Annotated in this window: 48 protein-coding genes and 1 tRNA gene (1 of these 49 running past the window's edge); 17 read left to right on the forward strand and 32 right to left on the reverse strand. The window is 71.1% G+C overall.

From position 1 onward, the window contains the following. Positions 1 to 413: 413 nt before the first annotated feature. The 9 genes from AC1DV7_RS09300 to AC1DV7_RS09340 form a co-directional block, all read right to left on the reverse strand. Complete coding sequence (locus AC1DV7_RS09300) at positions 414 to 1,184, reverse strand: hypothetical protein (RefSeq protein WP_477596794.1); 771 nt, start codon at positions 1,182 to 1,184, stop codon at positions 414 to 416. Further along, positions 1,177 to 1,746, reverse strand: a complete 570-nt coding sequence (locus AC1DV7_RS09305) for an RNA polymerase sigma factor (protein ID WP_477596795.1) — start codon at positions 1,744 to 1,746, stop codon at positions 1,177 to 1,179. The genes AC1DV7_RS09300 and AC1DV7_RS09305 overlap by 8 nt, the downstream gene beginning before the upstream one ends. A 159-nt stretch (positions 1,747 to 1,905) precedes the next feature. After that, positions 1,906 to 2,694, reverse strand: coding sequence for a DUF1295 domain-containing protein (locus AC1DV7_RS09310; RefSeq protein ID WP_477596797.1), 789 nt, complete (start codon positions 2,692 to 2,694; stop codon positions 1,906 to 1,908). Further along, positions 2,691 to 4,013, reverse strand: a complete 1,323-nt coding sequence (locus tag AC1DV7_RS09315) for a class I SAM-dependent methyltransferase (RefSeq protein ID WP_477596799.1) — start codon at positions 4,011 to 4,013, stop codon at positions 2,691 to 2,693. Before AC1DV7_RS09315 ends, AC1DV7_RS09310 begins: the two co-directional genes overlap by 4 nt. Beyond that, on the reverse strand, positions 4,010 to 5,347 hold the full coding sequence (locus AC1DV7_RS09320) for a class I SAM-dependent methyltransferase (RefSeq protein ID WP_477596801.1): 1,338 nt from the start codon (positions 5,345 to 5,347) through the stop codon (positions 4,010 to 4,012). Before AC1DV7_RS09320 ends, AC1DV7_RS09315 begins: the two co-directional genes overlap by 4 nt. After that, complete coding sequence (locus AC1DV7_RS09325; protein ID WP_477596803.1) at positions 5,344 to 6,075, reverse strand: DUF1365 domain-containing protein; 732 nt, start codon at positions 6,073 to 6,075, stop codon at positions 5,344 to 5,346. The genes AC1DV7_RS09320 and AC1DV7_RS09325 overlap by 4 nt, the downstream gene beginning before the upstream one ends. Beyond that, on the reverse strand, positions 6,072 to 7,364 hold the full coding sequence (locus AC1DV7_RS09330; RefSeq protein ID WP_477596805.1) for an NAD(P)/FAD-dependent oxidoreductase: 1,293 nt from the start codon (positions 7,362 to 7,364) through the stop codon (positions 6,072 to 6,074). Before AC1DV7_RS09330 ends, AC1DV7_RS09325 begins: the two co-directional genes overlap by 4 nt. Before the next feature lie 67 nt (positions 7,365 to 7,431). Further along, entirely contained in the window at positions 7,432 to 8,670 is a 1,239-nt protein-coding gene (locus AC1DV7_RS09335) for a heparan-alpha-glucosaminide N-acetyltransferase domain-containing protein (protein WP_477596807.1), read from the reverse strand. Positions 8,671 to 8,811: 141 nt separating this feature from the next. Continuing rightward, positions 8,812 to 9,123 carry a hypothetical protein gene (locus AC1DV7_RS09340; RefSeq protein WP_477596809.1) on the reverse strand — a complete coding sequence of 104 codons (312 nt, stop codon included), beginning with the start codon at positions 9,121 to 9,123 and terminating at the stop codon, positions 8,812 to 8,814. Between the two features lie 139 nt (positions 9,124 to 9,262). Between AC1DV7_RS09340 and AC1DV7_RS09345 the strand changes: the two genes are divergently transcribed. Continuing rightward, positions 9,263 to 10,219 (forward strand): MerR family transcriptional regulator, encoded by a 957-nt coding sequence (locus AC1DV7_RS09345; RefSeq protein ID WP_477596811.1) that lies wholly within the window; start codon positions 9,263 to 9,265, stop codon positions 10,217 to 10,219. Positions 10,220 to 10,225: 6 nt separating this feature from the next. Here the strand turns inward: AC1DV7_RS09345 and AC1DV7_RS09350 are convergent, their stop codons facing one another. Next, positions 10,226 to 12,373, reverse strand: coding sequence for a DEAD/DEAH box helicase (locus AC1DV7_RS09350; protein WP_477596813.1), 2,148 nt, complete (start codon positions 12,371 to 12,373; stop codon positions 10,226 to 10,228). Between the two features lie 391 nt (positions 12,374 to 12,764). On the opposite strand from AC1DV7_RS09350, the gene AC1DV7_RS09355 reads away from it, so the two are divergent. Continuing rightward, on the forward strand, positions 12,765 to 13,862 hold the full coding sequence (locus tag AC1DV7_RS09355) for a nuclease-related domain-containing protein (RefSeq protein WP_477596815.1): 1,098 nt from the start codon (positions 12,765 to 12,767) through the stop codon (positions 13,860 to 13,862). A gap of 103 nt (positions 13,863 to 13,965) precedes the next feature. Here the strand turns inward: AC1DV7_RS09355 and AC1DV7_RS09360 are convergent, their stop codons facing one another. The 5 genes from AC1DV7_RS09360 to AC1DV7_RS09380 form a co-directional block, all read right to left on the reverse strand. Further along, complete coding sequence (locus AC1DV7_RS09360) at positions 13,966 to 16,923, reverse strand: glycosyl hydrolase (RefSeq protein WP_477596817.1); 2,958 nt, start codon at positions 16,921 to 16,923, stop codon at positions 13,966 to 13,968. Between the two features lie 53 nt (positions 16,924 to 16,976). Next, the gene (locus AC1DV7_RS09365) at positions 16,977 to 19,235 is read right to left on the reverse strand and encodes an alpha-L-rhamnosidase (protein ID WP_477596819.1); all 2,259 of its coding nucleotides are present in this window, start codon (positions 19,233 to 19,235) and stop codon (positions 16,977 to 16,979) included. A 120-nt stretch (positions 19,236 to 19,355) separates the two neighbouring features. Continuing rightward, positions 19,356 to 20,183 carry a carbohydrate ABC transporter permease gene (locus tag AC1DV7_RS09370; protein ID WP_477596820.1) on the reverse strand — a complete coding sequence of 276 codons (828 nt, stop codon included), beginning with the start codon at positions 20,181 to 20,183 and terminating at the stop codon, positions 19,356 to 19,358. Next, the gene (locus AC1DV7_RS09375; protein WP_477596822.1) at positions 20,180 to 21,145 is read right to left on the reverse strand and encodes a carbohydrate ABC transporter permease; all 966 of its coding nucleotides are present in this window, start codon (positions 21,143 to 21,145) and stop codon (positions 20,180 to 20,182) included. Before AC1DV7_RS09375 ends, AC1DV7_RS09370 begins: the two co-directional genes overlap by 4 nt. Continuing rightward, positions 21,139 to 22,434 carry an ABC transporter substrate-binding protein gene (locus AC1DV7_RS09380; protein WP_477596824.1) on the reverse strand — a complete coding sequence of 432 codons (1,296 nt, stop codon included), beginning with the start codon at positions 22,432 to 22,434 and terminating at the stop codon, positions 21,139 to 21,141. The genes AC1DV7_RS09375 and AC1DV7_RS09380 overlap by 7 nt, the downstream gene beginning before the upstream one ends. 290 nt (positions 22,435 to 22,724) lie before the next feature. Here AC1DV7_RS09380 and rhaI point away from each other — a divergent pair, with 290 nt between their 5' ends. The 7 genes from rhaI to AC1DV7_RS09415 all read left to right on the forward strand — a co-directional run bounded on the left by rhaI (position 22,725) and on the right by AC1DV7_RS09415 (position 31,406). Continuing rightward, positions 22,725 to 23,891 (forward strand): L-rhamnose isomerase, encoded by a 1,167-nt coding sequence (gene rhaI / locus AC1DV7_RS09385; protein ID WP_477596826.1) that lies wholly within the window; start codon positions 22,725 to 22,727, stop codon positions 23,889 to 23,891. Between the two features lie 79 nt (positions 23,892 to 23,970). Continuing rightward, positions 23,971 to 26,007 carry a bifunctional aldolase/short-chain dehydrogenase gene (locus AC1DV7_RS09390; protein ID WP_477596828.1) on the forward strand — a complete coding sequence of 679 codons (2,037 nt, stop codon included), beginning with the start codon at positions 23,971 to 23,973 and terminating at the stop codon, positions 26,005 to 26,007. Positions 26,008 to 26,010: 3 nt separating this feature from the next. Then, positions 26,011 to 27,429: a rhamnulokinase gene (locus AC1DV7_RS09395; protein ID WP_477596830.1), complete on the forward strand. Its 1,419-nt coding sequence runs from the start codon at positions 26,011 to 26,013 to the stop codon at positions 27,427 to 27,429. Between the two features lie 71 nt (positions 27,430 to 27,500). Then, positions 27,501 to 28,532: a LacI family DNA-binding transcriptional regulator gene (locus tag AC1DV7_RS09400; protein ID WP_477596832.1), complete on the forward strand. Its 1,032-nt coding sequence runs from the start codon at positions 27,501 to 27,503 to the stop codon at positions 28,530 to 28,532. Further along, positions 28,532 to 29,275, forward strand: coding sequence for a (Fe-S)-binding protein (locus AC1DV7_RS09405; protein ID WP_477596834.1), 744 nt, complete (start codon positions 28,532 to 28,534; stop codon positions 29,273 to 29,275). Before AC1DV7_RS09400 ends, AC1DV7_RS09405 begins: the two co-directional genes overlap by 1 nt. Next, the gene (locus tag AC1DV7_RS09410) at positions 29,272 to 30,777 is read left to right on the forward strand and encodes a lactate utilization protein B (RefSeq protein WP_477596836.1); all 1,506 of its coding nucleotides are present in this window, start codon (positions 29,272 to 29,274) and stop codon (positions 30,775 to 30,777) included. Before AC1DV7_RS09405 ends, AC1DV7_RS09410 begins: the two co-directional genes overlap by 4 nt. Then, the gene (locus AC1DV7_RS09415) at positions 30,774 to 31,406 is read left to right on the forward strand and encodes a LutC/YkgG family protein (protein ID WP_477596838.1); all 633 of its coding nucleotides are present in this window, start codon (positions 30,774 to 30,776) and stop codon (positions 31,404 to 31,406) included. Before AC1DV7_RS09410 ends, AC1DV7_RS09415 begins: the two co-directional genes overlap by 4 nt. Before the next feature lie 23 nt (positions 31,407 to 31,429). On the opposite strand, the gene AC1DV7_RS09420 is transcribed toward AC1DV7_RS09415, so the two are convergent. After that, positions 31,430 to 32,671, reverse strand: coding sequence for an FAD-binding protein (locus AC1DV7_RS09420; protein WP_477596840.1), 1,242 nt, complete (start codon positions 32,669 to 32,671; stop codon positions 31,430 to 31,432). 236 nt (positions 32,672 to 32,907) lie between these two features. On the opposite strand from AC1DV7_RS09420, the gene AC1DV7_RS09425 reads away from it, so the two are divergent. Continuing rightward, a complete protein-coding gene (locus tag AC1DV7_RS09425) occupies positions 32,908 to 33,204 on the forward strand; it encodes a DUF3303 domain-containing protein (protein ID WP_477596842.1) in 297 nt (98 codons plus the stop codon). A gap of 74 nt (positions 33,205 to 33,278) precedes the next feature. On the opposite strand, the gene ptsP is transcribed toward AC1DV7_RS09425, so the two are convergent. The 4 genes from ptsP to AC1DV7_RS09445 form a co-directional block, all read right to left on the reverse strand. Further along, positions 33,279 to 35,723 carry a phosphoenolpyruvate--protein phosphotransferase gene (gene ptsP, locus AC1DV7_RS09430; RefSeq protein WP_477596843.1) on the reverse strand — a complete coding sequence of 815 codons (2,445 nt, stop codon included), beginning with the start codon at positions 35,721 to 35,723 and terminating at the stop codon, positions 33,279 to 33,281. 118 nt (positions 35,724 to 35,841) lie between these two features. Continuing rightward, entirely contained in the window at positions 35,842 to 36,477 is a 636-nt protein-coding gene (dhaL, locus tag AC1DV7_RS09435; RefSeq protein WP_477596845.1) for a dihydroxyacetone kinase subunit DhaL, read from the reverse strand. 2 nt (positions 36,478 to 36,479) lie between these two features. Further along, positions 36,480 to 37,481, reverse strand: coding sequence for a dihydroxyacetone kinase subunit DhaK (gene dhaK, locus AC1DV7_RS09440; RefSeq protein WP_477596847.1), 1,002 nt, complete (start codon positions 37,479 to 37,481; stop codon positions 36,480 to 36,482). Positions 37,482 to 37,518: 37 nt separating this feature from the next. Continuing rightward, positions 37,519 to 38,310 (reverse strand): MIP/aquaporin family protein, encoded by a 792-nt coding sequence (locus AC1DV7_RS09445; RefSeq protein WP_477596849.1) that lies wholly within the window; start codon positions 38,308 to 38,310, stop codon positions 37,519 to 37,521. Positions 38,311 to 38,437: 127 nt separating this feature from the next. Between AC1DV7_RS09445 and AC1DV7_RS09450 the strand changes: the two genes are divergently transcribed. Then, positions 38,438 to 39,217 (forward strand): IclR family transcriptional regulator, encoded by a 780-nt coding sequence (locus AC1DV7_RS09450; RefSeq protein WP_477596850.1) that lies wholly within the window; start codon positions 38,438 to 38,440, stop codon positions 39,215 to 39,217. Positions 39,218 to 39,373: 156 nt separating this feature from the next. Here the strand turns inward: AC1DV7_RS09450 and AC1DV7_RS09455 are convergent. Further along, positions 39,374 to 39,447, reverse strand: a tRNA-Met gene (locus AC1DV7_RS09455). Between the two features lie 52 nt (positions 39,448 to 39,499). After that, positions 39,500 to 42,448, reverse strand: a complete 2,949-nt coding sequence (locus tag AC1DV7_RS09460) for a UPF0182 family membrane protein (RefSeq protein WP_477596852.1) — start codon at positions 42,446 to 42,448, stop codon at positions 39,500 to 39,502. Positions 42,449 to 42,688: 240 nt separating this feature from the next. Here AC1DV7_RS09460 and AC1DV7_RS09465 point away from each other — a divergent pair, with 240 nt between their 5' ends. Continuing rightward, positions 42,689 to 43,225: a PPA1309 family protein gene (locus AC1DV7_RS09465; RefSeq protein ID WP_477596854.1), complete on the forward strand. Its 537-nt coding sequence runs from the start codon at positions 42,689 to 42,691 to the stop codon at positions 43,223 to 43,225. 21 nt (positions 43,226 to 43,246) lie between these two features. On the opposite strand, the gene AC1DV7_RS09470 is transcribed toward AC1DV7_RS09465, so the two are convergent. From AC1DV7_RS09470 to AC1DV7_RS09480, 3 genes are all read right to left on the reverse strand, one after another. Then, the gene (locus AC1DV7_RS09470; RefSeq protein ID WP_477596856.1) at positions 43,247 to 44,398 is read right to left on the reverse strand and encodes a YlbL family protein; all 1,152 of its coding nucleotides are present in this window, start codon (positions 44,396 to 44,398) and stop codon (positions 43,247 to 43,249) included. Next, positions 44,395 to 44,754: a molybdenum cofactor biosynthesis protein MoaE gene (locus AC1DV7_RS09475; protein WP_477596895.1), complete on the reverse strand. Its 360-nt coding sequence runs from the start codon at positions 44,752 to 44,754 to the stop codon at positions 44,395 to 44,397. The genes AC1DV7_RS09470 and AC1DV7_RS09475 overlap by 4 nt, the downstream gene beginning before the upstream one ends. 92 nt (positions 44,755 to 44,846) lie before the next feature. Then, the gene (locus AC1DV7_RS09480) at positions 44,847 to 45,995 is read right to left on the reverse strand and encodes an NAD-dependent epimerase/dehydratase family protein (protein ID WP_477596858.1); all 1,149 of its coding nucleotides are present in this window, start codon (positions 45,993 to 45,995) and stop codon (positions 44,847 to 44,849) included. Positions 45,996 to 46,055: 60 nt separating this feature from the next. Here AC1DV7_RS09480 and AC1DV7_RS09485 point away from each other — a divergent pair, with 60 nt between their 5' ends. Then, positions 46,056 to 47,507, forward strand: coding sequence for a zinc-dependent metalloprotease (locus AC1DV7_RS09485; RefSeq protein WP_477596860.1), 1,452 nt, complete (start codon positions 46,056 to 46,058; stop codon positions 47,505 to 47,507). Next, a complete protein-coding gene (locus AC1DV7_RS09490) occupies positions 47,504 to 48,085 on the forward strand; it encodes an NUDIX hydrolase (protein ID WP_477596862.1) in 582 nt (193 codons plus the stop codon). The genes AC1DV7_RS09485 and AC1DV7_RS09490 overlap by 4 nt, the downstream gene beginning before the upstream one ends. A 39-nt stretch (positions 48,086 to 48,124) precedes the next feature. Here AC1DV7_RS09490 and AC1DV7_RS09495 read toward each other — a convergent pair whose 3' ends face one another. The 4 genes from AC1DV7_RS09495 to AC1DV7_RS09510 all read right to left on the reverse strand — a co-directional run bounded on the left by AC1DV7_RS09495 (position 48,125) and on the right by AC1DV7_RS09510 (position 51,931). Beyond that, the gene (locus AC1DV7_RS09495) at positions 48,125 to 48,688 is read right to left on the reverse strand and encodes a M48 metallopeptidase family protein (RefSeq protein ID WP_477596864.1); all 564 of its coding nucleotides are present in this window, start codon (positions 48,686 to 48,688) and stop codon (positions 48,125 to 48,127) included. Positions 48,689 to 48,766: 78 nt separating this feature from the next. Further along, positions 48,767 to 49,834 carry a phosphotransferase family protein gene (locus tag AC1DV7_RS09500; RefSeq protein ID WP_477596866.1) on the reverse strand — a complete coding sequence of 356 codons (1,068 nt, stop codon included), beginning with the start codon at positions 49,832 to 49,834 and terminating at the stop codon, positions 48,767 to 48,769. Further along, entirely contained in the window at positions 49,831 to 51,081 is a 1,251-nt protein-coding gene (locus AC1DV7_RS09505) for an acyl-CoA dehydrogenase family protein (protein ID WP_477596868.1), read from the reverse strand. The genes AC1DV7_RS09500 and AC1DV7_RS09505 overlap by 4 nt, the downstream gene beginning before the upstream one ends. A gap of 25 nt (positions 51,082 to 51,106) precedes the next feature. Next, entirely contained in the window at positions 51,107 to 51,931 is an 825-nt protein-coding gene (locus tag AC1DV7_RS09510; RefSeq protein ID WP_477596870.1) for an enoyl-CoA hydratase/isomerase family protein, read from the reverse strand. Between the two features lie 131 nt (positions 51,932 to 52,062). Here AC1DV7_RS09510 and AC1DV7_RS09515 point away from each other — a divergent pair, with 131 nt between their 5' ends. The 3 genes from AC1DV7_RS09515 (at position 52,063) to AC1DV7_RS09525 (ending at position 54,685) form a co-directional block, all read left to right on the forward strand. Then, positions 52,063 to 52,221, forward strand: coding sequence for a DUF5679 domain-containing protein (locus tag AC1DV7_RS09515; RefSeq protein WP_091788997.1), 159 nt, complete (start codon positions 52,063 to 52,065; stop codon positions 52,219 to 52,221). A gap of 119 nt (positions 52,222 to 52,340) precedes the next feature. After that, a complete protein-coding gene (locus AC1DV7_RS09520) occupies positions 52,341 to 53,351 on the forward strand; it encodes a hypothetical protein (protein WP_477596872.1) in 1,011 nt (336 codons plus the stop codon). Beyond that, positions 53,348 to 54,685, forward strand: a complete 1,338-nt coding sequence (locus AC1DV7_RS09525; protein WP_477596874.1) for an ABC1 kinase family protein — start codon at positions 53,348 to 53,350, stop codon at positions 54,683 to 54,685. Before AC1DV7_RS09520 ends, AC1DV7_RS09525 begins: the two co-directional genes overlap by 4 nt. A gap of 34 nt (positions 54,686 to 54,719) precedes the next feature. Here AC1DV7_RS09525 and AC1DV7_RS09530 read toward each other — a convergent pair whose 3' ends face one another. The 3 genes in view from AC1DV7_RS09530 to AC1DV7_RS09540 are tightly spaced (at most 24 nt apart) and all read right to left on the reverse strand, a layout consistent with a single transcriptional unit that may run on beyond the window. Then, a complete protein-coding gene (locus tag AC1DV7_RS09530; RefSeq protein WP_477596876.1) occupies positions 54,720 to 54,911 on the reverse strand; it encodes a hypothetical protein in 192 nt (63 codons plus the stop codon). A gap of 8 nt (positions 54,912 to 54,919) precedes the next feature. Further along, on the reverse strand, positions 54,920 to 55,576 hold the full coding sequence (locus tag AC1DV7_RS09535) for an HhH-GPD-type base excision DNA repair protein (protein WP_477596877.1): 657 nt from the start codon (positions 55,574 to 55,576) through the stop codon (positions 54,920 to 54,922). Between the two features lie 24 nt (positions 55,577 to 55,600). After that, a protein-coding gene (locus AC1DV7_RS09540; protein ID WP_477596878.1) for an alkaline phosphatase family protein crosses the window boundary here: on the reverse strand, positions 55,601 to 56,948 show its 3' portion. The gene runs 176 nt beyond the window's last position; 1,348 of the gene's 1,524 nt are visible here — the last part of the coding sequence; its start codon lies off the right edge, out of view; the stop codon is at positions 55,601 to 55,603.

Genomic DNA, 56,948 nt, shown 5'->3' on the forward strand with positions numbered 1-56,948 from the left:
CGACGTCACCSCACGCGTCCAGGACCCGGTGCACCCCGGCCACCAGCTCCCGCGCCGACRCCGCGGACTCCCGWCCCGGYGCCGACGCCRCGGAMTCCCTCGCCGGCACCGCGGGCTCCCTCGCCGGCGCCCCCGGGCACGCCGGCAACGGCGGTGCGGGGGCAAGAGGTGCGATGGCCATGCTTGATTCTATTCGAACACCTGTTCGAACACGAAAGGTTGTCCACAGGCTTGCGCACCCAGGTGGTCAGCGCTCGTCAGCGCTCGTCAGCGCTCGTCAGGGCTCGACCAGCTCAGCGCTCGTCAGGGCTCGACCAGCTCAGCGCTCGTCAGGGCAACGAACGCAGGGCGACGCGGGACGGTGGCTGCCCCGAGCGTGCGGGGCAGCCACCGAAGGATCTGGTGCGTGGGGGTCAGTGGCCGTGCGAACCGCCGCCACGCTGGGAGGCGGGGGCCTGCTCGCCGCTGTCGCCATCGCCGCCGTCGCCATCACCCTCGTCAGCCTGGTCGTCGTCACCCTGGTCGTCGCCGCCCTGGTCGGCGTCGTCGCCGCCCTTGGACGGGTGGGCACTCGGCGAATGCTCGGCCCGGTGGTCGACCTCGCCGCCACCGTTGACGTCGGCGTGCTCGTCGTCCGAGCCGACACCGTCGTGGTGGTTGGCGAACGCCGTCGCGTTCGGCGTGTGGGTCTGCGTGCCCGCCTCGTCGGAGGCGTCCTCGGCGTCCTCACCCTGCGCGTCGCCGTCCTGGTCGTCGCCCTCGGTGTCCTCCGGCGCCACGGTGGCGGTCTCCGTCTCGGTCTCGGCCTCGCTGGCCTCGGTCGTGGTCGTGGTGTCGCTCGGGTCGTCCTGCTGCACGAGGGCGGGCTCACGGTCGTCGCCGCCACCGGTCGCGGCCACGGCGACACCGCCGAGGGCTGCGAGAGCAAGGGCTGCGCCAACGGCGACGGCAACACGGCCGGCACGGCGGAGGGGAAGTCGGACAACGGTCACGCGATCGCTCCTTGGGTGGGGGGTGGTGCCCAGGCCCTGTCCGGCGGGGTCGTCGAAGAACGCGGCCAGCTCGGCGCTGGGCTCCACGAACGCGCGGGCGACCATGGCGCGCAGCGCCTCGACGGCGGGGGCTGCCGGGTCGCTGGCGGGCAGGTGCAGTCCGCTGCGGGTGGGGTCTTCGGGCTCAGGCATGTCGGGGGTTCAATCGAGCGAGGGCTTCGCGGGGATACGGGTCGCCCGCAACTTCTCTGCGCAGGCGCGCGAGGGCGCGGTGCTGCAGCGACTTCACGGCTCCGACGTCCTTGCCCAGCACTACCGCCGTGTCCTCGAGGCTGAGGTCGGCCACCACGCGCAACGTGAGCACCGCCCGCTGGTCCGCGGTCAGGGCACCCAGGACCTGCGCCACCTGCTCGTCCTCGATCCTCGCGAGCGCCACCGCCTCCGCCGACGGCCCTGCAGGGTCCACGCCTGCCTCGTCCCACGGCACCCATGGTCCGCGGCGGACGCGCTGCCGGTGCCAGTCGACCTGCCGGCGGTGGGCGACCGTGAACAGCAGCGCCACGAAGCCTGCGCCCCCGCCGGAGATGCGGCCCACCTGGCGGAAGACGGCGAGGAACACCTCGCTCGTGACGTCCTCCGCCTCGACGACTCCGTGCGAGCGCAGATAGGCGGCCACCCGCGGGGAGAGCTCGCGCCACAGCAGGCCGAACGCGGCCGGGTCGCCCGCCGTCGCCGCGGCGACAGTGGCGTCCATGGGGGCGCAGTCCACCGGTGTCCACCTCCGCTTGCCGGTCCAGTGGCGCCCTGCCCGCCAGGTCAGGACAGTAGCGGCTCCGCTCGGCGTTTGCGCGCGTTTGCCCCTGTCTGGCCCCGTCAGCGTCGTCTGGCCCCGTCCAGTGCCTGCCCCGTCCCGTCAGCGTCGGGGTGGCCGGGGCAGGAAATAGCTCGCGCGCTCCTGGTATGCCGCGTAGCCGGGTCGCTGCGCCATGTGCCGCTCGAGGAGGCGGGCACCCGTGGCGAACACGAGGAAGTAGGTCATCGCCACGGGCGACAGCACCGTGAGCACCCCCGGCCAGGCGCTGGCGGCGACCAGCCAGATCCCCCACCAGACGCTGGAGTCACCGAAGTAGTTGGGGTGACGGGTCCACGCCCACAGACCGCGGTCCATGACCTTGCCGCGGTTGGCCGGGTCGGCCTTGAACGCCTTGAGCTGCCGGTCCCCGATCGCCTCGAAAGCCAGCCCCACGCCCCACAGGAGGACGCCGACCAGCGCCACGGCCACGAGCCCGCCGCCGGCCGAGGCGCTCACCTGGATCGGGAGCGAGACGAACCAGACCGCGAGCCCCTGCACGCCGTAGACCTTCCGGATCGCGACCCAGGTCGGGTTGCCGGGCTCCTGCGCCAGCATCTCGGCATAGCGCGGGTCCTCCCCCTTGCCCGAGTTGCGCGTGTGCATGTGCCAGGCCAGTCGCAGCCCCCACAGCGACACGAGCCCGACCAGCAGGACCCGACGCCAGGCTGCTCCGTCACCGACCACCGCGGCCGTGGCCGCCACCACGGCGAAGCCGATGCCCCACGTCGTGTCGACGACGCTGACCCGGCCCTGACGACGCCCCTCCAAGGCCGTCAGGGCCATCAGCACCGCGACAGCGACGAGCGACGCGACCGTGACGACGACGAAGTTTCCCCCGTCGAAGGTCACGACCAACCCCCCGGACGGACCGGCTCCAGGTCCGCAGCCCCTCGGTCCGGCCGCACGGACAGGATCTGGTCGACGCCCATCCGGCCGTCACGGAACGCCATCGCGCCCCCGACGAGGTACAACCGCCACACCCGGGCGACCTCCTCCCCCACCAGCGCCACGGCCCGGTCCCAGTTGGCCTCGAAGGTCTGGTGCCACGCGGCGACCGTGCGGACGTAGTGCTCGCGAAGCGTGTGGACGTCACGCACCTCGAGTCCCGAGCCCTCAATGAGGGCAACGGTTTCCCCGACCGGACGCATGTGCATGTCCGGCGCGATGAACGACTCGATGAACGGCCCGCCGCCCGGGAACTTCCCACGGCGCGACATCTGCTGCACCAGCACGCGCCCCCCGGGTCGCACCGCGTCGTGGAGCACGCGCGCGTAGGTCGGGTAGTTCTCCTGTCCCACGTGCTCACCCATCTCGAGCGACACGACGGCGTCGAACCCCCGGTCGGACACGGAACGGTAGTCCTGGAGCCGGATCTCGACCCGGTCCTCCAGCCCACGCTCGCGGATGCGGGCGTCGATGAAGTGCTTCTGCTCCGCCGCAATGGTCACGCCCGTGACGTGCGCGCCGAAGTGCTCGGCGGCATACAGGCTCATCGAACCCCACCCGCACCCCACGTCGAGCAGCCGCGCGCCCGGACCGAGGCCGAGCTTGCGGCCGACGAGCTCGAACTTGTCGCGCTGGGCGTCCTCGACCGTGTAGTCGGGGTCGTCGGAGCGCCAGTACCCGCACGAGTAGGCCATGTGGGGGTCGAGGATCAGCTGGTAGAAGTCGTTGGACAGGTCGTAGTGGTGGTGGATCGCCTGCCGGTCGCGCAGCGCGCTGTGCAGGCGTCCCGTGAGGACGGCCTGGCTCGCCGGGGGCGGCAGGGGTAAGCCGATCGCTCGGGCCTGGGCCGCCACCCTGAGCAGCGCCGCCACCGTTGCGGGGCTGGGTCGGACGCCCGTCAGCCCTCGGTCGCGCGCGATCTCCCACACGTGGGTCAGTGCCGCGTCGAGGTCGCCCTCGACGTCGAGGTCCCCGGTGACGTACGCCTGCGCGGCACCCAGCTCTCCGGGGTGACGCACCAACCGGCGCAGCGCCCGTGGGGAGCGGATGACGACGCGGGGCGCGTCGACCGGGCCGGCGACACTGCCGTCCCAGGCCGTCAGGTGCACCGGTAGGGCACCGCCGACGATCGGGGCCAGGGCGTCGGCGAGCCTGGTCGCGAAGCCGGACCCCCTTGCGCCAACTGCGGTTTCGCGAGACCCGCGTTCTCGGAGAAGGGTCATCGGGTCGCCTCCCGCTCGAGGACGAGCTGCTGCACGTCGAGGTAGCCGGACCTGAACCCGGCGCGCGAGTACTCGAGGTAGAAGTGCCACATCCGGACGAAGACCTGGTCGAAGCCGAGTTGGTGCACCCGCTGGAGCGAGGCCAGGAACCGCTCGTCCCAGAGGCGCAGCGTCTCGGCGTAGTGCTGCCCGAACGACAACCGCTCGGTGACTCGCAGCGAGGTGTGGTCGCGGTTGACGTCGACGATGGCCTGGGTCGAGGGCAGGAACCCGCCGGGGAAGATGTACTTGTTGATCCAGGTGTAGGTGTAGCGGGTGGCCAGCATCCGGTCGTGCGGCATGGTGATGGCCTGGATCGCGACCCGTCCACCAGGGGCCAGGACCGTGTCGATGGTCTCGAAGTACTCCTGCCAGTACTCGTGGCCGACGGCCTCGATCATCTCGACGGAGACCACGGCGTCGTACTCGCCCTTGACGAGGCGGTAGTCGAGGAGCTCGACGTCGACCTGGTCCGACAAGCCCGCCTCGGCGATGCGGGCGCGGGCCAGCGCCTGCTGCTCGCTGGACAGGGTCACGCTCGTGACGGTCGCGCCACGGCGGGCCGCGCGGATCGCGAGCTCACCCCAGCCGGTGCCGATCTCGAGGACGCGGGTGCCCCGGCCGACGTGGGCGGAGTCGAGCATGCGGTCGATCTTGCGCTGCTGCGCGAGGGCGAAGCCGTCCCAGTCGGCCGGTGCCTGTGGGACGGCGACCTCGACGGCCTCACCGGCCACCGACGAGCCGGTCCGCGACGTCCCGTCGAACAGCGCCGACGAGTAGCTCAGCGTCGGGTCGAGGAAGGTGGCGAACAGGTCGTTCGACAGGTCGTAGTGCCGCGCGATGTTGTCACGGGTGTTGTCGGTCGTGTTGCGCTCGGCCTGCGGGTGACGCGCCACGTAGACCGCCCTCAGCTTCTGCAGCGGGCCGGGGATCAGGGTGGCCATCTGGGCGGCGAAGACCTCGAGCAGGCCGGCGAGGTCCGGTGCCTCCCAGTCGCCGGCCATGTAGGACTCGCCGAACCCGATCAGGCCCTTCGCGCCCAGGGCGGCGAAGAACGCCTCGGGGCGGTGCACGACCATGAGCGGCGCCGACTCGTCGTGCGCGGCTCCGCCGACGAGCGTCCCCCCGCCGAGGTCGATGCGCACGGGGAGCCGCGAAGCGGCGGCACGGAAGAGCTGGCGCGCGACGCGGACCTCGACGGCACCGCGCACCTTGGCGCGCGAGACGGTCAGGTCGGGCCAGCGGGTGTGGTCGATGAGTGGGCTGGCGGGGACGCCTGCGGTGGCAGTGGTCACTGGACGGCCTCCTGTGAGTGGGCGGGGCGCGGCTGCACGGGAAGGCGGCGCAGCCAGAGTCGTATGCCGTGCCACCGGATCCGGGCCGACACGGCAAGGGGTTCGAGGGGTTGGGTCAGGGCGATGCGCAGGATCCCCGCCCTCGTGACGCGTGCGGCCCGGCCGGTCATCCCGGCGACGAACGGGTGACGTCCCGGTCGGTCGAGGACCACCTGGACGCGCAGCCGGTCACCGGGCTCCGGGACGGTGAGGCGGTAGCGCCCCGACACGTCGTTGAACGGACTGACGTACAGCGCCTTGTCGACCTCGGCCCGGCCATCGTCGTCCGCCCGCACGAGGTAGGCGTGCCGGTCACCGTAGGTGTTGTGGACCTCGACCACCGTGCAGACGAGGGCGCCCGAGGAGTCGTGGCACCAGAACACGGAGATGGGGTTGAAGACCGTGCCGAGCACCCGCGGCATGGTGAGCATGCGCACCGAACCGCCCGGCAGGTCGATCCCGTGCGTGGCGAGGAAGGTGTCGACGTTCTGGCGCAGGGTGCGGGCCGGGTCGCCGAGGTGGTCCCGCGCCTCGAACCGGGCGAGCGGGGACAGGACCCCGAGCGAGGGGAGGTCGTCGAGGTCGACCAGCCACTGGTGACTGCGGTGGCGGAACCTGTGCTCGACCGGCTCGGTGCGCGCGTGCCACACCGACGTGGTGTAGATGCGGGTGGTGGGTCCGGCCATCATCGCGCCACAGCCTCGAGCAGGTCGGTCCGCGACGCATCCCAGGTCCCCCCGAGGTGCGCTGCGGCCGCGACACCGGACCGGGCGCCGTCCTCGTGGAAGCCCCAGCCGTGGTAGGCCCCGGCGAACGCGATGCGGGCGGTGTCGATGGTGGGCAGACGGCGCTGCGCGGCCACGGACTCGGGCGTGTAGAGCGGGTGCTCGTAGTGCATCGTGTCGAGGACGGTCGCGGGGTCGACGCAGTCCTCGCCGTTGAGGGTGACCAGCAGCCGCTCCGGCCCGGTGTCGAGACGCTGCAGGCGGGTCATGTCGTAGGTGACGAGGACGCCACCGGTCGCGCCCTCGCGCTGCCAGTAGTTCCACGAGGCCATGGCGCCGGAGCTCTGCGGCAGGACCGACTGGTCGGTGTGGAGCTGGGCGACGTTGCGCGAGTAGGGAATCGCTGCCAGGACCTCGCTCTGCGCCGCGGTCGGTGCACGCAGCATGGCCAGCGCCTGGTGGGGGTGGGTCGCGATGACGACGGAGTCGTAGGTGTCGCGTGCGCCCGAGGCGTCCTCGACGACGACCCCGCCCGGGCCCTCGGTGACCCAGCTCACGGGAGTGCCGAGCCGAACGTCGTCGAGGCCGGCGGCGACACGCGAGACGTACTGCACCGAACCGCCGACGACGGTGCGCCACGTCGGCGAGCCGAAGACCGTGAGCATGCCGTGGTGGTCGAGGAACTCGAACAGGTAGCGCGCCGGGTACTGCAGGGACAGCATCGGGTCGCAGGACCACACGGCCGCCACGAGCGGCTCGAGGAAGCAGGTCGTGAAGTAGTCGCTGAACCCGACCCTGGCCGCGAAGGACTCGAGGGTCTCGTCGTCGCCGGGGACCGCCAGCACGGCCCGCGCGGCCCGGTGGAAGGCGCGCACCTCGGTGAGCATGCGCAGGTAGCGCGGGTTGACGAGGTTCGAGGGACGGGGGAACAGGCCGCGCGCACCCTTGGCCCCGGCATACTCCAGGCCCTGGTCCGCGCACCGCACGGACATCGACATGTCGGAGTCCTGGGTGGCCACACCGAGCTCGGCGAACAGGCGGAGCAGGGTGGGGTAGGTGCGGTCGTTGTGCACGATGAAGCCGGTGTCGACGGCGACCGTGCGCCCGGCCACCTCCACGACGTGGGTGTCGGCGTGCCCGCCCAGCCGCGCGTCCGCCTCGTAGAGGGTGACGTGGGCGTCCTTGGCGAGGACGTGGGCGGCCACGAGGCCGGCCACGCCACTGCCGATCACGGCGCGTCGTGCAGTGCTCATGGGGCTCCGTTCAGGTCGGGCGGGTCGGCGAGTCATTCGGCGCCCGGTCCCCCGTGGATTGGGGTCATCACTCGTCCGCGGGTCGGCCGGACGGCGCCGGTCGGCGCGAGGGAGGCCCGGCGATGGCGCCGGCCGCGCGGGCGGTCTCGCCGACGAGCCACTCCAGGGGGCCGCGGAGGCCGAGGAGCGCGAAGACGGCTCCCGTCCCGAGCACGAGGATGACCTGCTCGGTGTAGTCGCGCTCGAGGTGCGGCCAGTAGCCCTCCGCCATCACGAGGACGTGCAGCGTGTAGAGGCTCAGGGTCATGGCCCCCGCGCCGAAGGCCGCTGCCCACAACCGGGTGCCCGCGCGAGTGACGAGCAGGCACACACCGATCACGAGCAAGGCGCTGCCGATGGTCCGGGCCAGGTCGAGCGGCGTCCCCGAGTGGGGTGTGTCGACGGCGAGCCACCACCAGGTGCCGGTGGGCGTGCTGCCCGAGAACCCGTGCACGAGGAAGGCGTCCTGCATGGCCGGGTCGGTGACGTCGTAGGGGAAGTCCGCGCGCAGGGCGTCCTGGGCCCCGGGGCGGGCGAGCAGGGCGCGGGAGAGCAAGGCCGCCCCCACGACGAGCGCGGCCCCGAGCCCGGCCATGGTGGCCGCCGTCCGCGGTCGACGCAGGCTGCTGCGCCCCACGGCCAGCCCGGCCAGCAGGTAGGCGACCCAGACCGCAGCGGGGTAGTAGCCAGTGAAGAGCAGGTCCGCAGCGAGCCGACCCGGGTCGAGCAGGTCGCCCGGAGTGGGGCTGCCGCCCACCCGCGGTGGCAGGTGGGGCCGGACGACCATGCTGACGACCGGCAGCACCACCACCCAGGCGGCCGCGGCCACGGCCAGCACCCGCGACGACCACCCGAGGAAGGGCAGCCCGAGCAGGAACAGCACGGCGTAGTAGCCGAGGATGACCGCGATGTGCGTCGGCAACAGGCCCAGGGTCAGCCCGAGCGCGCCGATGAGCAGCGCCCGCACGAGGATCCGCACGGAGGCAGCGACCCGGACCCGACCGTGCGGGGGACGTTCGCGACCACTGACGAGCGCGAGGCTGACGCCGGCGAGCACCGCGAACAGCGCGGAGGCCCGACCGCCGGCGAGCTGTTGGGGCCACGGGACGCGCGCCCCGTCGAAGCCGGGCAGGACGTGGGTCGCCATCATGCCGAGGAGGGCCAGGCACCGGGCCACGTCGACGCCCACGACGCGCGAGAGCGACACTCGAGGCAGTGCGCGGGACAGGCCGGTCGCCCGGTCCGCCGGGGTCTCGGACGAGGGCATGCGGGCATCCTGCCAGCCACGACCGCCGCGATCGCCGTTTCGCTCACGGTGTGCGGGCGGCGACGGGGCGAGGTCCGGACAGGCAGTCGCCTCCGGCGCGTCGTGAGGGGCGGGGACACCGGAGGCGACGGGACAGGGGGCTCAGCCGCACCAGGGGTAGATGAACAGGCTGTGGTCGCCTGCGCGGTGGTCGGCGAGCACGACGCTGAGGGGCAGCGGGTCGGGCAGCGAGGCGACGTCCGTGCCGGCCCGCGGCGCGACCCCCACGGCCACGGCGGTGCTGATCGGCAGGCCGTTCTTGGCGACCGCGCTGAACACGCCGAGACCCTTCAGCGCGTTCATGCCGGCGCGCATGCAGTCGGTGTCTGGGGCCGCCTGGGCTGCGGCGGCGGGCACCAGCACCGCGAGGGTGGTCGCTGCGGAAGCGGCAAGTAGCCGGGTGGTCCTCATCATGGCCTGTCCTCCTGATCGGGCGGCCGGATGCGTCCGACCGCTGTGTCTAACCTTTGTCTAAGGTCTTCCCTCCGAAGGATGCCCCTTCCTCCCCCGGTTGTCCAGACCTTGTCGAAGGTTTGTGCGTACCCTTGGTCCCATGCACACCATTGGTCACGCGGCCGCCCTGACGGGGATCCCCGCGGCGACCCTGCGGGCGTGGGAGCGGCGCTACGGCCTCGTGAGTCCCGTCCGCACCGAGTCCGGTTACCGCCTGTATGACGACCATGCCCTCCAGCTGCTCAGGGCCATGGGTGCCCTCGTGGCCGGTGGATGGTCACCGAGCCAGGCGGCCGAGCACCTGCGCTCCGACGGTGCCGACGGCGTCGGCGCCGACCAGCCACCGTGGGAGGCGTACCTCGCGAGCGACGGGGCGCCGCCCGATCCGCAGGCAGGCGGGCTCGAGGAGACCACCGGGAGCCGGTCCGGGTCGGCGCGTCAGCCCGGGCCGTGGGACGTCAGCGCCCTGGCCGAGGGTGCCGCCGCCCTCGACCCGCAGGCCGTGGCCCGCGCGGTCGACGACGCCTTCGCCGCGGGGCCGCTGGAGCGGGTGGTCGACACCTGGCTGATGCCCGCCCTGCACGAGCTCGGTGCGCAGTGGCGTGCCGGGGCAGTGGACGTCGCGGGAGAGCACGTCGTGAGTGCCACCGTCCACCGGCGCCTCGGGGTCGCGATGGAGGCCGCCGGCGGACCGCCGACCGGGCCCAGGGTGGTCGTCGGGCTGGCGCGCGGCTCGCACCACGAGCTCGGCATCCTCGCCTTCGCCGTCGTCCTGCGGCGTGCCGGCCTGGACGTCGTCTACGTCGGTGCCGACCTGCCCACCCAGCACTGGGTCAGCGTCGTCGAGCGGTATGCCCCGGCCGCGGTCGTCATCGGCGTCCCGACCAGTGCTGACGTCCTGGCCGTCCGCGACACGGTCGCCGCCCTGGGCGCGGCAGACCCCGCGCTGACGGTGCACGTCGGCGGGGGTGCCCAGTTCGAGGTCGGCCACGGGACCTCGCCGCTCGGCCACTCCCTGACCACCGCCGCCCGGACTCTCGCGGCGACCCTGGGCTGAGCCCGCTCAGCTGCCGGCGAGCGCCGCCTGGGCCTCCAGGGCATCGGTGAGCAGGGCCACGAGCGCCTCGAGCTGGACGTCCGAGGAGGAACCGACCTCCTCGTCGGACCCGTCGAGCGCCCGCGCCGCGAGGCCCGCCTTGTCATCGATGAGCTGGGCGATCTTGGGGTCGATGGTCTGCGCGGCGATGATGCGCCACGCCGTCACGGGCTCGGTCTGGCCGATCCGGTGCACCCGGTCGATGGCCTGGGTCTGCTCGGCCGAGGTCCACGAGAGCTCGGCGAGGACGACGTTCGAGGCGACCTGGAGGTTGAGCCCGACGCCGGCCGCGGTGAGCGAGCACACCGCAACGGCGACGTCCGGGTCGTTCAGAAAGGCCTCGATGTTGGCCTTGCGCACCTTGGGCGTCTGGTCCCCGCGGATCGAGGCGTAACCCAGCCCGCGCTTGGCGAAGGTCTGCTCGGCGACGTCCATGACGTCGATGTGCTTGGCGAAGAAGACCACCTTGCCGACGTTGCGCGCCAGCTGGGCGGCGTAGTCGGCAGCGAGCCCGGCCTTGGCCTGGCCGATCTTGCGCATGACCGTGAAGACGTTGTCGCCGGTCTTGCTCGAGTTGGCGTCCTCGCGCTCCCAGCCCGCGACCCGCCGGACCAGGTCGTGGTCGATGCCGTCGACCACCGTGGCCACCTTGCGGTTGGCCAGGGCCGACTCATAGCGGGCCACCAGCCGCCGGGCCAGCTCGCGCTCGGCGGCACGGATCGACCGGCCCGCCTCGTCGTCGAGCTCGACCGGCAGGTCGGCCACGCGCCGTGCCGGGATGTCGGAGGCCACGTCGACCTTGCGACGGCGGACGATGCCCAGGTCGACGACGCTCCTGCGCGCCGCGGCATAGAACCCCGAGTCGGCCGGGGTGAGGCCGGTCTCCTCCAGCGAGGCCATGAGGGCGTGCCGGGGTTTCTTGTCGTCGATCCAGCCGAGGAACTGCCAGATCGCCTTGAAGTCCTCGATGTCGTTGATCAGCGGCGTGCCGGTGAGGGCCATCAGCAGCGGGTTGGCGCTGCGCGCCCGGATCCGCTCGGAGAGCTGCAGGACGTGCTGCGAGCGCTGCGAGGTCCTGTTCTTGATGAAGTGCGCCTCATCGACGACCATGCCGCGGAACCCGAGGTCGCCCAGCCAGCCGACGTGCCGGTCGAGAACCTCGTAGTTGACGATGACGATGTCCGCGAAGCCGTCGATGGTCTCGCCGTCGCCGTGGATGACCGTGGGCGTGCGGCGTGGGGTCCAGAGCTCGGCCTCGTGGGCCCAGTTCGCCTTGACGACGTTGGGCACGGCGCACAGCAGGGGGAAGGCGTCGGCCGCCTCAGCCGCCAGCAGCGCCTGCGCCGTCTTCCCGAGACCGGGCTCGTCGGCGAGCAGGAACGTCCGGTGGCCCGCCGCGGCAGCAGCCACGACCTGGGCCTGGTGGTGCATCAGCTCGAGTCCGCGGATGCCGTGCGGCACATCGGTGGGCTCGGGCAGGGGCATGCAGGTCGAGTCTCCGCCGTACTCGAAGGCACGGAAGAGGGGGCTCAGCAGCTCCCAGCCGCCCAGCCGGTTGGTCGTGGGCCGCCTCGCGGGCACGGCGGAGAAGTCAGGCGCCAGGAAGGGGTTGGCGAGCTGACGGGCGATGACCGTCTGCGGTACGACGCGACGCGGGGCCGGAGCGGCATCGGCGGAGGGCTCGGGGTCCGGCTGGTCCTCCGGCTCGGGCTCGAGGCCGGCCGCCCGCAGCATGTCGTTCTTGAGGCTCACGGCTGAGTGCGACACGACGGCGTCCTCGGCGAGCAGGGCCAGCAGGGAGGTGTCACGGGCCGCGGTCTTGGCGAGGATCGTGGCGATGCCGTCGAGACGGGCGAGCTGGCCGGTCCGCTGGGCCTCGGAGATGGCCGGGTCCGTCTTGACCCGGGCGCGCTCCTCGCGCATCAGCAGGGCTACGACCTGGTATGTCGTGCGGCCGCTCGGTCGGACCTTGCCGCGTTGGGCGGCGGCCTCGACCTGTCGGACGGCCTTGGCCAGGACGGGGATGATCCCCTCGTCGTCCATACCTGCGGGACGACGCCGGTCGCGCGGTGCGGACCGCGGCGCGCCGGAGCGGCGCGGGGCTCGCTGTGCCAAGCGGTTCCTCCTCGTGGTGTCGGACACGGTGGTTGGTCCACCGAACCGAGGCGACGTGCCGGTGGCGCCGGCAGCACGGCATACCGGGCAACGCGGACTGGATGGGACCAGAGGTCCCGCCCCCAGGTCGTGAAGCGTCCTCGCCGAACGGCGCGACACAGGACCAGAGTACGTCGGCCCGCGCCGTCACCGGTAACCGGTGGGGCGCAACCGCGCCATTTTACGCGGGGACGGACGTCCTCGCAGGGGAACTGGACAAGTCCAGACCTGTTGTGACCGAACGCATGCCTGTGCTGTACGCAAATCCGCCCATCCCGAGGCGTACGTGCCCGTCGGGGGCGATCTGGCTGTCAGTGTGGCGACACGAAACCCGAGGGGGTGGGCGCCAATGGTGCCAGAGATCGTCCGGCTCGAACAGGCCGGGGTGTGTGGCTGCGGGGAGCCGGTCGCGGCCGGAGAGCGCGCGGGGTTCGTCACGCCGAGCGGGCAGGTCGTCTGCCTGCGCTGCCTCTCGACGATGTCGAACCGGACCGCCGAGACTGCCTCACCACGCCGGGTCGCCGGCGTCGCGGCGCCGCTGAGCCCGTGGATGGCCGAGGAGGCTGTCATCGTCGCGACGCTGCAGGCGCTGCGCGACGACGTCCCCCATGCCTACCCCACCGACGCGACCCTGCACGTGCCCGCCGAGTGGTCCGCCCTGGCCACCCTCACTCCCCAGCCCCGGGTGGCGCCCCCCACCGTCGTTGCGCCGGAGGCCGTGGTCGCCCCCGAGCCGGTGGCCGCGGTTGCCCCGGAGCCGGCCGCGCCCGAGCCGGTGGTCGTCGCAGAGCCGGTCGTCGTCACGCCACCCGAGCCGAGCAGCGTCCCCGAGCCGGTGGTCGTCCCGGAGCCCGTCGTCACAGCGCCCGCTCGTCCGGCACGCCGCGCAGGGCTGTTCAGCCGGATCCTGACCGTCCGGGCCCTTCGACTGCAGGGTCAGCTGGGGCCTACAGGCCGACCCGGCGTGGCCGTCGCAGCCATCCTCGACGACGCCAGGGTGAAGGGCGTGCTCGCGCTGCACCACCGCCTGGTGCCCGGGCAACGCAGTGGCCTGGAGCATCTCGCTGTCGGCGCCTCCGGCATCCACATCATCGACGTCAAGCACTTCAAGAACGCGTCCATCGAGGTCCGGGGAGCCGAAGGTGCGTGCGCCGACCTCGTGGTCGGAGGGCGCGTGATGACGGCCGCCGTCGAGGCCACGGCCCGGCGGGTGGCCGCCGTGCGGTCCATGCTGACGACCGTGGGACTCGGCGACATCCCGGTCAGCGGCGCCGTCTGCTTCGTCGACGGCCTGCTCCCCCTGGGCGTGGCCGACCTCGAGGTGAGGGGCATCCGCGTGCTGCGCCCCTCGGGCCTCACCGCGATGGTGACGACCCCGGGCGAGTTCGGCCCCCTCGACCGACTCGCCTTGCGCGACTACCTCGCAGAGCAGCTCCCCCCTGCTGCGTGATTCGTTCCAGGTGCCTCCTCCGTGGCGGGCGGATCGACGGGCCACCTGGACGGACGAAGGCCCGGACCGCTCTGGTCCGGGCCTTCGTGGCGTCCACGTCGGGTCAGCGCACGGTCGTCTCCCGAAGGAGACGGACGGGACCGAGCAGGCCGTGGTCGTGCACCTCGGTCGTCTGCATCTGTGGCTCCCCACCTGAGATCTGCCAGATGATGTCGGGCACCTTCTCGTAGTAGCCCCGGGCGAGCAGCCTGTTGTTCAGGGAGCTCGACACCCGGACGGTCACCGTGTTGGTGCCCGTGCGCAGGTCGTCGGTGACGTCCACCACGGGACAGGACGTGTCGAAGCCCTTCGCCTCACCGTCGTTCACTCGCACGGAGCCGAGGCCTCCGGCTGTGGAGCCGAGCTCCAGGAGGTGGCGTTGTCCCTCCACCGGTTCATGGTCGAGCTGCAGGCTGGCGGTGTACTCGCCGACCCCGGACACCTCTGGCCCGACCCCGGGCAGGTCGCGCCACGGACGCAGCGCTCCCGTCCCGGCATCCAGGCGCGAGACCGCGGTCAGAGGTCGTACCTCGCGGGTCTGGTAGCCGAGTCCGCGGTCCTCGGTGATGACCTCCAGCTCGCCGGCGTCCCAGCTCTCGACCGCCATCGACCAGTCCGTCAGCTCGACGAGGGTCTCGACGGAGGTCAGCTCGGACGTGGCCGCGGTCGTGTCACCGCGGTCGAGAGTGAGCAGGGCCGTCTCACCCGGCGCGAGCGTCAGCCGCAGGATGGTTCGACCCCCGTCACCTGCCGAGCTCGGGTACCGACGGATCTCCCCCGTCCACGCGTCGACCCGGTGCGCGCGTCCGTGGCCGGGCAGAGCCACCTCGACCTCCACCGAGTCGGCCGTCTCGTACAGGAAGTGGTACAGGTACAGGTGCAGCAGGTCGCCGTCCTCGCGCAGGTGGGACAGCACGCTGCGGTTCTCCGTGGTGAACTCGGCGCGACCGACGACGCCCAGGCTGCGCAGGGCGTCGACGGTCTGCGCGGGGTCGTCGATCGCGACGACCGTGGGCTGGGCGAGCAGCTCGGCCATGGTGCGGGCCAGCTCCTCGTCGCGTCCATCGAGCCCGGGTGTGCGCTGCGCGGCACGCTCATGGGTCCGGTGGAGGTCCTTGATGAGGAGCTTCAGCTCACGGGCGCCGTTGACGACGAGCACCTTCAGCCCCTCGCGAGCCCACTCGAGGAGCCTCGCGGCCACATCCGGGTCGAACTCGCTCTGGTACACGATCAGCGCCTGGTAGCCGGGACCACCGGGCTGGACGAGACCGTCGGCGAGGGTGACGTCGTCGCGCAGCAGGAGAGAACCATCGAAGAACTCGTAGGACCAGCCGGCGTCCTGCATGCCGAGGTCCTGCCACCAGTGGTTCTGCCGGTTGCGCATCCACAGGCGTCCGTACGCCTCCTCGTCGTGGGTGCGAGCACCGTCCTCGCCGAGGAACCCGATGCCCGACATGTTGTCGGTGAAGTGGTCGGTGCGCAGGATCCCCACGTCGACCCGGGGCCTTCCCTGACGCAGGACGCACTGGTAGCGACCGAGGGCGGCATTCCACAGTGGGTAGAACTCCGACCCCGGTTGCCTGGTGTCGAACCGTTCCGAGAACATCGACCACATGCCCTCGTGACCCGGCCACTCGGTGACACCCTCGGCGCCCGCGGTGCTGGCCCAGCCGTGCAGGACGGTCTTGGTGATACCGGCAGCGAGCTGGGTGGCGATGATCTGGTCGTAGAACCGGTGGTCGAGCATGTGGTTGCGCGTCGTCGCGCCGGTCTCCGAGGAGTACTGCTTCCCGAACAGGTGTGCCGGGCCGGCCATCAGCCGGTAGGCGTCGATCTGGGAGGCGAACTCCAAGGACTCGGTCTCGATGCCGTCGACCTCCGGCCCCGGTCGGGTGAGCTCGAACGGCAGCCCGTAGCTGATCTCCGCCCGCAGGGTCATGCCGTTCTCGTGCAGGAACGCCGCGAACGGCCGGAGCATGTTCTCGATGTAGAGGTCGGTGAGGGTCCGCACGTAGTCGAAGCGGACCTTCTCGACCGTCACGCGGTGCTCGTCCGGCGCCTCGTTGTGGTAGGTGGTGGCCGCCGCCATCATGAAGACCGTCCGGGTGAGGAAGGGCAGCCACGGCGTGATGTCGTAGCCACGGCGAGCGCGGAACTCCTCGGCCACGGTGCGGCCCCAGAACACGCCACCGGCTCCGGTCGTGAACAGCTCGAGCGAGTCCATGTACATCTGGGCGCGGGAGTTGCGACCGATCTGCTCGCGGAGCTCCGGGGTCAGGACGACCGTGTCCCAGTACCGGATCACCTCCTGTGCGCCGTCCGGGTCGAGGTAGTTCACGGTGTAGTTGACGGAGGCGGAGGGCGAGGCCGTCTGCCCGGTGCCGTGCATCCAGTAGCTGAACACCCGCCAGGAGCCGTCGGCGGGGGCAGTCCAGTCCAGCGCCTCGTCCTGCACCTGGCTCGTCAGGTCGACGACGGAGTCGACGTCGAGGACGGCGCCGCCCTCGGTCTGCCCCACCACACGCGCGGCCACGACCGCGACGAACGCCTGCTTCCGGATCTCACCGCGGTGGCCGGGGAGGACCTGCTCGCCGACTTCGGCGTCAAGGTCGATGCGTGGCAATGCGCCCGTTCGTGAGGTGCCGCCCGGGAGGTCCTCGATGACGACGTCCAGCTCCTTGGCGGCTGCCGGGTGGTCGGCGTCGATGGTCGGCAGGTTCGCGTTGGACCAGTTGGTCCCGGAGGTGAAGCTGACCGACATCCCGCGTCTGGTCGTCTCCTCGGCGACGATCTGCGAGTCGTGGACCCACTCCTCGGCGCCCCATCCGTAGCGGGAGTGGTCGATGTCTCCCTCGTCCATGGCCAGGAACTCCATGCCGCCGAACCCCATTCGATGCGCGGTGTCTATCTCGTACCGCAGGGTCTCGTCAGTGTGGAGTCCCTCGGCGAGCCACCAACGCAGCTCTGGGCGGAACTCGATCGACGGGTCCTTGATGAGCTGGGCGAGCTCGTCCACGGTCATGGTGCTGTCCTTTGCTGGAGGTGGTCTGGACGCGGATGGGTGCGTGGCACGACTCAGCAGGACCCGGTGAAGTGGTGTGACCCTGCACCGACCTGCTGGTCAGCGGATCCAGGGACCCTGACCGTGGCGGAGACGCCTGCGGGCACATCCAGGTCCAAGGCGAACACACCGTCGCTGTCGAGCGACCAGTCCGTGGAGACCGTGCCGTGGCGGGTCTCGAGGGAGGCCTTGGCCGACGTGATGCCACCACCGGGTCGCGGCGCGACGAGGACCTGGTCGTAGCCCGGAGCGAGGGGGGCGATGCCGCCGATCGTCCGGTGCATCCAGTCGGCCACGGCGCCCAGCGCGTAGTGGTTGAAGCTCGTCATCTCGCCGGGGTTGATGGTGCCGTCGGGCAGCATGGAGTCCCACCGTTCCCAGACCGTCGTCGCGCCCATGGTGACGGGGTAGAGCCACGAGGGGCACTCGCGCTCGAGGAGCAGGCTGTAGGCGTCGTCGAGGTGGCCGGTGTTGGTCAGGGCGTCGGTCACGAAGGGCGTACCTGCGAACCCTGTCGAGATGCGGAACCCGTTCTGCCGCACCAGTTCCGCGAGTCTGTCGCCGGCGCCCTGACGGTCCGGCTCGTCGAGCAGGCCGAACTCGATGGCGAGCGCGTAGACGGTGGCGCAGTCGCTCTGGATGCGGCCACCCTCGCTGACGTAGTGCTTCTGGAAGGCAGTGCGGACCCGGTCCGCCAGTGCGGCGAAGGCGTCGGCGTCGTCGTGGCGGCCGAGGATCTCGGCGGTCGCGGAGACCTGGCGCAGCGTGCGGTGGTAGCACGCGGTGGCCACGACGCCGTTGTCCGCCTTGGCCTTGAACGGCTCGTCCGGGGGCGCCTGGGGGTCGAGCCAGTCGCCGAACTGGAACCCGGTGTCCCACAGGTCGCTGTCGGACAGCAGGCCCTCCACACGGCGGGCGTGGGCGGTCATGGCGGGGTACTGGCGCTCCAGCGCGCCCTTGTCGCCGTAAGCCGTCCACAGGGCCCACGGAACCCAGGCGGCCGCGTCGCTCCAGACAGCGGTGCTGTCCGGGTCGGGGAAGTCGCTCGGGATCGTCATGTACTTGAGCACGTCAGGCACGACGAAGGGCACCATCCCGTCGGCGTGCTGCTGCTCGAGGTCGACGTCCTGCAGCCAGTTCCCGAGGAAGCCGGAGACGTCATAGAGGTATGCCGCGGTGGGGGCGAAGGCGGCGATGTCACCGGTCCAGCCCAGCCGCTCGTCGCGCTGCGGGCAGTCCGTGGGGACGTCGAGGAAGTTGCCCTTGAGGCCCCAGACGACGTTGCGGTGCAGCTGGTTCAGCATCTCGTCGGAGCACTCGAAGGTGCCGGTCCGGTGGAGCTCGGAGTGGACGACGACCGCCTCCACCGAGTCGGTGGTGAGCTCGCCCGGCCAGCCGGACACCTCGGCATACCGGAAGCCGTGGAAGGTCTTGGTGGGCTCGAAGGTGTCCACTCCCCCACTGAGGACGAGCCGGTCTGTCGCCTTGGCACTCCGCAGCGGCCGGGTGCCGAGCTCGTCGTCCTCCAGGACCTCAGCGTGCCGGATGGTGATCTCGGCTCCCTCCGTGCCCTGGACGGCGAACCGCAGCCAGCCGACGAGGTTCTGGCCGAAGTCGAGCAGCGTGCTGCCCGCCGGCGAGGTCCAGATCCTGACCGGTCGAAGGACCTCCTGCCGGCGGACGGCGGGTCCGGTGTACGGCTCCAGGCGTGTGACGTCGTGGTCGACCGCGTGGACCCCGACCCAGCCAGTGAGCTCGGCACCCGGCTGCGTCCAGCCCGTCGACGTGCGGCGAGCATCGATGGTCTGCCCGTCGTAGAGGTCGTTCTCGACGGTCGGCGAGGGGCCTGCCAGCCACGTGTCGTCGGTCCCCACGACCTGCCGGTGCCCGTCCGCGAACTCCACGTGGAGCTCTGCCAGCGCCGCCAGCTCCGACCCGTAGTGGGCGCGGGCCCCGTCCCATCCGAGCCGGCCCCGGAACCAGCCGTTGCCGAGGGCCAGACCGATGACCGACGTGTCGGTGACCAGGTCGGTGACGTCGTGCGACCGGTACCGAAGGCGCCACTCGTAGCTGCTCCATCCCGGCGTGAGCACCTCGTCGGACACCGGGGTGCCGTTGATCGTCGGCTCCACGATGCCGTGTGCGGTGACGAGGAGGGTGGCAGCCACGACGGCGCCGTGCCCGGAGTCGAGGTCGACTTCCTTGCGCAGCAACGGGGCTCCGGCGAAGTCGTCGTCGGCGGCGATGAGGTCGGCGGACCAGCGGTGGGTCATGTCAGCCTTTCGAGGAGTATGCGGTGGGGGCGCGCTTGGGGTCGGCGGCGGCGCGGGTGGTTTTCGTGGGTGTCGTGGGGTGGTGTCAGCGGGCCCTGCGCCCGCCGGACACGAGAGCGCTCAGCCCTTGACGGCGCCGGAGGTCATGCCCGCGACGATCTTGCGGTTGAAGAAGATGAACAGGACCAGCGGCGGGATCGTGACGAGCACGATGTTCATGAAGAGCAGGTTGTACTGCGTGCTGAACTGGCTGAGGAAGTTGAACAGCGTGAGCTGCACGGTGGCGTTCTCGTCGCCGGGCAGGAAGTACAGCGGGTTGACGAAGTCGCTGTAGATGAAGACCGAGCTCGTCAGGATCACCGTGATGGTGACCGGGCGGAGCAGCGGGAAGATGACCCGGAAGAACAGGGACAGTCCCGTGCAGCCGTCGATCATGGCCGCCTCGTCCAGCTCTCGCGGGATGGCGGCGACGAAGGCGCGGAACAGCAGCACGCAGAACGCCATCTGGTAAGCGACCTCGACGAGGATCAGGCCGGGCAGCGTCTTGAAGAGGTGCATCTGCTGCAGCACCCAGATGGTCGGTACGACGGCGGGCGGGATGATCAGGCCCGAGACGACCAGGAGGTTGGCGATGTTCGCCACGCGCCCGGGGCGCCGCTGGATGACGTAGCCCACCATCGAGCACAGCACCACGAGGATGGCCACGGAGACCACCGTGAGGATCGTGCTGTTCTTGAAGGCGGTGAGCAGCATCCCGTCCCGGGCAGTGAACACCTCCTTGAGGTTGTCCATGATCGGCCACGTCGTCGGCAGGCTGAACGTGAGGTCCGAGGCCTCGAACTCGTCCTTGGCCGCGGTCAGGAACATGAACACGAAGGGAACGACGAACACGACCAGCGCGACGAGGATGGCCACGACCTCCAACGAGGTGCGTCGAAGCGTTCTCATGACTCCACCTCCCTCGAGTTGAAGAAGCGGAACAGGGGGAACGCGATGAGCGACACGAGGACGAACAGGACGACGTTGCCCGCGGTCGCCAGTCCGAAGAAGCCAGCCTGGTACTGCTTGTAGATCACCGAGGCGATGACGTCACTGCTGAAACCGGGACCACCACCGGTCATGGTCCAGATGAGGTCGAAGGACCGCAGACCGCTGATGAGGGAGAGCAGGATGACGGTGAACGTTGCCGGAGCTGCGAGCGGGAGGGTGACGTTCCTGAACTTGACCCAGGCGCCTCCACCATCGATGTCGACTGCCTCGTAGTAGTCCTTGGGGATGGCCAGGATGCCGGCGATGTAGATCAGCGTCGCGAGTCCCACGCCCTTCCAGACGTCGACCAGCGCGACCGACAGGAGCGCGAGGCTGGGGTCGCCCAGCCAGTCAGGGGAGGTGATGCCCATCTTGGCGAGGGTGGTGGCGACCAGCCCGAAGTCCGGCTGGAGCAGGACGCTGAAGGTGATGCCGACGGCGACCGTGCTGACGAGGACGGGGAAGAAGACCACCGACCGGAGGAAGCCACGCGAGCGGATCGGACCGGTGAGCAGGACCGCGAACAGCATCCCGAGCACGACCTTGAGCCCGCTGGTCACGACGGCGTAGACGAGGGTGTTCTTCAGCCCGCTGACCAGCGCCTGCTCGGAGAAGAACTGGCGGAAGTTGTCGAGGCCGATGAACTCGGACTCGAAGAGGGTCCAGCGGGTGAAGGCGTAGTAGAAGGAGATCACGGTCGGGACGATGAACATCAGCCCGTAGACCAGCCCAGCGGGGGCGTAGAACCAGTAGGAGTAGGTGCTCGCCCTGAGGTTGTGGGTCCCGCTGCGCCGCAGCGGTTTCCGGGTGGGCCGGCCGGCCCCCGCGTCTCCGCGGGGACCGGCCGTCCGAGCCTGGCTCGAGGTGGTGTTGGTTACCATCCCGGCAGTCCCAGCTGCTTGGCTTGCTTCGTCACGTCGGCGTCATACTGTGCCGCGCCGTCCTTGGCGCTGGTCTGTCCGGTGGCCACCGCGACGGTGATCTGCTCGAGCGACGGGCCCTTGACCGGCGACAGGAACTCCAGCGCGGGCGAGACGTTCCCGGAGTCGATGTAGGCCTGGATGTCCTTGGCGACGCCCGGTGCCGAGGCCGGGAGCGTGGAGCCCTTGACCAGGTACGGGCCGGTGGGAGGCACGACCGAGAAGGCCTCGGTGCCGGGCGCGGAGGCGACGAAGGCGACGAACTTCTTGGCGGCGTCGAGGTTCTTGGTCGTCTTGGGGATGTACTGACCGTTGCCCGGCCAGATGGTCGCGCCGGCCTTGCTCGCGTCGTCTCCGGGGATCCCGAAGAAGCCGATCTTGTCAGCCTGGGCTGCCGGCAGGGTCCCCACCGGGAAGGTGAGCAGCGGGTACTGGGCGGCCTTGCCGGATGCCAGCAGCTTCATGCCCTGGTCGAAGGTCGTGGAGCCGGCCGACTTGTTGAGCCAGCCCTTCGCCTTGGCCTCGGCCGTCTTCTCGAAGCCCTTGACCGCTGCCGCATCAGAGGCGTACTTCACCTTGTTGGCCGTGTAGTCCTCGGCGAACTTCGGGTTCGCGGTCGCCACGTTGTAGAAGTCGCCCAGCACGAACAGCTGCGAGGTCCAGGTGTCCTTGAAGCTGCCCAGGACCGCGGTGATGCCGGCGGCCTTGATCTTGTCGCTGTTGGACTCGAACTCGGCCCACGTCTTGGGCACCGAGAGCCCCAGCTTGGAGTAGACGTCCTTGTTGTAGAGGATGCCGCCTCCCATCACCGTGCCGACCGGCGCACCGTAGACCTTGCCGTTCTGGGTCACCGTCGGGAGGAACGAGGGGTCCGTGTCCTTGAGGGCGGCGTCGCCGGTGAGGTCGACCAGCGTCTTCTCCGGGCTCAGCGCCTGCAGGAGCGAGCCGGAGTTGTACCAGAACACGTCGGCCATGTCGCCGGTCGACAGCTTGGTCTTGACGATGTTGTCACCGTCCGAACCGCCGGGTCGGGTCTCGGTCTTGACCGTGATCGTGGGGTTGGCCTTCTCGAACGCCTCGATGACGGCCTTCGCGCTCTTGACCGTGGTCTCGGCGTTGTCCGTCAACAGGGTGATCTCGGTCTTGCCACTGTCGGATCCTGAGCCCGAGTCGCTGGCGCAGGCGCCGAGCGACGTGAGGGCGGTTGCAGCGACGACGGCGATCGCCAGCCTCGAACGGGAAATCTTCATTGGGGTACCTCCACAGCTTTGGGGCGCGTATCCGCGATGGTTTCACATCGAGTTTTTGAATCGCTTCAGTCATCGACGTGGCTCCACGGTAAAGGTGCCGGGTGGAGGTGTCAACAGTTCGGCCAGGATTAGTTCCGAGCCTGAGAACTGCTTCAATCTCACGCCAGGTCCCCTGCACGCACGCCTGACCACCGATTCCCAGCTGGGCGTTGACGCGCGTTCCGGCATGCTGTTTACTCCATGCAACTGAAGCGCTTCATTTGTATAACGAACGAACGGACGGACAGGCAATGAGAACCTTCGCCGGCATCGCGGACCAGCTCTCCCAACAGGCGATCGAGCTGCCCTCCTGGGCGTTCGGCAACTCCGGCACCCGCTTCAAGGTCTTCAGCACGCCGGGGACGCCCCGCACGGTCGAGGAGAAGCTCGCGGACGCGGCACAGGTGCACCAGGTCACCGGCCTCGCTCCGTCGGTCGCCCTGCACATCCCGTGGGACAAGGTGGACGACTACGACAAGCTGGGCCGCTTCGCCGAGGACCTGGGGCTGCGGTTGGGCACCATCAACTCCAACACGTTCCAGGACGACGACTACAAGTTCGGCAGCCTCACCCACGTCGACGAGCGCATCCGCGCCAAGGCGATCGCCCACCAGGTCGAGTGCATCGACATCATGGACGTCACCGGCAGCCGCGACCTGAAGATCTGGCTGGCCGACGGCACCAACTACCCGGGCCAGGGTGACCTGCGCGACCGCCAGGACCGCCTGGCCGACAGCCTCCAGCAGGTGTACGCCCGGCTCGGCGAGGACCAACGGCTCGTCCTGGAGTACAAGTTCTTCGAGCCGGCCTTCTACGCCACCGACGTCCCCGACTGGGGCACCTCACTGGTCCACTGCCTCGCGCTCGGCGACCGCGCCACCGTGTGCCTCGACACCGGGCACCACGCGCCCGGCACCAACATCGAGTTCATCGTCGCCCAGCTCCTGCGGCTCGGCAGACTGGGATCGTTCGACTTCAACTCACGCTTCTACGCCGACGACGACCTCATCGTGGGTGCGGCAGACCCGTTCCAGCTCTTCCGGATCCTCTACGAGGTGATCCGTGGCGGCGGCTACGGCGACGACAGCGACGTGGCGTTCATGCTCGACCAGTGCCACAACGTCGAGGACAAGATCCCCGGCCAGATCCGGTCCGTCCTCAACGTCCAGGAGATGACCGCCCGGGCCCTGCTCGTCGACCGCGAGGCGCTGCGCGAGGCCGAGCGCGCCGGTGACGTGCTGGGCGCCAACGGCGTCCTGATGGACGCGTTCTACACCGACGTCCGGGCCGACCTCGCGGACTGGCGGTCCGGCCGCGGGCTTCCCGCGGACCCGCTCAAGGCGTACGCCGCCAGCGGCTACCAGGACCGCATCGCAGCCGACCGCGTGGGCGGCAACCAGGCCGGCTGGGGCGCCTGAGGTCCCGCGCCCCCACCCCGAGTCCCCCACCTCGAGAACCCCCGCACCGTCATACCACCGAACGAGAAAGAACCTCCCGATGACCAACCCCGCCGTCTCCGACCTGATCACCCGCTCCAACCGCCTGGGCGCCGACCCGCGGAACACCAACTACGCCGGCGGCAACACCTCCGCCAAGGGCACCGAGACCGACCCGGTGACCGGCGAGCAGGTCGAGCTGCTCTGGGTCAAGGGCTCGGGCGGTGACCTGGGCACCCTCAGGGAGTCCGGCCTGGCGGTGTTGCGGCTGGACCGGATGCGTTCGCTCGTCGACGTCTACCCGGGAGTCGACCGCGAGGACGAGATGGTCGCCGCCTTCGACTACTGCCTGCACGGCAAGGGCGGAGCGGCCCCCTCGATCGACACCGCCATGCACGGGCTCGTGGACGCGGCGCACGTGGACCACCTGCACCCCGACAGCGGCATCGCGATCGCGACGGCCAAGGACGGCGAGCAGCTCACCAAGGAGGTGTTCGGCGACAAGGTCGTCTGGGTGCCCTGGCGCCGCCCCGGCTTCCAGCTCGGCCTCGACATCGCCGCGATCAAGGCGGCCAACCCGCAGGCCGTCGGCACCATCCTCGGCGGCCACGGCGTGACCGCCTGGGGCGACACGAGCGATGAGGCCGAGGCCAACTCCTCGTGGATCATCCAGACCGCACAGGCCTACCTCGACGAGCACGGGTCGCCGGAGCCGTTCGGGGCCCAGGTGCCCGGGTATGCCGCCCTGCCGGACTCCGAGCGGCGCGCCAGGGCCGCCGCCCTGGCCCCGCACGTCCGTGCGGTCGCCTCGCAGGACAAGGCGATGGTCGGCCACTTCACCGACTCCGACGTCGTCCTGGAATTCCTGGCCAGCGAGAAGCTCGCGCCGCTGGCCGAGCTCGGCACCTCGTGCCCCGACCACTTTCTGCGCACGAAGGTCAAGCCCCTCGTCGTCGACCTCCCCGCCACCGCGACGGTCGAGGAGGTCGTCGCGCGCCTCGGCGAGCTCCACGCGGCCTACCGCGAGGACTACCAGGCCTACTACGACCGGAACGCCACGCCCGACTCCCCCGCGATCCGCGGCGCCGACCCGGCGATCGTCCTCGTGCCTGGCGTGGGGATGTTCTCCTACGGCAAGGACAAGCAGACCGCCCGCGTCGCCGGAGAGTTCTACACCAACGCCATCAACGTGATGCGCGGGGCCGAGTCGGTCTCGACCTACTCCCCCATCGACGAGTCCGAGAAGTTCCGCATCGAGTACTGGGCCCTCGAGGAGGCCAAGCTCGCCCGCCTGCCCAAGCCGCGCTCCCACGCCGGGCGCATCGCCCTGGTCACCGGCGCCGCCTCGGGCATCGGCAAGGCCATTGCCACCCGCCTGGCCGCCGAGGGCGCCTGCGTCGTCATCGCCGACCTCGACCTCGCCAAGGCGCAGGCTGCTGCCGCCGAGCTCGGCGGCACCGACGTCGCCGTCGGAGTCCAGGCGAACGTCACCGACGCGGACGCCGTCCAGGCCGCAGTCGACGCCACTGTGCTCGCCTTCGGCGGGATCGACCTGCTCGTCAACAACGCCGGCCTGTCCATCTCCAAGCCGCTCCTCGAGACCACGGAAGCCGACTGGGACCTGCAGCACGACGTCATGGCCAAGGGCAGCTTCCTGGCCTCCAAGTCCGCGGCCGCCGCGATGATCGCCCAGAAGCTGGGCGGCGACATCCTCTACATCTCGTCCAAGAACTCGGTCTTCGCCGGGCCCAACAACATCGCGTACTCGGCGGTCAAGGCGGACCAGGCCCACCAGGTGCGCCTGCTCGCCGCCGAGCTCGGCGAGCACGGCATCAAGGTCAACGGCATCAACCCCGACGGCGTGGTCCGCGGCAGCGGCATCTTCGCCGGCGGGTGGGGAGCCAAGCGCGCCGAGGTCTACGGAGTCGCCGAGGAGGACCTCGGCGCCTACTACGCCAAGCGCACCCTGCTCGGCCGCGAGGTGCTGCCGGAGCACGTCGCCAACGCTGCAGCCGTCCTGACCTCCGACGAGCTCAGTCACACGACCGGCCTGCACATCCCCGTCGACTCCGGCGTCGCCAACGCCTTCCTGCGCTAGACCATGGCAGCCAGGGTCTTCGGGGCCATCGACATCGGCGCCTCGGGAGGACGGGTCATGGCGGGCGTGGTCGACGGCCGTCGCACGACCCTTCACACGGTTCGGCGATTCCCCAACGGCGCCAGCCCCAGCCAGGGGCACCTGCGGTGGGACCTGACGGGGCTGTACGGCGAGGTCCTTCGGGGGCTCAGCGCACTGGCGCGGCACTTCCCTGAGGTGGAGTCCGTCGGCATCGACACGTGGGCCGTCGACTACGGCCTCCTCGACGCCGACGGCCGCCTCCTGGCCGAGCCGATCTCGTACCGGGACGGGCGCACCGACAGCGTCGTGGCCCGCGTCCACGAGCGGGTCACCCAGGACCAGCTGTATGCCGTGAACGGGCTCCAGTTCCTGCCGTTCAACACGGTCTACCAGCTGGAGGCGGAGAAGCAGTCCCCGTTGTGGGACAAGGCCGCCCACGTGGTCCTGCTCCCCGACCTGCTGGCCTACTGGCTCACGGGGCAGCTGCGCACCGAGGCCACCAACGCCTCCACCACCGGGCTGCTCGACGTCTCCACCGGAGAGTGGTCGGCAGAGGTCCTGCGGCTGCTCGACCTCCCCCGTCACCTCCTGCCGGAGATCGATCAGCCCGGTCAGGTCCGTGGTCGGCTGCTCCCGTCGGTGAGCAGCGCCACCGGCCTCGACGCCGGTGTCGTCGTCACGACCGTCGGGTCGCACGACACCGCCTCGGCGGTGGTCGCAGTGCCGGCCACCGACCGCCGGTTCGGCTACGTCTCCAGCGGCACCTGGTCCCTCGCCGGACTCGAGCTCGACAAGCCCGTCCTCAGCCCGGAGAGCCAGCAGGCGAACTTCACCAACGAGGGCGGGGTCGACGGGCGGATCAGGTACCTGCGCAACGTCGGCGGGCTGTGGCTCCTGCAGGAGTCCCTGCGGACGTGGGCCGACGAAGGCACCAGCCACGACCTCGCCTCGCTCCTCGCCGAGGCCGAGACCCTGCCGAGTGGTGGTCCGACCATCGACGTCGACGACCCTGAGTTCATCCCGCCCGGGCGGATGCCGCAGCGGATCGCCGCCGCGGTGTACCGCAAGGGCCGCACTCCCCCGCCCGGACCAGCAGCCACGGTGCGGTGCATCCTCGACTCGCTCGCCACGGCATACGCCCGCACCCTCGGCCAGGCCGCCGAGCTCGCCCATGACATCGACGTCATCCACATGGTCGGCGGCGGGTCCCAGAACGCCCTGCTGTGCCAGCTCACGGCCGACCTGTCGGGTACGCCGGTCACCAGTGGGCCCGTGGAAGCCACGGCCCTCGGCAACGTGCTGGTGCAGGCTCGCACGCACGGTGCGGCGCCGGACAGCCTCGAGGAGCTGCGCGCCGACCTGCGCGAGACCCAGGAGGTGAGGGTCTTCGTGCCCTCCTGACCCACGGCCGTGCCCCCACGGCAACAATGAGTAGGCGTCCCGGTACCTTGCATCGACGGAGAGGAGCGCAGATGGCATCGGCGAGCATCAAGGACGTTGCCGCAGCGGCAGGCGTCTCGGTCGGCACGGTCTCGAACGTCCTCAACCGTCCCGCTGCAGTTCGACCCACCACGCGTGCCAAGGTCGAGGCAGCGATCGCGCGCCTCGGCTTCGTGCCCAACGCCTCGGCCCGCCAGCTCGCGGCGGGACGCAGCGACACCCTCGCCTACCTGGTCCTCGACGCCTCCAACCCCTTCTTCACCGATGTCACGCGCGGCATCGAGGAGGTGGCCAAGACCGAGCACCTCTCGCTGTTCCTGTGCAACAGCGACCTGGACGCCGACCGCGAGGACCAGTACCTCGAGCAGCTCACCCAGCTGCGGGTGCGTGGGGTCCTCATCACCGCGATGGACTACGCGAACCCGCGGCTCACCCGGCTGCGCGAGCAGGGGGTCCCCGTCGTCCTCGTCGACCGGGCGCCCGAGGACGGGCAGGGCTGGTGCACGGTGGGTGTCGACGATGTCAGCGGTGGCGAGATGGCGGTCAGCCACCTCCTGGAGTCCGGCCACCGCAAGCTCGCCTTCATCGGCGGGCCGCTCGAGATCCCGCAGGTCAAGGATCGTCACGCCGGGGCGCGCCTGGCGATGGAGGCGGCCGGCCTCAGCGCCGACGACCTGGGCGTCATCCAGACCGACGCCCTGACCATCGCCGAGGGCAGGCGTGCCGGGGAGCGGCTCCTCGGGCTGCCCCGGCGCAGCCGGCCCACTGCAGTGTTCTGCGCCAACGACCTGCTCGCCCTGGGGCTCCTGCAGCACCTGGTGCAGCTCGGAGTGCGGGTCCCGGACGACGTCGCCATCGTCGGGTACGACGACATCGAGTACGCCGCCGCCGCGGCCGTCCCGCTCACCACGGTCGCGCAGCCGCGTCAGCTGCTCGGACGCACCGCCGCCAGGCTGCTCATGGACGAGGCCGAGCGGGGTGCCGAACACCAGCACGAGCAGGTGGTCTTCCACCCCGAGCTGGTGGCCCGCGCGTCCACGGCCGCGGTCCGCAGGACTGCCTGATGAAGGTCGCGCTCTTCGTCACCTGCCTGGGGGACGTGCTGTTCCCTGACGTCGGTCGCGCCACGGTCACGGTGCTGGAGCGGCTGGGCCACGAGGTGGTCTTCCCCGAGGCCCAGACGTGCTGCGGCCAGATGCACACCAACACCGGGTACCAGCGCGACGCGGTGGGTCTGGTGCGCCACCACGTCGAGGTGTTCGAGCAGGCCCTCGCTGACGGGTGTGAGGCCGTCGTCGCGCCGTCCGGGTCGTGTGCCGGGTCCGTCCGTCACCAGCACGCGGCCCTCGCGCGTCGTGCCGGGGACGAGGAGCTCGCAGTCCGTGCCGAGGCCGTCGCGGCGAAGACGTACGAGCTGTCCCAGCTGCTCGTCGACGTGCTGGGTGTCACCGACGTCGGCGCCTCGTATCCACACCGCGTGACCTACCACCCCACGTGTCACTCTCTGCGGCTGCTGGGGGTCGGCGAGGCGCCCCTTCAGCTGCTGCGGGCCGTGCGTGGCATCGACCTGGTCGAGCTGCCCGCGGCCGACGTGTGCTGCGGCTTCGGCGGCACGTTCTCGGTCAAGAACGCCGAGACCTCCACGGCCATGCTCGCCGACAAGATGTCCTCGGTGCTGACGACCAGGGCGGAGGTCGTCACCGCCGGCGACGCCTCGTGCCTCATGCACATCGGTGGCGGCCTCTCCCGCCTCAAGACAGGCGTGAGGCCGGTGCACCTCGCCGAGATCCTCGCGAGCACCGCATGAGCACCTTCCTCGGTATGCCGGGCGCCCGGGTCCGCGGCCCGGCCGCCGACCCCGCCGTGGGTCACCTCACCGGGGACCGGTCGTTCCCGGCCGCGGCGCACGACGCGCTGGCCGACACCCAGCTGAGGCGCAACCTCGCTCACGCCACGTCGACGATCAGGACCAAGCGCGCCAGCGTGGTCGCCGAGGTGCCCGATTGGGAGGCGCTGCGCGACGCCGGGTCCGCGATCAAGGCCGACACGATGGCGCGCCTGCCCGAGCTGCTCGAACAGCTCGAGGCCAACGTCATCGCCCGGGGCGGCACGGTCCACTGGGCGCGCGACGCCGCCGAGGCCAACCGGATCGTGACCGACCTGGTCCGGGCCACGGGGGCGGACGAGGTGGTCAAGGTCAAGTCGATGGCGACCCAGGAGATCGGGCTCAACGAGGCCCTCGAGGCCGCGGGCATCACCGCCCACGAGACCGACCTCGCCGAGCTGATCGTCCAGCTGGGCCGCGACAAGCCGTCGCACATCCTCGTGCCCGCGATCCACCGCGGCCGGGCCGAGATCCGGGAGATCTTCGCCCGCGAGATGCCGGGCGTCGACCCCGCGCTGACGGACGAGCCGGCGGTCCTCGCGGCCGCCGCCCGCACCCACCTGCGCGAGGTGTTCCTGCGGGCCAGGGTCGCGGTGTCCGGCGCCAACTTCGGGGTGGCCGAGACGGGCACGCTCACGGTCGTCGAGTCCGAGGGGAACGGGCGGATGTGCCTCACGCTGCCCGACACCCTCATCACCGTGATGGGCATCGAGAAGGTCGTCCCCACCTGGCGCGACCTCGAGGTCTTCCTCCAGCTGCTGCCCCGGTCGTCCACCGGCGAGCGGATGAACCCCTACACGTCCACGTGGTCCGGCGTCACGCCCGGTGACGGCCCACAGGAGTTCCACCTGGTCCTGCTCGACAACGGCCGCACCCGCGCCCTGGCCGACGAGCTCGGCCGCACCGCGCTGCACTGCATCCGCTGCTCGGCCTGCCTCAACGTCTGCCCCGTCTACGAACGCACCGGCGGTCACGCCTACGGCTCGGTCTACCCCGGGCCCATCGGCGCCATCCTCAGCCCGCTGCTGACGGGGCTCACCGGAGGCGACGACCCCAACGACTCGCTGCCCTACGCCTCAAGCCTGTGCGGCGCCTGCTACGACGTCTGCCCGGTCAAGATCAACATCCCCGACATGCTCGTGCAGCTGCGCGCCGAGCACACCGAGGCGCACGCCGACACCCACAGGCTGCCCAGTCCCGAGGCAGCCGCGATGAAGGCCGCCGCCTGGGTCATGGCCGACGCCGGCCGGTTCGCGAAGGCCGGCCGCGCCGCGGCGCTGGCGCGCCACGGCATACGACGAGGGAAGCCGCGCATCCCCCTCCCGCCGCCCCTGAACGGCTGGACCGCCTCCCGCGACGCACCTACTCCTGCGGCCGAGTCGTTCCGCGACTGGTGGGCCCGAACCCGTGGAACCTCGTCGTGAGCGCGCGGGAGGAGGTGCTGGGCCGCATCCGCGGCGCCCTCGGCGAGGACCCGTCCGCGCCGCCGGTCCCCCGCGCCTACCGCACCCAGGGGACGTATGCCGCGGGCTCGCCCGAGCTCGTCCTCCAGCTCGTCGACCGGCTCGAGGACTACCGCGCGACGGTCGTCCGGGTCGGGGCCGAGGACGACGACTCGATCGGACGAGCGGTCGCAGATGCCTTGGCCTCCCGCGAGATCGGCCAGGCCGTCACCCCTGCCGGCACCCCACGGGAGTGGACCGGCTGGCTGGCCGACGTCGTCGTGGACGACGGGTCGCTGGACGGCCGCGGTCTCGACCGGCTGCCCGCCGTCGTCACGGGCTCGGTGGTCGCCATCRCCGAGACGGGCACCATCGTCCTCGACGGCGGCGAGCTGTGCGGGCGGCGAGCGATCACCCTCGTGCCAGACACGCACGTCTGCGTCGTCCGCGTGCAGGACGTCGTCGAGACGGTCCCCGAGGGCCTGCAACGGGTCGACCCCCTGCGTCCCCTGACGTTCATCAGCGGCCCGTCGGCGACCAGCGACATCGAGCTCGACCGGGTGGAGGGCGTCCACGGTCCCCGCACGCTCATCGTGGTGGTCGCGGGATAGCGCACCTCAGCCAGTCCCGGGTCCTAGCCCAGGGCTCGGTCGAGGAAGGCGTTGCCGAACGTGCGCTCGGGGTCGACGCGCTCACGCAGGGCACGGAAGTCGTCGAAGCGCGGGTACAGCGGAGCGAGCTCGCCCGCACCGGCGCGAAACACCTTGCCCCAGTGCGGTCGGCCGCCGAGCGGGAGAAGCGCGTCCTCGATCGGCCCCAGCGCCTCGAGGACCGCCGGCAGGTCCCGGACCCAAGTGAGGTGGAGCCCGACGACGTCCCGCTCGAAGGCGCTGCTCAGCCACAGGCCGTCGGCGGCGACGGTCCGGATCTCGGCGGACTGCAGGAGGTGCGCGAAGTGGCCTGCGAGGCGACGCATGGCGTCGAGCGCCGCAAGGGCGCCGTCGCGGGGCACGAGGTACTCGCTCTGCAGCTCCTCGCCGCGACTCGGCGTGAAGTCCATCTTGAAGTGCGGAAGGCGGTCCAGCCACGGGCCCGCGACGCCTCCCTGCTCAGTGAGGGCCTCGGTGGGCGCGTCGTCGAGCATGTGCAGGGTCCGGTCGGCGGGGATGGCCCCCTCGAGCTCCGGGGGTGGCGGCTGGTCCGCACGGCTCTTGACCCACAGCTGTCGGATGCCGAGGTCGTCGAAGCGGGTCAACAGGCTGACGCTGTAGCCGTGTGAGGTGAGCTGGTCGAAGCGCTCCTCGACCGCGTCCCAGCCGAGCCCTGTGTAGACGTCCTGCCGGACCTCGTAGGTGGGTTCGATCTCGAGCTCGAGGCGGGTGACGACACCGAGGGCGCCGAGCGCGACGACACTGCCGTCGAAGTCAGGATCGCCTCGTCGGAGGGTGCGCAGGTCGCCGTCGGGACCCACGACCTCGAGGGCCGTCACGAGCGCTGCAAGGGACTGGTTCCGGTCGCCCGAACCGTGCGTGCCGGTGGCGACCGACCCGGCCACCGAGATGTGCGGCAGGGACGCCAGGTTGGCCAGCGCCCACCCGCCGCGCTGCAACTCCGTGGCCAGGGCACCATACGTCGCGCCCCCGGTGACCGAGACGGTCCTGTGATCGCGGTCGATCGCGACCTCGGCCGGCAGGCGGTCCAGGCAGACGAGGACGCCAGGCGTGTCGGCGACGTCGCTGAACGAGTGACGGGTGCCCAAAGCCTTGACCCGCTCGGCCGAGGCGACCACCTCGCGGACCTCGTCCACGGACTGCGGGTGGACGATCTGGCTGGCCTCGTAGACGTGGTTGCCTGCCCAGTTGTGGTGTGAAGCCACGGGACCCCGTTCCGGCTCGGAGGAAGACCTCGAACCTACGACAGATCCGGGCCAGGCTGGTCGGCGGCCACCGTCGGACCACGTTGCCGTCCCGCTCACACTTTTGCCGGTGGTGCCGACGATCCGCCGGGACGACGCTGGAGCCGACGTCGGCTGTGGCAGGGACCGCGGCGTCAGCCACGGGTGACGTCACCCCGGCGTCACCTGGATCCGACCCGAAGTGGAGGTTGCGGATCATGTTGATGCACGTGGTGTGGGAGTGGGTCGACAGCAGCGAGGAAGGCGGCGCCCGCGCCCTCGAGGTCTTCCAGGGCTGGAAGCCGCCCCCCGGCGCTGACTTCCAGGGGTTCTACGCGTTCGCCGACGGTGACGGAGGTGTCGCCATCATCGAGGTCGACAGTGCCGCGACCTTGGCGCGGACCGTGAGCCCGTTCACCCCGTGGCTGCGGTTCACAGCCCGGGCCATCCACCCCATCGAGGAGTCGGCAGCCATCGCGGGCGAAGGGATCGCCTTCCGGGCCTCGATCGGCTGACCCCTCCGCGACAGCTGGACGCCCGGACCAGTGGTCCGGGGCGATGCGCTGCGCCCGCATTCACACCGGCCGGGTCACCCCGCGGCCTCCGCCATGGCAGCCAGCACGACCTTGCGGACGTCGTTGGCGCTGGCCAGGGTGAGCGCACGTCGCGCCACCGACGCGCACCGCTCCACGTCGAGCTCACGGATGGCCGCCTTGACCCTGGGGACTGCAGGGGGCGCGACGCTGAGCTCCCTCACACCCAGGCCGATGAGCACCGGGATGGCCAGCTCGTCCGAGGCAGCCTCGCCACAGACTGCGACGTCGATACGACCGCGTGCTGCTCGGCACACGTGGTCGATCAGGCGGAGAACGCCCGGATCGAGGGCGTCGGAAAGGGCCGCGACGGCGCCGTTCCCGCGCTCCGCCGCGAGAGTGTACTGAGTCAGGTCATTGGTCCCGATGCTGACGAAGTCGACGTGGGGCAGAAAGGCCTCGATCTTGAGCGCAGCAGCCGGGATCTCGATCATCGTCCCGATGCGCAACCCCTCGGGGATCCCAGAAGGCCCCGCCGCCTCCAGGAGCACGTGACGCGCCTCGATCATCTCGTCGGGCGTCGACACCATGGGGATCATGATGCTGGTTTCAGCGTGCCGCGCCGTGCGACAGATCGCGGCCATCTGGTCTCGCAGGAGGTCCCGGTGCTCGAGGCTGAGCCGTATGCCGCGTTGGCCCAGGAAGGGGTTCGCCTCCTTCGGCATCGGCAGGTAGGGCAGGGGCTTGTCTCCCCCGACGTCGAGCGTTCGGAAGGTGATCCGACGGCCGTCCATCGCCTGGGCGATCTGGTCGTAGACGCCTTGTTGTTCGTCGACGCTGGGCGCAGTCTGCCTGTCGAGGAAGAGGAACTCGGTGCGGACGAGACCGGCTCCGTCCGCCCCCGCTGCCAAGGCGGCGCGGGCGTCGGTCACCGAGCCGAGGTTGGCCGCCACGAGGACAGACGTGCCGTCACCCGACACAGCCGGCTTCTCGGCGAGGGCGATCTGCCCGGCGCGCAGCCGAGCCAGATCAGTGGCCCTGCGGCGAAACTGCTCCAGCAGCTCAGGTGAAGGGTCGACGTGCCACTCGCCGCTGCCGCCGTCGAGGAGGATGGTGCTGCCTTCGGGAATGCCCAAGACCCGGTCGCCGGCCATCACGACGACGGGAATGTCGCGGGCCCGGGCCAGGATGGCCGCGTGCGAGGTGGGACTGCCCTCCGCGAGGAGGACTCCGGTCACCAGCTCCAGATCCAGGGCGGCCGTCTCGGCGGGTGTGAGGTCGCTCGCCACGAGGACACCCGCGGCCACCAGTCGTCGTGCCGTCCGCCCGGTCAGGGCGCGCGTCACCTGGTCGCCGACCGCGCGGACGTCCGCCGCCCGCTCCCTGAGGTATGGGTCAGGGAGACCTGCCCAGTCGCGTTCGACCTGAGCGATGCAGCCGGCCCACGCCGCGGCTGCCCCGAGGCCCGCTCCGATCGAGCGCTTGACGTCGGTGAGGAGCTCTGAGTCGGCCAACAGGGACAGGTGCGCGTCGAAGATGCTGGCGTGCTCAGAACCCACTCGTCGCGCAGTCACGACCCGGGCGTGCTCGATCTCCCGACGCACTGCCGCCACCGACTCCACGATGCTTCGCCATTCGAGGGCTGGCTCCCCGACCGGCCGGTGGTCGAGGTCGGTGGGATCGGAGGTCAGCCGCCGAGCGGCGCCGATCGCGATCCCCGGAGATGCAGGCAGCGGACCACTGGTGCCTGACGCGGCCTGAGGTGCAGCCGCTGGCTCAACAGCCTCACCGAGGGTCTCGTCGAACCGGCGTTTCGCGAGGGCAAGGACGTGCTCGACCGCTTCTCGCGCCTGGGGCCCTGAGGCCCGGACCTCGACCTCATGGCCCCGCAGGGCCGACAGAGTCGCAACCCGGCTGAGGCTGCCCGCGGGGACCGGTCCTGCGCCCGTAGTGACGTTGCGCAACCTCACGGATGCGTCGAGCGCACGCACCTCGCTGACCAGTCGGGAGGCCGGCCGGGCGTGCAGTCCGTGGGCGTTGTCGACACGAAACACTCCGACGACCTCCTCATCCGGTGCCTCGTCGTGCCCGGCGGGGTCCTGTTCCGGGGTCGCCAGGTGTCCTGCCTTGCCCATCAGTGCGCCCCGCGCTTCGGCTGCGACCTCCTCCCTGCTGGCTCCGCCCGCAGCCGCTACGGCGGCGACGATGAGGCCTTCGATGAGGGGGGCAGGCGAGAGAGTCACGCGAGAGCGGACCGCGGGGTCGTCGAGCAGGTCGAGCGCCAGCTCTGCGCTCAGCACGGCACTGCCGAGATCCATGAGCACGACGACGCCTTCCGGGCCGTCTGCCCGTCCGATCGCCTCCATGATGGCGACCGCGTCGGTTCCGAACGTCGTGTCGTCGAGGCCCGCCGCCACCTCGATCCTCAACGTGCGGCCGTGCAGCATCTCTGCTGCCAGGGCAACGGTGGCGCGGGCGAGCGCGTGGCTGTGGGAGACCACGACCAAGCCGACTCCGCTCCGGGCATCCGCCGGGGGGTCGGCGGCAGGGCTCTTTGACATTTCCACTGCGCTCCACTCCTGGTCCTGCGTGCTCGTGGTCGTGAATCCGGACAATGGGTCAGAAGGGTGCATCCGCGGCGGCCTCGAGCAGGAGCGCCACTGTCGCGGCGCCGGGATCAAGGTGCCCGACGCTGCGTTCTCCCAGATAGCTCGCACGTCCCTTGCGGGCCAGCATCGGCAGGGTGTCCTCGCGGCCCACCGCGGCGGCATACCTGGCGGCCTTCAGGCCGGTGGCCAGGGAGGCGTGCTCCGCCAGCGCGCCCTCCAGGGCATCGACCGCCGGCGCCAGGGCGTCATACATGGTCTTGTCGCCCGGCCCGGCCTTGCCTCGATCGACGACGCCCCCGAGCCCCGCTCGAAGGGCAGTCGCGACGTCGGTTGCCGACACGGTTTCGGCGGCTCCCAGCGAGCTGCCCATCCGCATGAACAACGTCCCGAACAGGGGCCCGCTCGCCCCTCCGACCGTGGACACCAGCGTCATCCCCACCTTGCTCAACAGGGCGCCGGGCGTCGACGGCGCGCTTTCGTCGAGCGCGGCCACGGCGGCCTTCATGCCCCGGTCCATGTTCGAGCCGTGGTCGGCATCGCCGATCGCCGCGTCGAGCTCGGTCAGGAACTCACGATTCTCGGTGACGAGGTCAGCAAACCTGCGCACCCATTGCTCGAAGACCGCCGTGGTCACGTTCTCGCCCATCGTCAGATGCCCCATCTCAGTGCAGAAGTGTTGACAGGAGCGTCCCAGAGGGAGAGGAGCTCGTCATCGACCCTGAGCAGGGTGATCGACACGCCGGCCATGTCGAGCGAGGTGATGTACGAGCCGACGAGCGAGCGTGCGATGGGCACCCCGCGCCCGCCCAGGATCTTCTGGACCTCGTTGAACACGACGTAGAGCTCGATCAGCGGGGTGCCGCCGAGACCGTTGACGAACGCGATGACGGGGTTGCCCCTGGCGAACGCCAGGTCGGCGAGAATCGGCTCGACCAGGAGCGCGGCGATCTCGCGCGCCGGTCCGAGCGGCAACCGCGCACGCCCCGGCTCTCCATGGATGCCGACACCCACTTCCATCTCGTCGTCCCCGAGGTCGAACGTCGGCCGACCTGCAGCCGGAACGGTGCACGAGGTGAGGGCAAGGCCCATGCTCCGGCCGTTCTCGTTGACGGTGCGAGCTACCTGCGCGACCTCGTCGAGGTCGCGCCCCTGCTCTGCCGCCGCCCCGGCGATCTTCTCGAGGAGGACGGTGACGCCGACGCCACGACGCCCGGCGGTCCACGTGCTGTCCTGGACCGCCACGTCGTCGTCGGTCACCACCGACAGGATGCGTGCCCCGGTCTCGGACGCCGCCATCTCGGCCGCCATCTCGAAGTTCATGACGTCGCCGGTGTAGTTCTTGACGACGTGCAGGATGCCCGCGCCTCCGTCGACCAGCTTGGTCGCGGCCAGGATCTGCCCGGGTACGGGGGAAGTGAAGATCTCGCCGGCACAGGCCGCGTCGAGCATGCCCAGGCCGACGAAACCGCCATGCAGCGGCTCGTGCCCCGACCCCCCACCGGAGATGATCCCGACCTTGCCCTTCTTCGGGGCGTCACCGCGGTAGATGACCTTGCTCTCGTGGTCGACCCTCAGTTCGGGGTGAGCGGCTTCGATGCCACGCAGTGCCTCCACGACGACGTCGTTGGGGTCGTTGATCAACTTCTTCATCAGAGTCTCTTTTCGCAGTCAACGGGTTCTGGAGGCGTCAGACCGTGCTGGTCTGACGGGAGATGGCGGCCTGGGGGTCGGGGTCGCCGAGGTCCAGCCCGGGAGCCGCGACGGAACGGTCAGCCGGGGTGCGGCTGAGCACGCCGTACAGCAGGGCGGCCACGACTCCGGCGAGGAGCTCGGCCGCGAGGTACACCGGGAGCTGGGGCCACTTCACCTCGCCACCGGCCAGCTGCTGAACGAGCATGGGACCCACGGTACGAGCCGGGTTGATGGATGCACCCGTTGCCGGAGCGACAGGGATGATGGCCGCGAAGACGACCAGGCCGATGGCGACGCCGGCGAAACCCGTGGCGGCCTTGCGGTGGATGACGCCGAAGATCGTGAACACGAGAATGAAGGTCCCCACGAACTCGGCCGTGAAGGCCTGCACCCAGCTGATGTCGCCGTAGGACGCGACGCCCAAGCCCACGTCACTCGCCTTCTGGCCGAGGACGCCGATGATCGCAGCGGCCCCGATGATGGCGCCGACGACCTGGGCTCCGAGGTAGGCCGGCACCTGGGCCCACGGGAACTTGCCCGACACGGCCAGGCCGAGGGTGACCGCTGGGTTGATGTGGTTGCCGCCGACATGCCCCAACGCGTAGACGGTGGCAACAACCACGGTGCCGAACGCCAGGGAGATGACGCCCAGGTCGGCCATGGTGAACGGCGCCTTGCCGTTCACGATCAGGGTGGCGGGGACGGACCCCACGCCGATGAACACCAGGAAAGCCGTTCCGATGACCTCAGCGCCCAAACGCTGGAGGAGAGTGGTCTCGTCAAGCATCGCCCTTGCCCCTTTGCAAGTTGTTTGAATTTCATTCGATATTGTCGAACGTGATTTGGAGGCTACCCCTGTGATTCACTAGGAGGCAAGGGTTTTCGTGAAGTAGGTCACAGGAGCGAGGACAAACGTGATCCAATCGGTCGATCGCGCCATCCGGGTTCTCAGCGCGCTCCAGGGCGCGCGGCGGATGAGCCTGTCGGAGCTGGCCGCCCGACTCGACCTGGCGCCGTCGACCACTCACGGCATCGTCCGCAGCCTGGTAGAGCACGGGATGGTGGTGCAGGAGCGCGGCTCGAGCCGTTACCAGCTGGGCCCCGCTGTCCTTCGGCTCGGCAACGTCTACCTCGACACGCTGGAGCTCAGGTCGAAGGCCATCCCCTGGGCCGAGGATCTCGCCCGGCGCACCGGTCTTGCCGTGCGCACCGGCGTGCTGCTCGTGGACGACGTCGTGATCATCCATCATGAGCCGCGCCCGGATGGCAGTCGCCAGATGCCGGAGGTGGGCATTGTCATCCCGTCCCATGCGAGCGCCCTCGGCAAGGCTCTGCTCGCGTTCCTCCCTGAGGATGAGAAGCGGGTGCTGACCTCAGGTGAGCTGCGCAGCATGACCGGCGAGACGATCACCTCCGCCGACCAGCTGCGCGAGCAGCTGGAGGTGATCCGGTCGACCGGCATCGCCCTCGAGCAGGACGAGGCTGTGCTCGGTGAGAGCTCGCTGGCGAGCCCCATCTTCGACTCGTACGGAGAGGCCGTGGGTGCTGTCGGGGTCGTGATCCCCTCAGATGGCGACGTCTCCCGCCACCAGTCGCGCGACCTGGTTCGCGACACCGCCCGGTCCGTGTCGCGCGAGCTTGGCTCCCAGGCATGGCCCCCACGCCCAGCTGGCGATGGCCCCGGCTGGCGGTAGAGCGCACACCAGGGCGCGGGCTGAGACACGGCCGCCACCGGGGGCACCGCACAGCCGCGCGGGCGGCGCAGCGCCGGCCGGTTGCACTTTCGGCACCACGCAAACGCCAGAGGCCCTCTCCCACAAGGGAGAGGGCCTCTGACCTGCTACTTCAAGTAGCGGGGGCAGGATTTGAACCTGCGACCTCCGGGTTATGAGCCCGGCGAGCTACCGAGCTGCTCCACCCCGCGTCGGTGAACCCAACCTTACGGGAGTGGTCCGCTACGACCAAATCCGCAGGCGTCAGGGGGTTGTGGCGGTTCCCGTCGGGGTCGCCGAGGTGGTCGTCGATGGCGACGGGGTGGGCGTGACGGTCGCGGTGCCCCCCTTGGGTGCCGCTGCCACTGCCCGCTTGATCGCGTCGTCGAGCGCCTTCTGCGCCTGCCCGTATGCCGCGAAGTCGCCGGCCTTGAGGGCCGTCTGGCCGTCCGCGTAGGCCTTCTGAATGTCGGCAAGCGCCTTGGTGAGGGCTGCCGCATCGCTCGGGGCCGGCGTCGTCGGGGTCGTGGGCGTCGTCGGAGTGGTGGGTGTGCCGCCCGTGCCCGAGTCACCCGCCGTCGCACCGGAGTTGCCGCCGAAGAGGCCGTCCAGGGCGCCGTCGAGGGTGTCGGACCACGCGAGCTTGTTGCCGAACGCGACGACGGTGGCCCGCGAGAGCGGGAACGCCGTGGTCGTGTTGGCGCTGACGTAGACGGGCTGGACGTAGAGCAGCCCACCGCCGACCGGCAGCGTCAGCAGGTTGCCGAGCGTCACCCGAGAGCCCTGCTGGCGTGCGTTGTTGAGGAACTGCGACAGCGTCAGGCTGAAGGCCGCCGAGGTCTGGTTCGAGGAGTTGATGTCGTTCTGGACCTGACCCGGGCCCCGCACCTGGCTGTCCTTGGGCAGCTCGAGCAGCCGCAGGGCGCCATAGTCGGCGCTCGGCTGGCCAGCCGTCCGGCCGGCGTCCGCGTCGACGGACAGGAAGCCCGAGAGCACCTGCCGGTCACCGACCGGTTTGAACGTCGTCGTGAGCGAGAACTTCGCCGCGTCCTGCTCGGGCAGCTTCAGAGTCAGGTAGTACGGCGGCTGGTCGACGTCCCGCTGCTCCTGGGACGGGTCCTCGGGGACCTCCCAGAAGTCCTGGCCGCCGTAGAACGAGGCCGCGTCGGTGACGTGGTAGCGGCTCAGCATCTGCCGCTGGACCTTGAACAGGTCCTCGGGGTAGCGCAGGTGCGACATCAGCTGGGCGCTGATCTCGGACATGGGGCGCACCGTGTCGCCGAAGATGTTGCTCCACGCTTTGAGCAGCGGGTCCTGGTCGTCCCACGCATAGAGCTTGATGGTGCCGTCGTAGGCGTCGACGGTGGCCTTGACCGAGTTGCGGATGTAGTTGACCTGTCCCGTGGCGATCGCCTGCACGGAGCTCGAGCGCGTGGTGACCGAGTCGGTCGTCGCGCTGTCGATCGCCGTCAGGCGCGAGTAGGGGTACTGAGCCGAGGTCGTGTAGCCGTCGATGATCCACTGGACCCGGCCGTCGACGACGGCGGGGTACGGGTTGCCGTCGGGGGTGAGCCACGGCGCGACGCGCTTGACGCGGTCGAGTGGCGCGCGGTGGTCGAGGATCCTGCTCTGGTCGTTGACCGCGTCGGACAGCAGGAGGTTCAGCTCGCGGTACTTCAGGGCGTACGCGAGCTGGCGCGGGAACGAGCTGAGCCGGACGCCACCCTTGCCGGTGTACGTGGTGTTCTTCTGTCCCGCGGCGCTGTTGTCGGGGTAGTCGAACTCGCGCGGCGATGCTCCGGTGGAGCCACCCACGATGGAGTAGGGGGGCGACTGCTCACCGAAGTAGACGCGCGGCTCGAATTCGCCGAGCTTGTTGCCGGACTGCGGGATGTTCTGCGCGTAGAAGACCGGCTCGCCGTCGGCGGTGCGCTGGTTGCCGTAGGCGGCAACCACGCCGAAGCCGTGGGTGTAGACGGTGTGCTCGTTGAGCCAGTTGCGCTGGTTGGCCGGGATGCCGTCGAGGTCGAGCTCCCGGACCGCGACCACCGTGTCGCGGACTTGGCCGTCGACGCTGTAGCGGTCGACGTCGAGGGCGTCCGGGAACGCGTAGTAGGACTTGACGGACTGCAGCTGCTTGAACGTCGGCGACACCACGATGGGGTCGACCAGCCGGATGCCGGGGATCGTGTCGGCGTCGTCGCGCAGCTGCCCCTGGCTCGCCTCGGTCGTGGCCGTGTAGGGCGTCGTCTTCACCGACGCGATGCCGTATGCGGTGCGCGTCGCCTTGATGCTGCGGTCGATGTACTTCATCTCCAGCGACTTCTCGGACGGCTTGACCTTGAAGTTCTGGATCAGCGCGGGATAGATGCCACCGACCACGATCGAGGTCACGGTGAGCAGGGCGACGCCGACGATGGGCAGGCGCCAAGACCGGGTCCAGATCGAGGCGATGAACAGGCCAGCCGTCATCAGTGCGGCCACCGCGAGGATCACCTTGGTCGGCAGGACGGCGTTGGCGTCGGTGTAGCCGATGCCCGTCAGCAGCGGGTTGTCCTTGGTCGACAGCGAGTAGCGGTCGAACCAGTAGGTCGCGCCGCGCACGATGACCAGGGCGGCGAGGAGGGCCGCGAGGTGGGCCCGGGCGGCGCGGGTCGTGCGCTCACCTCGGGACTGCAGCTGCAGCCCGCCGTAGACGTAGTGGGTGAACGCCGACGCCAACAGCGCCATGATGAGCACCATCGTGAGGAAGCCGAGGACGAAGCGGATCCACGGCAGCGTGAAGACGAAGAACGAGATGTCGAGCCCGAACTGGGCGTCCTTGCTGCCGAAGGGCGAGCGGTTGCGCCACAGCAGGAAGGTCTGCCACTGCCCCGCTGCTCCGGTGCCGGCGAGGATGCCGAGCACGACGGGGATGCCGACCATGGCGAGCCGACGCAGCGGCTCGATCGCCTCGCGGTACTGGTCGAGGTTCTGCTGCTGCGGCGTGACCGGCGCATAGATCGGCCGCGTCCGGTAGGCGAGCGTCAGGCTCGCAGCCACGAGCGCGGCCGTGATCACGAAGGCGATCGTGAACAGCAGGATCTTGGTGGTGAGCTGGGTGACGAAGACCCCCCTGAACCCGACCGAGTCGAACCAGAGGACCTCGGTCCACACCGACGCCGCCATCGAGGCCACGAAGGCCAGCACGACGAGGACCACCAGGGTGGGCACCAGCGGGCCGCGGCGACGGTTCAGCCGCAGGGTCGGCGGGCGTCGACCGCCTGCCCCTCCGCCTCGCGGAGCTCCCTCGGGGCGTGCCCCTTCTCCCCCGGGCTCGCCGGGTCCGAACCAATCCGAAGAACTCACGCCATGCCCGATCTGCCGCGCGACCTTCTCACCCGGTCGCCTGCTGGTAGTGGAACCAACTTACCGAGCGACGATGTGGTTCCCGCGCCCGCCTACGATGTCCCGGTGAGCCAGACCTCCCAGCCCGTCGCCGACCCGCTGTCCATCGCCGCCCTCGACACCGAACGCCACGTCGCGGCGGCCGGGTGGGACCAGAACCCGCGGCTGTTCGCGCTGGTGCCGACGGCCGACCTGCTGGAGCGCGAGCCGCACCTGCGCGGGCAGATGGGCGGCGCCGACCTCGCCGAGGGCGCCCTGTCAGCCATCGAGCAGGAGAACCTGCCGCCGACGTCCAACCTCGAGTCCCTGCTGGGCGGGATCGCCTGGCCCGACGCCGTCGTGGGTGCAGCGCTGGCGGTCGAGCGGATCGTCGTCCCGCCGGAGGCAGAGCGCGACCTGCCCGTGCACCCCGACCAGGCCGTCGACGCCCTGGCCGCCCACCCGTCCCGCCAGGACGTGCGGCTCCTGGTCGCGGTCACCCGTGACGGCCAGAGCCGGTGCCTGCTGCGGCAGCGGGCGCACGACAGCGACGACAAGGTCGCCCTGGGCGAGGACATCGCCCCCGGGCTCGTGCACGCGCTGCGGTCCACCCTGACCGACTGAAGGCGCGCGCGTCCCGGCGAACTACTTCGTGCAGGTCGGCAGGGAGTCGGCACGCTTGGCGGCGATCGCCTCGACGGCCTTCTTCGCCTCGTCGAACGTGGCGATGCGCACGACCCGCAGCTCGTCGGGGACGTGGCCCGCGACCTCGTCGCAGTTGTCCGCGGGAGCGAGGAACCACCGGGCCCCGCCGTCGTGGGCCCCGACCAGCTTCTGCCGGATGCCGCCGATGGGACCGACCTTGCCGGTGTAGTCGATCGTGCCCGTGCCGGCGACCTGCTCGCCCCCGGTCAGGGCCCCGGGCGTGATCGTGTCGTAGACGCCAAGGGCGAACATCGTGCCCGCAGAGGGCCCCCCAACGTCGCCGGCGTTGATCTTGACGTCGATCGGGAAGTCGAACTTCACGCCGAGGAACACCCCGATCGTGGTGCGCCCGTCGGACTCGCGGGTCCTGGCCGACACGTCCGTCTCGGAACCCCCACGGCGCAGCCGCAGCGTGACCGTGTCGCCGGGAGCGGTCTTGCCGATGGCGGTGCGGATGTCCTCGGTCGTCGTGACGCGGGTGCCGTTGACAGCCACGATCTCGTCGCCGGCCTTGAGCACCGACGCCGACGGCGAGTCCTTGGCGACCTGCGCGATGACGACCTGCTGGACGACCTTGCGCCCCGCGGCCTTGAGGGCGACGGCGATGGCCTCCTGCTGGGAGTCGACCATCTCGGCGGTGCTCTCCTCCTCGACCTGCTTGTCCGTGATCCCCTTGGGGAAGTAGAGCTCCTCGTCGACGACCTCCTCGCTCGGCCGCACCGCTGCCTCGAGGAGGTCCCAGACCGTCACGCGGACGCCGGGGCCCCCGACGATCCGCACCGTCGTGAAGTCCAGCGCTCCCTGGGTCGGGTAGCTCTCGGCACCGGCCACCGTGATGAGCTGGGTGCCGTCCAGCTTGCCGAGGGTGTTCGTGATGGGCCCGGGCTTCATCACGACGTACGGCAGGCCGACCATCGTCGACAGCGCGCCCAGGGCGATGAGCACGAAGACGGCCACGAGCGACGCAGTCGAGCGACGACCCATGCGGTAGGGGTCCCCCGGCCCGTCGAAGCCCACGGGGCCACCGGGCCGCTGGGCGCTCGGTGTGGCCGGGCCCGCAGCGCCGACGTCTGATCCGTGCGCAGCACTCACGGCAGTCCGACCCACTCGTCGGAGCCGTCCGCGAAGCGCTGGTGCTTCCAGATCGGCACGGTCGACTTCAACGTGTCGATCAGGTCGCGGCAGGCCTCGAACGCCTCGCCCCGGTGCGGGGCCGAGACGGCCGCCACCACGGCGATGTCCCCGATCTCGAGGTGGCCCACCCGGTGGACCGCACCGACCCGGGCGACGGCGTGGCGGTCGGCGACCTCACGGCATACGCGCGCCAGGGTCTCGGCCACGCTGGGGTGGGCCGAGTAGTCGAGAGCCGCCACGGACGCCCCGTGGTCGTGGTCGCGCACGACACCGACGAAGAGCGCAATGCCACCGCAGCGGGGGTGCCGCACCATCGAGAGCACCTCGTCGACGCTCAGCGGCTCGTCGCGGACGTCGCTCAGGACCACCTCGTGTGCCGAGGTGAGCTCCGGTGTGCCCTGCTCGCTCACGCGATGCCGCCCTTCTTGCGGCGCCGCCGCATGATCGCCGCGGTGCCCACGAGGGCCACAGCAGCACTGGCCGCCCCGAGGGCGGCGTCCTTGCGGTCGAGGCGTCGGGCCGCGACCGCGTGTGAGCCCCGGATGGTATCCAGTAGAACCCCGAGGCAGGTCTCATTGTCATGGGTGGGTGTCCACCCGTGCGCGCGCAGGGTCGACGAGGGCACCACCCAGGGGAACGCGACGAACGCGAGGTCGCTGGCCGGGGCGGGCAGGACACCGACCCGGTGCAACCGGTCCGCGGTGCCCATCGCGGCACCCATCGAGAGCACGACCTGCCGCATGCCGGTGAGCCGTTCGAGGTCGGACGCACCGAGGTGCCCGTCCGCCCCGACGGTGACGACCGGACCCAGTCCCTGCGCCAGCACGGTGGTCACCGCGGAGCCGAGGTCGTCGACGTGGCAGAACTGCCAGGCGGCATGGGCGCCGCGCACGGTCAGCAGGCGCGGCGCCTCGAAGTGCCTGGTGATGACCGTGTCGACCCCCTCACCGACGAGCGCAGCTGGTCGGACGGCGGTGATCGCCAGGCCGGGGTGGACGTCGCGCGCGACGGCCACGAGCTGCTCGACGTCCATGAGGTCGCCGACCTGCCCCTCGTCGGACGGCGCGTGCAACGGCGCGTCCTCGTCCAGCGGCACCGGGTTGTCGGGCTGCGCGCCGTAGGCCTGCGCACCCGTCACGACCGCGAGGTGACGCACCCCGGCGGCGGCGGCCGCCGTGATGACCGTCTGGGCCCGGCGCAGGTTGCGCTCGCGCCGGGCGCGGGCGCCCAGGGCCAGGTCCGCGACGAGGTCGGTGCTCGCCGCGACGTATGCCGCCGCGTGCACTCCGCGCAGCGCCTCCACCAGGCGCGGGTCGCCGGGGTCGGCAGCCCGGAAGTCGACCCCGCCGACCGACGGCCGCTCCAGGTCGACCGCGACGACCCGGCCGATCCGGTGCTCGTCACCACCGGCGACGCTGGTCCCCCGGGCTGCCGCGGTCACCAGCGCGCGCAGCACCGCACGGCTGGCCGGACCGCCGGCGCCGATGACGGCGACGTCGATCGCAGTACGCCGCGAGCGAACGCCGCGTCCGTGGGAGCCCGCAGGGGAACTCACTGTGACCTCCGCGTGGTTGTCTAGAGACAAGCATCCTCTCAGGACTCATCAGGAGACGCTGTGCCCGACCACCCCCAGTCGCCCGACCCCGCTGCGGGAGAGCCCGACGATGAGACGTCGTCCGGCTCCGGGCTGCCCCCCGAGATCGAACAGGTGCTCGCCCGCCTGACCGGCGGCCCTGTCGACCCCGAGATGGCCAAGGCCTTGAAGGACATGGGGATCGACCGCATCGACCCCTCCATGATGGAGATGATGGTGGGGCAGATGCAGGCGATGTTCGCCAGCACGGACACCGACGCCTTCAACGTCGCGCTCGCCACCGACACCGCCCGCAAGACCGTCTCGGAGGCCGGCGACGCCGTCGTCGGAGAAGCCGCGAGTCGCCAGACCGCCCAGGCCGCGCAGGTCGCCGAGCTGTGGCTCGACGAGGTCACCTCCTTCGAGGCCCCCGGCATCACCACGCACGCCTGGAGCCGGGCCGAGTGGGTCGAGGCGAGCATGCCCACCTGGCGCACCCTCGTCGAGCCCGTCGCCGAGGGGGTCAGCCGCGCCGTGGGCGACGCCATGTCGGCCCAGCTCAAGGAGCTCGGTGAGGGCGCCATGCCCGAGGGCGTGCTCCCCGCCGGCATGGACCCTGCGGCGATGATCAGCCAGATGGAGCCGATGCTGGCCAGGATGAGCGCCTCGATGTTCGGGCTCCAGGTCGGCCAGGCCGTCGGCGCCCTCGCCAGCGAGACGGTCAGCGGCACCGAGGTCGGGCTGCCCTTGGTCGCCGACCGGTCCGTGGCGCTGCTGCCGGCCAACGTCGAGGAGTTCGCGTCCGGGCTCGGGATCGACCTCGACCAGGTGCGGCTCTACCTCGCGGTCCGCGAGGCTGCCCGGGTCCGGCTCTTCTCCGAGGTGCCGTGGATCGGTCCCCAGCTGCTGGCGGCCGTGCGCGACTACGCCCGCGACATCACCATCGACACCGAGCGCATCGAGAGCGCCCTGCAGTCGGTCGACGCGACGGACGCCCAGGCACTGCAGGCCGCGCTCCAGAACCAGCTGTTCCGCCCCGAGCCGAGCGCTGCCCAGCGCGCTGCCCTGTCGCGGCTCGAGACCTCGCTGGCCCTCGTCGAGGGCTGGGTCGATGTCGTCACCGAGCGGGCCACTGCCGGTCACCTGCCGCAGGCAGCAGCGCTCGGCGAGGCCGTCCGCCGGCGCCGGGCCACGGGAGGACCCGCCGAGAAGGCGTTCGCCGGGCTGGTGGGGCTGGAGCTCCGCCCGCGTCGGCTCCGGGACGCGGCCAACCTGTGGGCGGCCCTGGAGTCCAGCCGCGGACCCGAGGGGCGCGACGCGGCCTGGGGCCACCCCGACGTCGCGCCGACGACGGCCGACCTCGACGACCCGCTGGGCTACGTCGAACGGTTCGGCWGCTCGGAGTCGAGCGCCATGGACGCCGCCCTCGACGACATCCTCAGCGGCGGCGACGGCTCCGGTGGTGGCGGCGAGCCCGGCGAGGGGCCGCGGTGAGCGGCACCACCACGGGGGTGCCGGCGGCCTACCTCGCCCTGCGCGAAGACGCGACTCGGGTGCTGCAAACCTGGCACTCGGGTGACTCCCAGCAGCAGCGGCTGCGCGACGAGCTGCTCGCGCACTGTGACGCCCACCCCGACGCGATGTGGAAGCAGGGACCACCCGCGCACCTCACCGCGAGCGCCCTCGTCCTCAACAGCTCCCTCGACAAGGTCCTGCTGACGTTGCACGCCAAGGCAGGGATGTGGTTGCAGTTCGGCGGTCACTTCGAGCCGGGCGACACCTCCGTCCACGCCGCCGCAACCCGTGAGGCGCGCGAGGAGTCGGGGATCGACGACCTCGTGCTGCATCCCGAGCTGCTCCACCTCGACCGCCACGCGCTGCTCGCCTCCGGGTTCGGTCGGTGCGCCGAGCACCTCGACCTGCGCTACGCCGGCATCGCCACCGACGAGGGTGTGTATGCCGTGAGCGAGGAGTCGCTCGACGTCGCCTGGTGGCCGGTGGACGCGCTGCCCGAGGCCAGCCGGCACGAGATCGAGCCCCTCGCCCGGACGGCCCGTCGACTTTTGGGCTGAGTCAGCCCGTGGCTGAGTCGAGGCAGCGCGCTGACCGTCTCAGTCGTCGGAGCCGAACCGCAGCGCCGCCTGACCCGGCTCCTCGAACGGCCCGTCGGACAGGTCGAGGCCGGCGGTGGCCGCGACGCCCTCGAGGTAGCCCCTGGCCCGCTCGAGCTGGGGGTAGCCGTCGATCAGGGCCCAGAAGTCGGGCCCGTGGTTGGCGGCCAGCAGGTGGGCGAGCTCGTGCAGCAGAACGTAGTCGATGACGTAGGCGGGCATGCCCTGCAGGCGGGTCGAGATGCGGATCGAGCCGTCGGCAGGGGTGCAGGAGCCCCACCGGGAGTTCTGGTTGGTGACCCAGCGGATGCTGGTGGGCCGGGCCCGGCCCCCGAGGTGCTGGCGCGACAGCTCGGCCGCCCGCCGCGACAGCTGGGCGTCGCTGGGCCGCCGCCGCTGGTCGCCCTTGGCCAGCCGCTCGACCATGGTCGCCACCCACTGCCGCTCCTCGGCCTTGGTGAAGCGGTCGGGGATCAGCACGATCGTGCGTCCGCCCTCGCGGTAGGCGCTGACGGTGCGACGCCGGCGCCGACTGCGCCTGACCTCGATGTCGTCGTTCCCCATGCAGACGAGGATAAGTGAGCGCGCCGACATCGCCCGTGACCCGGCGGGTCTGGCGCGCCACAGCGGGACGGCTCGCGCCTAGCCCAGCAGCCTGCGGAGCCGGCGGTCGAGGATCTGCACGGCGGGGCCGAAGACGGCATGCGACTCGTTGGTGGTCTGGCCCATGGCGTAGCGGTAGAAGATCTGCTGGGCGATCACCGCGAGCCGGAACAGCCCGTAGGCCTCGTAGAACAACGCCTGCCCGGGCGTGAGGACGAGCCCACGGCGTTCGGCGTAGCCATTGACCATCTCGGCCCGGGTCAGCATGCCGGGGTGGTTGGTCGGGACCCGGCGGAACTGCTGGAAGTCCGGGTCGTCCTCGGCATCCACCCAGTAGGCCATCGCCGCGCCGAGGTCCATGAGCGGGTCGCCCACCGTGGCCATCTCCCAGTCGAACAGCCCCCGGATTCGCGTGGGGTCGTCAGGGTCGAGGACGAGGTTGTCGAACTTGAAGTCGTTGTGGATCACGCAGCTGCCGACGTCGTCGGGCTGGTGCTCGTCGAGCCATGCCATGGTCGACTCGAGGTCGGGCTGGCCCTGGGTCACAGCAGCCCGGTAGCGCGCGGACCACCCCTCGACCTGGCGTCGCACGTACCCGTCGCCCTTGCCGAGGGTGTCGAGCCCTGCCTCCGCCGCGTCGACCGTGTGCAGCCGGACGAGCACGTCGAGCATGCCGTGGCACAGCGCGGCGGCCTGCTCCGGCGAGACCGGCACCTGCAAGTCGCGGCGGGGCACGATGCCGACCAGCCGCTCCATCACGTAGAACTCCGACCCGATCACGCCGGGGTCGTCGCAGAACGCCACCATCGTTGCCACGTAAGGGAACTGGGTGCGGAGCGCGGCCTGGATGCGGTACTCGCGACCCATGTCGTGAGCGCCCCTCGCCTTGGTGCCGGACGGTCCGCGGCGCAACACCAGGTCCAGCCCGTCGAAGCGCAGCAGGTACGTCAGGTTGGAGGCGCCACCGGCGAACTGGAGCACCTCCGGCACCCCGCCCAGCCGACCGGCATACTCCTGCGCGGCGTCTCCGCGCAGCCACTCCACGGCGGCTGCGACGTCGAAGGCGTCCTCCGACCGCACCGGCGTCGCGCCGGCGACGGCGGTCACTCGTGCCTCGCCAGCTCGAGGCGTCCCACCACGCTGCGGTGGACCTCGTCGGGGCCGTCGGCCAGGCGCAGCGAGCGGGCGCCGACCCAGGCCGCCGCCAGCGGGAAGTCGGTGGTGAGGCCACCGGCGCCGTGCAGCTGGATGGCGAGGTCGATGACCTCAAGCGCCATGGCAGGCACCTCGACCTTGATCTCGCTGACGGCCGACAGCGCCTCGCGCGACGGCCCCTGGTCGAGCAGCCACGCCGCATGCATGACGAGCAGGCGCGAGCGGTTGATGGCGATGCGGGCGTCGGCGATCTTCTCGAGGTTGCCGCCGAGCCGGGCGATCGGCTTGCCGAAGGCGGTGCGCGACTGGGCCCGTCGGCAGGCCAGCTCGAGCGAGCGCTCGGCGAGCCCGATGGCGCGCATGCAGTGGTGGACCCGGCCGGGGCCGAGGCGCCCCTGGGCGATCTCGTAGGCACGCCCCGGGCCCAGCAGGATGTTGGCGGCGGGCACCCGGACGTCGTCGAAGGTCACCTCGCCGTGACCGAGTGGCTCGTCGTGGTAGCCCATCGTCGAGAGCATCCGCGTGACCGTGACCCCCGGGGTGTCCCGCGGCACGAGCACCATCGTGTGCCGGGCGTGCCGGTCGGCCTCGGGGTCGGACAGCCCCATGAACACCAGGATCTGGCACTCCGGGTTGCCGATACCGGTCGAGAACCACTTGCTGCCGTTGATGACGACCTCGTCGCCCTCGACGACCGCGGTCGCAGCCATGTTGGTCGCGTCGGAGGAGGCCACGCCCGGCTCGGTCATGCAGAACGCACTGCGGATCCGGGCGTCGAGCAGGGGCTCGAGCCACTGCTGCTGCTGCTCGGGGGTGCCGTACCGCAGCAGCACCTCCATGTTGCCGGTGTCGGGGGCGTTGCTGTTGAACACCAGCGGCGCGATGGCCGAGCGGCCCATCACCTCGGCGACCGGGGCGTAGTCGACGTTCGACAGCCCCTCACCGCCGTCGGTGCCGAAGTCCGCGGCATAGCGGCCGGCATGTTCGCGCGGAAGGAAGAGGTTCCAGAGGCCCTGAGCGCGGGCCCGCGGTTGGAGCTCCTTGATGACGGGCGACGGGGCCCACGGGTCGCCCCCGCTCTCACGTCGTCGCAGCACCTCGGCGTGGAACTCGGCCTCGACCGGCTCGATCTCGGTGTCGAGGAACCTGCGGACGCGGTCGCGCAGGTCGGTGGCGCGCGGTGACAGGGAGAAGTCCATGCGCCCGACCCTAGCCTCGGGCCGCTCAGCGTCCCCGGAAGGTCGGGGCCCGCTTGGCGGCCGCCGCCGCGATGCCCTCGTGCAGGTCCTCGGTGGCGAGGGTGACTGCCTGCGCGAGGGCCTCCCACTGCAGAGCGTCGTCGAACGTCGCGTGCCCGCCGTCGCGCACGGCCTGCAACGTCAGCGTCGTCGCGATGGGTGCTGCGGCGGCGACTCGCTCGGCCGCCGCGACCGCGTCGGCCAGCACCCGCTCGGTCGGCAGCGCCTGGGACACGAGGCCCAGCGCCAGTGCCTCCTGCCCCGAGACGACCCGGCCTGTGAGCAGCAGGTCCCGGGCGACCGCACGGCCTGCGACGTCCGGCAGGGACCAGGTCGTGGCCATGCCCGGGTGCAGCCCCAGGGAGGTGAACGGCACGCCCAGCCTGGCGTCAGCGGCGGCATACCGGATGTCGCAGGCGAGTGCGAGGGCGAAGCCCGCGCCGATGGCGTGCCCGTTGACGGCCGCGATCGTGGGAACCTCGAGGTCGCGGATCGACAGCCACGAACGGTAGAAGGCGAGCATGCGAGCCCGCAGCTCGCTGACCGGGGCGTCGGGGTCCTTGACGATCCACGACAGGTCGCCTCCGGCGCAGAACGCGGGCGCTGCTCCGGTCACGACCACCGCCGCAAGCGCCTCATCGGTGCGCAACAGCCCCATCAGCCTCACCCATGACGCCGTCATGGCGGTGCTCATCGAGTTGCGGCGCTCGGGCAGGTCCAGCGTGACCACCGCGATCCGGCGTCCTGAGGCCTCCCTGGCCTCCACCCGCAGGTCGTCGAACTCGGCTCCGGACCACGACTGCGGGCTCATGGGCCGAACCCTAGAGGCCCCCGCTGAGCACGACGCACGCACCCCCCTTGCGGGATTTTGTGCTCAGCATGGTCTAAGTTGGCCGAAGTCCGACGGCGCACCGTGTGCCGTGAACAAGAGGAGACATGGCGATGGCTGAAGAGACCTACAAGGGCGAGTTCTACTGCGTGAAGTGCAAGGAGAAGCGCGAGGCCGAGGGCCGTGTCGTGGAGACCAACGGTCGCCGCATGGCCAAGGGCGTGTGCCCCGTGTGTGGCACCAACCTCAACCGCATTCTCGGCAAGGCCTGACACCAGGCTTTCCGCTCGTGAGGGGCGGGTCCGACCAGACGGTCGGACCCGCCCCTCGCCGTTGCCGCCCTGTGGACGACGCGCGGGGCGGCCCGTTGGGCCTGTGCCAGATTGGCGCCGTGACCCGAGAGCCGCTCCTCACGTGCCTGTGGCCCGTCCTGCGCCGCGGCTCGGGGACCGTGCAGTTCGGCCTCGACCCGGCCAGTGCGCTGGTGATCACGGGGGTCACCGACGAGCAGGCCGACGCGCTCCGCTCGCTCGACGGCACCCACCGTCTCCCGCCGGTCCTCGACGCGGCGCCGGACCTCGTCGCCCTGCTCCGCCGGCGCCGCATCCTCGTGACGAGCGACGAGCTCGCGCTCACCCCTGAGCCGGCCCGCGGCCTGTGGCGTGCCGAGGTCGAGTCCCTCGTGCGGGCGGCCGGTCCCCGACCGGCGTATGCCGCGTGGTCGCGGCGCACCGCTGCGCGCGTCGTGGTCGCGGGGCGGGGTCCACTGCCCAGCAGCGTCGCGGTGCTCCTGCGCCGAGCGGGCGTCGGCACGGTCCGCGTGGTCGACGCCGGGGCCGCCGAGCACCCCGGGCCTGCACCGCTAGACCCACCCACCCTCGTGGTCCACACCGCCGCCCACGCGGTCGACCCGGTGGTCGGCGAGCGCTGGCGCCGCCACGGCATCCCGGTGCTGCCCGTCGTCGTGACGGCGGCCGAGGCGGTCGTCGGACCGGTCTGCACCACGGGCGCCCCCTGCCTGCGCTGCCTCGACCTGACCCGCGCCGACCTCGACCCGCAGTGGCCGACGCTGCTCGGCCAGCTCACCCGACCCCGGGTGGGGCCCACCGCCGAGGTCGGCGGAGAGGTGCCCCTGGTGGCTGTCGCGGCCGGGCTCGCCGCCACCCTGGCACTGTCGAGCGTCGACGGCGTGAGCACGCCGCCCGGGCGCTCGCTCGAGGTCTCGATGCCGTGGCCCGCGGTACGCCAGCGCCAGTGGGACCGCCATCCGCAGTGCGGCTGCGCGAGCGCCGACACGGTGTCCGTGCAGCCCGCCGACCACACCCGTCGACACGGTGCCGACAGGCCGTCTGGGCAACCCGCCGACGCGACGGGCGCCGCACAAGCCAGAATGGCCGGATGAGCGAGATCCCTCGGCGTGCGGTCAGCCGCACGGCCCGCCTGGCCAGCCTGCCCCTGGGCTTCGCCGGGCGCACGGCCGTGGGGTTCGGCAAGCGCGTCGGCGGCAAGCCTGCCGAGGCCGTGGCCGCCGAGCTGCAGGCCCGCACCGCCGAGCAGCTGTTCAAGGTGCTCGGCGAGCTCAAGGGCGGCGCGATGAAGTTCGGCCAGGCGCTGTCGGTCATGGAGGCCGCGCTGCCCGAGGACCTCGCCGGCCCCTATCGCGCGACGCTGACCAAGCTCCAGGAGGCCGCTCCCCCGCTGCCGCCCGCCACGGTGCACAAGGTCCTGGCCGCAGAGCTCGGGCCGCGCTGGCGCACCGCGAAGTTCGAGTCCTTCGACGACGTCCCCGCTGCCGCCGCGTCGATCGGGCAGGTGCACCGGGCCGTCTGGCGCGACGGCCGCGAGGTGGCCGTCAAGATCCAGTACCCCGGGGCGGGCAAGGCCCTGCTGTCCGACCTGAACCAGGTGTCCCGGGTTGCCCGGGTCGCAGCGGGGTGGATCCCCGGCATGGACATCAAGCCCATCCTCGAAGAGCTCAAGTCGCGGATGTCCGAGGAGCTCGACTACAACCTCGAGGCCAGCAGCCAGCGCACCTTCGCCAAGGCCTTCCGCGGCGACCCCGACTACGTCGTGCCCGACGTGCTGGTGCACAGCGAGCACGTCATCGTGTCCGAGTGGCTCGAGGGCACGCCGCTGTCGCAGATCGTCGCGTCGGGGACGCAGGAGCAGCGCGACGCGGCCTCGGCCAAGTACATGGCGTTCCTGCTGGTCGGGCCGGCGCGGGCCGGTCTGCTGCACGCCGACCCGCACCCCGGCAACTTCCGGCTGATGCCCGACGGACGGCTGGGCGTCATCGACTACGGCGCGGTCAACCGGCTGCCGCAGGGCCTGCCACCGGCGATGGGGTCGCTCGTCGCGGCCGCCCTGTGTCACGAGGCGGGTGAGCTCGAGGCCGGCCTGCGGTCCGAGGGGTTCATCAAGCCGTCGATGTCACTGGACGCCGAGGCCCTGCTGGACTACCTCCAGCCGTTCATCGACCCGCTCATGCACGAGCAGTTCACCTTCAGCCGGCCGTGGCTGCGCGGCGTGGCCGGCCACGTCAACGACGTCCGCAGACCCGAGTTCCTCGTCGGCATGAAGCTCAACCTGCCGCCGTCCTACCTGCTGATCCACCGCGTCTGGCTGGGCGGCATCGGCGTGCTGTGCCAGCTCGGTGGCACAGTGCGGGCGCGCGAGATCGTGGTCGAGCACATGCCCGGTATGCGGCTGCGTCACCTGCCCCCGCCCCTCGCCTGAGCTCTGCGTCCCTGGCGGGGACATCACCCGGGCCTCACCACCAGGCGGAGTCGAGCTTGCCCTCGATCGAGCGCAGGTGCTCACGGCTGCAGCGGTCGCAGGTCCAGACCTCGCGGCCGTTCTCGGTGCCACGGGTCCAGGTGATCGCCGCCAGCGCCGGGTTGCTGGAGGTCGTGCCGCACGTGGCGCACACCGGCAGGGCCACGTCGGCCTCGTCAGCACCCACCGGCTCGGCTACTTCGCCGCTGACTTGGCGGACGTCCTGCGCGGCGAGGCAGAGGCCTTGGTGCCGCTGGAGTCCTTCGGCGGCAGCGCGGCTGCCTTGGCCTTTGCATCGGCCTTCGCCGCCTGCTTGAACTCGCGCACCTTCAGCAGGGACTCGGCGTCGACCACGTCGGCCACCGAGCGGTAGGACCCGTCCTCGGCATACGGCCCGACGGCCTCCTGCCACCCCGCGGGGCGGACGTCGAGCTGCTTGCCGACCAGGGCCGCGAAGATACGGGCCTTCTGGTCACCGAACCCGGGCAGGTCGCGCAGCCGCTGGAGCAGGTCGCCGGCGTCGGCAGCCTGCGTCCAGATCGTCTCGGCCCGGCCGTCGTACTGGTCACGCACGACGGCGGCCAGCTGCTGGACCCGTCCCGCCATCGACCGGCCATACCGGTGGATCGCAGGCGGCGTCGCGCACAGCTCGGCGAACGCCTCGGGCTCGGCCGCGGCGATGGCGTCCGGCGCCAGCGTCCCGAACCGGCTGAGGATCTTCCACGGACCACGGAAGGCGTGCTCCATCGGGTACTGCTGGTCGAGCAGCATGCCGACGAGGAGGGCGAACGGGTCGTTGCTCAGCACCTCGTCGGCGGCGTCGTCCTGGGCGATACGGATCTGCGTGGCCATGCCGGCCAGCCTAACGAGCGCCGCTCAGAGCAGGTAGACGAAGCCGGGGCCCTCGTCGCGGTACGGGATGTCGAGGGCGTCCAGCGCGGGCTTCCACGAGCCGGTCACGCTCGGGTCGGACCCCTCGAACCCGTGGTCGGCGGTCAGCACGAACGTGACCTCGTCGAGCACCCCGAGCGTCTCGAGGTGGTCGAGGAACACGCCGAGCCGGGCGTCGCTCTGACGCAACGACTCCCGAGCCATCTCGGAGCGGGGGCCGCCGCCGTGGTGACCGGCGTCGGTCACGGTGCCCGCCCACCAGGTCAGCGCAGGAGCGTCCTCGGCCGCCTCCCAGAGCTGCAGCACCTGCTGGAGCCCGAGGTCGTCGACCTGGACGGCCCACCGGTAGTAGGCGTCGGCCAGCGACTCGCGGCGCCGCACGAAGGGCGACTGCTCCGGGTCCGGCAGCAGCCCACCCATCCCGTTGGTCGCCGCCTCGAACCCGCCTGCTGCCCGCAGCAGCGACATCGTCCCGTAGTCCGCACCGCGGTCGATCGCCTCGTTGACGCTGGCGGTGCGCGGGGAGTCGCTGGCCGGGACGACCTCGTTCACGAGCTCGAACACCGTTCGCACCGAGGGCCGCAGCCACTCTGCCGACCGGTGCCAGGTCGTGGCGTCGTTGGGCACCACCTGCTCACCCGTGGCTCGGTCGAAGAACACGTTGCCCAGGACGCCGTGCCGCCCGGGCCCGACCCCGGTGAGGATCGAGGTGTGGTTGGTCAGCGTGACACTGGGGAACTGGGCGACCGCACCGCCCCGCAGCGCCAGCCCCCGCGAGACCAGCCGTGCCAGCGCCGGCAGCTCGCCCTGCTCGCACAGGTGCAGCACCTCACCGCAGTGGGCGCCGTCCCAGAGGATGCCGACGACCCGCCGCGGCGCCCGCGACGCGTCCGAGCCCTCGTCGTCGACACCGTGGTCGCCCCCGTCGAGGTATGCCGTGAGCACCTTTCCGTCGAGCTCGCCACCCTCGGCGTCGCGCAGGGACGCCAAGGGCACCCCCGCGGCATACGCCATCGTGGGTCCGACGTCGACGAGGTGGGCGTGCCCGTCGACGTACCCCAGCCGGCGCACCCCGGCGCCGGCGAGGACCAGCGGCGCGCGGGACTGGATGACGTCGAGCGAGCCGTGCTCTCCCACGTGCCCGCCCTCGTCGGGGAAGAAGTGCCGCGGCGTGTGGACGACGGCGACGTCGGGGCTGCGGTCCGCGTCGGCGAACAGCGACCGGATGCGTGCGGAGGCATAGGGATAGGCGTTGTCCGTCGAGAGCCGCGGGCCGGCCTGCTCGACCTCGACCGCGTAGGGCAGGAACGCCATCGGGTCCTCGCTCGCGATC

The organism is Pedococcus sp. P2_E4, assembly GCF_056403935.1.

What these genes read in the sequence shown, in the direction of transcription:
- AC1DV7_RS09300 (WP_477596794.1), bottom strand. Translation starts at nt 1,184, where the DNA reads ATGCCTGAGCCCGAAGACCCCACCCGCAGCGGACTGCACCTGCCCGCC.
- AC1DV7_RS09305 (WP_477596795.1), bottom strand. Translation starts at nt 1,746, where the DNA reads ATGGACGCCACTGTCGCCGCGGCGACGGCGGGCGACCCGGCCGCGTTC.
- AC1DV7_RS09315 (WP_477596799.1), bottom strand. Translation starts at nt 4,013, where the DNA reads ATGACCCTTCTCCGAGAACGCGGGTCTCGCGAAACCGCAGTTGGCGCA.
- AC1DV7_RS09325 (WP_477596803.1), bottom strand. Translation starts at nt 6,075, where the DNA reads ATGATGGCCGGACCCACCACCCGCATCTACACCACGTCGGTGTGGCAC.
- AC1DV7_RS09330 (WP_477596805.1), bottom strand. Translation starts at nt 7,364, where the DNA reads ATGAGCACTGCACGACGCGCCGTGATCGGCAGTGGCGTGGCCGGCCTC.
- AC1DV7_RS09335 (WP_477596807.1), bottom strand. Translation starts at nt 8,670, where the DNA reads ATGCCCTCGTCCGAGACCCCGGCGGACCGGGCGACCGGCCTGTCCCGC.
- AC1DV7_RS09340 (WP_477596809.1), bottom strand. Translation starts at nt 9,123, where the DNA reads ATGATGAGGACCACCCGGCTACTTGCCGCTTCCGCAGCGACCACCCTC.
- AC1DV7_RS09345 (WP_477596811.1), top strand. Translation starts at nt 9,263, where the DNA reads ATGCACACCATTGGTCACGCGGCCGCCCTGACGGGGATCCCCGCGGCG.
- AC1DV7_RS09360 (WP_477596817.1), bottom strand. Translation starts at nt 16,923, where the DNA reads ATGACCGTGGACGAGCTCGCCCAGCTCATCAAGGACCCGTCGATCGAG.
- AC1DV7_RS09365 (WP_477596819.1), bottom strand. Translation starts at nt 19,235, where the DNA reads ATGACCCACCGCTGGTCCGCCGACCTCATCGCCGCCGACGACGACTTC.
- AC1DV7_RS09370 (WP_477596820.1), bottom strand. Translation starts at nt 20,183, where the DNA reads ATGAGAACGCTTCGACGCACCTCGTTGGAGGTCGTGGCCATCCTCGTC.
- AC1DV7_RS09375 (WP_477596822.1), bottom strand. Translation starts at nt 21,145, where the DNA reads ATGGTAACCAACACCACCTCGAGCCAGGCTCGGACGGCCGGTCCCCGC.
- AC1DV7_RS09380 (WP_477596824.1), bottom strand. Translation starts at nt 22,434, where the DNA reads ATGAAGATTTCCCGTTCGAGGCTGGCGATCGCCGTCGTCGCTGCAACC.
- rhaI (WP_477596826.1), top strand. Translation starts at nt 22,725, where the DNA reads ATGAGAACCTTCGCCGGCATCGCGGACCAGCTCTCCCAACAGGCGATC.
- AC1DV7_RS09390 (WP_477596828.1), top strand. Translation starts at nt 23,971, where the DNA reads ATGACCAACCCCGCCGTCTCCGACCTGATCACCCGCTCCAACCGCCTG.
- AC1DV7_RS09395 (WP_477596830.1), top strand. Translation starts at nt 26,011, where the DNA reads ATGGCAGCCAGGGTCTTCGGGGCCATCGACATCGGCGCCTCGGGAGGA.
- AC1DV7_RS09400 (WP_477596832.1), top strand. Translation starts at nt 27,501, where the DNA reads ATGGCATCGGCGAGCATCAAGGACGTTGCCGCAGCGGCAGGCGTCTCG.
- AC1DV7_RS09405 (WP_477596834.1), top strand. Translation starts at nt 28,532, where the DNA reads ATGAAGGTCGCGCTCTTCGTCACCTGCCTGGGGGACGTGCTGTTCCCT.
- AC1DV7_RS09410 (WP_477596836.1), top strand. Translation starts at nt 29,272, where the DNA reads ATGAGCACCTTCCTCGGTATGCCGGGCGCCCGGGTCCGCGGCCCGGCC.
- AC1DV7_RS09425 (WP_477596842.1), top strand. Translation starts at nt 32,908, where the DNA reads ATGTTGATGCACGTGGTGTGGGAGTGGGTCGACAGCAGCGAGGAAGGC.
- dhaL (WP_477596845.1), bottom strand. Translation starts at nt 36,477, where the DNA reads ATGGGCGAGAACGTGACCACGGCGGTCTTCGAGCAATGGGTGCGCAGG.
- dhaK (WP_477596847.1), bottom strand. Translation starts at nt 37,481, where the DNA reads ATGAAGAAGTTGATCAACGACCCCAACGACGTCGTCGTGGAGGCACTG.
- AC1DV7_RS09445 (WP_477596849.1), bottom strand. Translation starts at nt 38,310, where the DNA reads ATGCTTGACGAGACCACTCTCCTCCAGCGTTTGGGCGCTGAGGTCATC.
- AC1DV7_RS09475 (WP_477596895.1), bottom strand. Translation starts at nt 44,754, where the DNA reads ATGGTGCGGCACCCCCGCTGCGGTGGCATTGCGCTCTTCGTCGGTGTC.
- AC1DV7_RS09495 (WP_477596864.1), bottom strand. Translation starts at nt 48,688, where the DNA reads ATGGGGAACGACGACATCGAGGTCAGGCGCAGTCGGCGCCGGCGTCGC.
- AC1DV7_RS09505 (WP_477596868.1), bottom strand. Translation starts at nt 51,081, where the DNA reads ATGGACTTCTCCCTGTCACCGCGCGCCACCGACCTGCGCGACCGCGTC.
- AC1DV7_RS09510 (WP_477596870.1), bottom strand. Translation starts at nt 51,931, where the DNA reads ATGAGCCCGCAGTCGTGGTCCGGAGCCGAGTTCGACGACCTGCGGGTG.
- AC1DV7_RS09515 (WP_091788997.1), top strand. Translation starts at nt 52,063, where the DNA reads ATGGCTGAAGAGACCTACAAGGGCGAGTTCTACTGCGTGAAGTGCAAG.
- AC1DV7_RS09525 (WP_477596874.1), top strand. Translation starts at nt 53,348, where the DNA reads ATGAGCGAGATCCCTCGGCGTGCGGTCAGCCGCACGGCCCGCCTGGCC.
- AC1DV7_RS09535 (WP_477596877.1), bottom strand. Translation starts at nt 55,576, where the DNA reads ATGGCCACGCAGATCCGTATCGCCCAGGACGACGCCGCCGACGAGGTG.